The sequence below is a fragment of the Listeria cornellensis FSL F6-0969 genome (assembly GCF_000525855.1).
GTDB classification, from domain to species: domain Bacteria; phylum Bacillota; class Bacilli; order Lactobacillales; family Listeriaceae; genus Listeria_A; species Listeria_A cornellensis.
The window spans coordinates 115,344-173,014 of the sequence record NZ_AODE01000004.1 but is presented as its reverse complement, the minus strand read 5'-3'; the positions used below and the strand labels follow the sequence as shown (position 1 = coordinate 173,014).

54 protein-coding genes, 1 tRNA gene, 1 other RNA gene and 8 pseudogenes (2 of these 64 cut by a window edge) are annotated in these 57,671 nt (G+C 42.3%); 8 read left to right on the top strand and 56 right to left on the bottom strand.

Features of this window, described 5'->3' with window-relative positions; translation table 11 throughout:
* From PCORN_RS01325 to PCORN_RS01275, 11 genes and pseudogenes are all read right to left on the bottom strand, one after another.
* Positions 1–22, bottom strand: partial view of an arsenate reductase family protein gene (locus tag PCORN_RS01325; protein WP_036076849.1) — the 5' end (the start) only. 332 nt of this gene lie to the left of the window's left edge; 22 of the gene's 354 nt are visible here — the first part of the coding sequence; its start codon is at positions 20–22; its stop codon lies beyond the left edge, outside the window.
* A 132-nt stretch (positions 23–154) separates the two neighbouring features.
* On the bottom strand, positions 155–1,330 hold the full coding sequence (gene rodA, locus PCORN_RS01320) for a rod shape-determining protein RodA (RefSeq protein WP_036076847.1): 1,176 nt from the start codon (positions 1,328–1,330) through the stop codon (positions 155–157).
* 73 nt (positions 1,331–1,403) lie between these two features.
* Positions 1,404–1,733, bottom strand: a pseudogene (locus tag PCORN_RS01315) (FtsW/RodA/SpoVE family cell cycle protein); the annotation flags it as partial.
* A gap of 170 nt (positions 1,734–1,903) precedes the next feature.
* Positions 1,904–2,695 carry an ABC transporter ATP-binding protein gene (locus PCORN_RS01310; protein ID WP_036076845.1) on the bottom strand — a complete coding sequence of 264 codons (792 nt, stop codon included), beginning with the start codon at positions 2,693–2,695 and terminating at the stop codon, positions 1,904–1,906.
* On the bottom strand, positions 2,692–3,687 hold the full coding sequence (locus PCORN_RS01305) for a FecCD family ABC transporter permease (RefSeq protein ID WP_036076844.1): 996 nt from the start codon (positions 3,685–3,687) through the stop codon (positions 2,692–2,694). The genes PCORN_RS01310 and PCORN_RS01305 overlap by 4 nt, the downstream gene beginning before the upstream one ends.
* Positions 3,687–4,619 carry an ABC transporter substrate-binding protein gene (locus PCORN_RS01300; RefSeq protein ID WP_051999155.1) on the bottom strand — a complete coding sequence of 311 codons (933 nt, stop codon included), beginning with the start codon at positions 4,617–4,619 and terminating at the stop codon, positions 3,687–3,689. Before PCORN_RS01300 ends, PCORN_RS01305 begins: the two co-directional genes overlap by 1 nt.
* 114 nt (positions 4,620–4,733) lie before the next feature.
* The gene (locus PCORN_RS01295) at positions 4,734–5,231 is read right to left on the bottom strand and encodes a GNAT family N-acetyltransferase (protein ID WP_036076842.1); all 498 of its coding nucleotides are present in this window, start codon (positions 5,229–5,231) and stop codon (positions 4,734–4,736) included.
* Between the two features lie 66 nt (positions 5,232–5,297).
* Positions 5,298–6,056, bottom strand: a complete 759-nt coding sequence (locus PCORN_RS01290) for a MerR family transcriptional regulator (RefSeq protein WP_036076840.1) — start codon at positions 6,054–6,056, stop codon at positions 5,298–5,300.
* A 76-nt stretch (positions 6,057–6,132) separates the two neighbouring features.
* On the bottom strand, positions 6,133–6,702 hold the full coding sequence (locus tag PCORN_RS01285) for a YdcF family protein (protein WP_036076838.1): 570 nt from the start codon (positions 6,700–6,702) through the stop codon (positions 6,133–6,135).
* Between the two features lie 10 nt (positions 6,703–6,712).
* On the bottom strand, positions 6,713–7,303 hold the full coding sequence (locus PCORN_RS01280; protein WP_036076836.1) for a VanZ family protein: 591 nt from the start codon (positions 7,301–7,303) through the stop codon (positions 6,713–6,715).
* Positions 7,304–7,449: 146 nt separating this feature from the next.
* Entirely contained in the window at positions 7,450–8,253 is an 804-nt protein-coding gene (locus PCORN_RS01275) for a YwqG family protein (RefSeq protein ID WP_036076834.1), read from the bottom strand.
* A 152-nt stretch (positions 8,254–8,405) separates the two neighbouring features.
* On the opposite strand from PCORN_RS01275, the gene PCORN_RS01270 reads away from it, so the two are divergent.
* A complete protein-coding gene (locus tag PCORN_RS01270) occupies positions 8,406–8,936 on the top strand; it encodes a GNAT family N-acetyltransferase (RefSeq protein WP_241433040.1) in 531 nt (176 codons plus the stop codon).
* Between the two features lie 37 nt (positions 8,937–8,973).
* Here PCORN_RS01270 and PCORN_RS01265 read toward each other — a convergent pair whose 3' ends face one another.
* The 4 genes and pseudogenes from PCORN_RS01265 to PCORN_RS01250 all read right to left on the bottom strand — a co-directional run bounded on the left by PCORN_RS01265 (position 8,974) and on the right by PCORN_RS01250 (position 12,635).
* The gene (locus tag PCORN_RS01265) at positions 8,974–9,915 is read right to left on the bottom strand and encodes a siderophore ABC transporter substrate-binding protein (RefSeq protein ID WP_036076830.1); all 942 of its coding nucleotides are present in this window, start codon (positions 9,913–9,915) and stop codon (positions 8,974–8,976) included.
* Between the two features lie 79 nt (positions 9,916–9,994).
* A pseudogene (locus PCORN_RS01260) lies at positions 9,995–10,754 on the bottom strand (iron ABC transporter ATP-binding protein).
* Positions 10,751–11,692: an iron chelate uptake ABC transporter family permease subunit gene (locus tag PCORN_RS01255; RefSeq protein ID WP_036076827.1), complete on the bottom strand. Its 942-nt coding sequence runs from the start codon at positions 11,690–11,692 to the stop codon at positions 10,751–10,753. The pseudogene PCORN_RS01260 and the gene PCORN_RS01255 overlap by 4 nt, the downstream one beginning before the upstream one ends.
* Positions 11,685–12,635 (bottom strand): ABC transporter permease, encoded by a 951-nt coding sequence (locus tag PCORN_RS01250; protein ID WP_036076825.1) that lies wholly within the window; start codon positions 12,633–12,635, stop codon positions 11,685–11,687. The genes PCORN_RS01255 and PCORN_RS01250 overlap by 8 nt, the downstream gene beginning before the upstream one ends.
* Before the next feature lie 202 nt (positions 12,636–12,837).
* Here PCORN_RS01250 and PCORN_RS19180 point away from each other — a divergent pair, with 202 nt between their 5' ends.
* The gene (locus tag PCORN_RS19180; protein ID WP_156110608.1) at positions 12,838–13,008 is read left to right on the top strand and encodes a hypothetical protein; all 171 of its coding nucleotides are present in this window, start codon (positions 12,838–12,840) and stop codon (positions 13,006–13,008) included.
* A 55-nt stretch (positions 13,009–13,063) separates the two neighbouring features.
* Here the strand turns inward: PCORN_RS19180 and PCORN_RS01245 are convergent, their stop codons facing one another.
* The 3 genes and pseudogenes from PCORN_RS01245 to ald form a co-directional block, all read right to left on the bottom strand.
* Positions 13,064–13,294 (bottom strand): lipopolysaccharide assembly protein LapA domain-containing protein, encoded by a 231-nt coding sequence (locus tag PCORN_RS01245; RefSeq protein ID WP_051999154.1) that lies wholly within the window; start codon positions 13,292–13,294, stop codon positions 13,064–13,066.
* 80 nt (positions 13,295–13,374) lie between these two features.
* A pseudogene (gene tdcB, locus PCORN_RS01240) lies at positions 13,375–14,374 on the bottom strand (bifunctional threonine ammonia-lyase/L-serine ammonia-lyase TdcB).
* Positions 14,374–15,477, bottom strand: a complete 1,104-nt coding sequence (gene ald / locus PCORN_RS01235) for an alanine dehydrogenase (protein WP_036076823.1) — start codon at positions 15,475–15,477, stop codon at positions 14,374–14,376. Before ald ends, tdcB begins: the two are co-directional and overlap by 1 nt.
* Before the next feature lie 353 nt (positions 15,478–15,830).
* Here ald and PCORN_RS01230 point away from each other — a divergent pair, with 353 nt between their 5' ends.
* The 5 genes from PCORN_RS01230 to PCORN_RS20655 all read left to right on the top strand — a co-directional run bounded on the left by PCORN_RS01230 (position 15,831) and on the right by PCORN_RS20655 (position 22,149).
* Entirely contained in the window at positions 15,831–17,936 is a 2,106-nt protein-coding gene (locus tag PCORN_RS01230; protein ID WP_036076822.1) for a BglG family transcription antiterminator, read from the top strand.
* A 98-nt stretch (positions 17,937–18,034) separates the two neighbouring features.
* Positions 18,035–19,225, top strand: coding sequence for a glycine C-acetyltransferase (locus PCORN_RS01225; RefSeq protein WP_036076820.1), 1,191 nt, complete (start codon positions 18,035–18,037; stop codon positions 19,223–19,225).
* Between the two features lie 223 nt (positions 19,226–19,448).
* Complete coding sequence (locus PCORN_RS01215; RefSeq protein WP_036076817.1) at positions 19,449–20,420, top strand: L-threonine 3-dehydrogenase; 972 nt, start codon at positions 19,449–19,451, stop codon at positions 20,418–20,420.
* A gap of 90 nt (positions 20,421–20,510) precedes the next feature.
* Positions 20,511–21,836: an APC family permease gene (locus PCORN_RS01210; protein ID WP_036076814.1), complete on the top strand. Its 1,326-nt coding sequence runs from the start codon at positions 20,511–20,513 to the stop codon at positions 21,834–21,836.
* Positions 21,837–22,020: 184 nt separating this feature from the next.
* On the top strand, positions 22,021–22,149 hold the full coding sequence (locus tag PCORN_RS20655; protein WP_277620139.1) for a hypothetical protein: 129 nt from the start codon (positions 22,021–22,023) through the stop codon (positions 22,147–22,149).
* A gap of 162 nt (positions 22,150–22,311) precedes the next feature.
* Here PCORN_RS20655 and ssrA read toward each other — a convergent pair.
* The 30 genes and pseudogenes from ssrA to PCORN_RS01065 form a co-directional block, all read right to left on the bottom strand.
* Positions 22,312–22,679: a transfer-messenger RNA gene (gene ssrA, locus PCORN_RS17740) on the bottom strand.
* Between the two features lie 334 nt (positions 22,680–23,013).
* The gene (smpB, locus tag PCORN_RS01205) at positions 23,014–23,478 is read right to left on the bottom strand and encodes an SsrA-binding protein SmpB (RefSeq protein WP_036076812.1); all 465 of its coding nucleotides are present in this window, start codon (positions 23,476–23,478) and stop codon (positions 23,014–23,016) included.
* Positions 23,451–25,857 (bottom strand): annotated as a pseudogene (gene rnr, locus PCORN_RS01200) (ribonuclease R). The gene smpB and the pseudogene rnr overlap by 28 nt, the downstream one beginning before the upstream one ends.
* Before the next feature lie 27 nt (positions 25,858–25,884).
* Entirely contained in the window at positions 25,885–26,631 is a 747-nt protein-coding gene (locus PCORN_RS01195; protein WP_036076810.1) for an alpha/beta hydrolase, read from the bottom strand.
* Positions 26,632–26,887: 256 nt separating this feature from the next.
* A complete protein-coding gene (gene secG, locus PCORN_RS01190; protein WP_036076807.1) occupies positions 26,888–27,118 on the bottom strand; it encodes a preprotein translocase subunit SecG in 231 nt (76 codons plus the stop codon).
* 119 nt (positions 27,119–27,237) lie between these two features.
* Positions 27,238–27,684, bottom strand: coding sequence for a carboxymuconolactone decarboxylase family protein (locus PCORN_RS01185; RefSeq protein WP_036076804.1), 447 nt, complete (start codon positions 27,682–27,684; stop codon positions 27,238–27,240).
* Positions 27,685–27,708: 24 nt separating this feature from the next.
* Positions 27,709–28,443 (bottom strand): sigma factor-like helix-turn-helix DNA-binding protein, encoded by a 735-nt coding sequence (locus tag PCORN_RS01180; protein ID WP_051999153.1) that lies wholly within the window; start codon positions 28,441–28,443, stop codon positions 27,709–27,711.
* The gene (locus PCORN_RS18055) at positions 28,421–28,585 is read right to left on the bottom strand and encodes a sigma factor (protein WP_159102503.1); all 165 of its coding nucleotides are present in this window, start codon (positions 28,583–28,585) and stop codon (positions 28,421–28,423) included. Before PCORN_RS18055 ends, PCORN_RS01180 begins: the two co-directional genes overlap by 23 nt.
* A 56-nt stretch (positions 28,586–28,641) precedes the next feature.
* Positions 28,642–29,385: an alpha/beta hydrolase gene (locus PCORN_RS01175; protein ID WP_036076802.1), complete on the bottom strand. Its 744-nt coding sequence runs from the start codon at positions 29,383–29,385 to the stop codon at positions 28,642–28,644.
* A 247-nt stretch (positions 29,386–29,632) separates the two neighbouring features.
* A pseudogene (locus tag PCORN_RS01165) lies at positions 29,633–30,342 on the bottom strand (alpha/beta fold hydrolase).
* A gap of 930 nt (positions 30,343–31,272) precedes the next feature.
* Positions 31,273–32,565, bottom strand: a complete 1,293-nt coding sequence (gene eno, locus PCORN_RS01155) for a phosphopyruvate hydratase (RefSeq protein ID WP_036076796.1) — start codon at positions 32,563–32,565, stop codon at positions 31,273–31,275.
* A 109-nt stretch (positions 32,566–32,674) separates the two neighbouring features.
* Positions 32,675–34,207 carry a 2,3-bisphosphoglycerate-independent phosphoglycerate mutase gene (gene gpmI / locus PCORN_RS01150; RefSeq protein WP_036076790.1) on the bottom strand — a complete coding sequence of 511 codons (1,533 nt, stop codon included), beginning with the start codon at positions 34,205–34,207 and terminating at the stop codon, positions 32,675–32,677.
* On the bottom strand, positions 34,208–34,963 hold the full coding sequence (gene tpiA / locus PCORN_RS01145) for a triose-phosphate isomerase (RefSeq protein ID WP_036076788.1): 756 nt from the start codon (positions 34,961–34,963) through the stop codon (positions 34,208–34,210).
* Between the two features lie 269 nt (positions 34,964–35,232).
* The gene (locus tag PCORN_RS01140) at positions 35,233–36,423 is read right to left on the bottom strand and encodes a phosphoglycerate kinase (protein ID WP_036076786.1); all 1,191 of its coding nucleotides are present in this window, start codon (positions 36,421–36,423) and stop codon (positions 35,233–35,235) included.
* A gap of 88 nt (positions 36,424–36,511) precedes the next feature.
* A pseudogene (gene gap, locus PCORN_RS01135) lies at positions 36,512–37,523 on the bottom strand (type I glyceraldehyde-3-phosphate dehydrogenase).
* Positions 37,524–37,557: 34 nt separating this feature from the next.
* Complete coding sequence (locus PCORN_RS01130) at positions 37,558–38,604, bottom strand: sugar-binding transcriptional regulator (protein ID WP_036076784.1); 1,047 nt, start codon at positions 38,602–38,604, stop codon at positions 37,558–37,560.
* A 409-nt stretch (positions 38,605–39,013) separates the two neighbouring features.
* The gene (gene rpoN / locus PCORN_RS01125) at positions 39,014–40,369 is read right to left on the bottom strand and encodes an RNA polymerase factor sigma-54 (protein WP_036076782.1); all 1,356 of its coding nucleotides are present in this window, start codon (positions 40,367–40,369) and stop codon (positions 39,014–39,016) included.
* Positions 40,370–40,479: 110 nt separating this feature from the next.
* A complete protein-coding gene (locus tag PCORN_RS01120) occupies positions 40,480–41,409 on the bottom strand; it encodes a dipeptidase (RefSeq protein WP_036076984.1) in 930 nt (309 codons plus the stop codon).
* Between the two features lie 182 nt (positions 41,410–41,591).
* Positions 41,592–43,807 (bottom strand): annotated as a pseudogene (locus tag PCORN_RS01115) (MMPL family transporter).
* A 95-nt stretch (positions 43,808–43,902) separates the two neighbouring features.
* Positions 43,903–44,505 (bottom strand): TetR/AcrR family transcriptional regulator, encoded by a 603-nt coding sequence (locus PCORN_RS01110; protein WP_036076775.1) that lies wholly within the window; start codon positions 44,503–44,505, stop codon positions 43,903–43,905.
* 67 nt (positions 44,506–44,572) lie between these two features.
* A complete protein-coding gene (locus PCORN_RS20650; RefSeq protein ID WP_277620138.1) occupies positions 44,573–44,884 on the bottom strand; it encodes an apurinic/apyrimidinic endonuclease family protein in 312 nt (103 codons plus the stop codon).
* Complete coding sequence (gene uvsE / locus PCORN_RS01105; RefSeq protein ID WP_277620137.1) at positions 44,835–45,443, bottom strand: UV DNA damage repair endonuclease UvsE; 609 nt, start codon at positions 45,441–45,443, stop codon at positions 44,835–44,837. The genes PCORN_RS20650 and uvsE overlap by 50 nt, the downstream gene beginning before the upstream one ends.
* A 336-nt stretch (positions 45,444–45,779) precedes the next feature.
* On the bottom strand, positions 45,780–46,052 hold the full coding sequence (locus PCORN_RS01100; RefSeq protein WP_036076773.1) for a DUF4944 domain-containing protein: 273 nt from the start codon (positions 46,050–46,052) through the stop codon (positions 45,780–45,782).
* A gap of 218 nt (positions 46,053–46,270) precedes the next feature.
* Positions 46,271–47,440, bottom strand: a complete 1,170-nt coding sequence (locus PCORN_RS01095) for a hypothetical protein (RefSeq protein WP_036076770.1) — start codon at positions 47,438–47,440, stop codon at positions 46,271–46,273.
* A gap of 177 nt (positions 47,441–47,617) precedes the next feature.
* Positions 47,618–47,833, bottom strand: coding sequence for a hypothetical protein (locus PCORN_RS01090; RefSeq protein ID WP_036076769.1), 216 nt, complete (start codon positions 47,831–47,833; stop codon positions 47,618–47,620).
* Between the two features lie 292 nt (positions 47,834–48,125).
* Positions 48,126–48,836: a PoNi-like cognate immunity protein gene (locus PCORN_RS01085; RefSeq protein WP_036076767.1), complete on the bottom strand. Its 711-nt coding sequence runs from the start codon at positions 48,834–48,836 to the stop codon at positions 48,126–48,128.
* Positions 48,837–48,857: 21 nt separating this feature from the next.
* Positions 48,858–50,342: a T7SS effector LXG polymorphic toxin gene (locus PCORN_RS16920; protein WP_051999152.1), complete on the bottom strand. Its 1,485-nt coding sequence runs from the start codon at positions 50,340–50,342 to the stop codon at positions 48,858–48,860.
* Positions 50,329–50,643 (bottom strand): hypothetical protein, encoded by a 315-nt coding sequence (locus PCORN_RS01075; RefSeq protein ID WP_036076765.1) that lies wholly within the window; start codon positions 50,641–50,643, stop codon positions 50,329–50,331. Before PCORN_RS01075 ends, PCORN_RS16920 begins: the two co-directional genes overlap by 14 nt.
* Before the next feature lie 21 nt (positions 50,644–50,664).
* Entirely contained in the window at positions 50,665–50,958 is a 294-nt protein-coding gene (locus PCORN_RS01070) for a DUF3130 family protein (RefSeq protein ID WP_036076763.1), read from the bottom strand.
* A gap of 183 nt (positions 50,959–51,141) precedes the next feature.
* Positions 51,142–51,213: transfer RNA gene (locus PCORN_RS01065), tRNA-Arg, on the bottom strand.
* A 466-nt stretch (positions 51,214–51,679) separates the two neighbouring features.
* On the opposite strand from PCORN_RS01065, the pseudogene clpP reads away from it, so the two are divergent.
* Positions 51,680–52,272 (top strand): annotated as a pseudogene (clpP, locus tag PCORN_RS01060) (ATP-dependent Clp endopeptidase proteolytic subunit ClpP).
* A gap of 56 nt (positions 52,273–52,328) precedes the next feature.
* On the opposite strand, the gene PCORN_RS01055 reads toward clpP, so the two are convergent.
* The 8 genes from PCORN_RS01055 to PCORN_RS01025 all read right to left on the bottom strand — a co-directional run.
* On the bottom strand, positions 52,329–53,093 hold the full coding sequence (locus tag PCORN_RS01055) for a LytR/AlgR family response regulator transcription factor (protein WP_036076760.1): 765 nt from the start codon (positions 53,091–53,093) through the stop codon (positions 52,329–52,331).
* 15 nt (positions 53,094–53,108) lie between these two features.
* The gene (locus PCORN_RS01050) at positions 53,109–53,951 is read right to left on the bottom strand and encodes a sensor histidine kinase (protein ID WP_051999151.1); all 843 of its coding nucleotides are present in this window, start codon (positions 53,949–53,951) and stop codon (positions 53,109–53,111) included.
* 13 nt (positions 53,952–53,964) lie between these two features.
* On the bottom strand, positions 53,965–54,408 hold the full coding sequence (locus PCORN_RS01045; protein ID WP_036076756.1) for a hypothetical protein: 444 nt from the start codon (positions 54,406–54,408) through the stop codon (positions 53,965–53,967).
* Positions 54,409–54,487: 79 nt separating this feature from the next.
* Positions 54,488–54,625, bottom strand: coding sequence for a cyclic lactone autoinducer peptide (locus PCORN_RS21190; protein ID WP_149024203.1), 138 nt, complete (start codon positions 54,623–54,625; stop codon positions 54,488–54,490).
* The gene (locus PCORN_RS01040) at positions 54,618–55,244 is read right to left on the bottom strand and encodes an accessory gene regulator B family protein (protein WP_051999150.1); all 627 of its coding nucleotides are present in this window, start codon (positions 55,242–55,244) and stop codon (positions 54,618–54,620) included. The genes PCORN_RS21190 and PCORN_RS01040 overlap by 8 nt, the downstream gene beginning before the upstream one ends.
* A gap of 14 nt (positions 55,245–55,258) precedes the next feature.
* Positions 55,259–55,837: a hypothetical protein gene (locus tag PCORN_RS01035; RefSeq protein WP_036076754.1), complete on the bottom strand. Its 579-nt coding sequence runs from the start codon at positions 55,835–55,837 to the stop codon at positions 55,259–55,261.
* Between the two features lie 246 nt (positions 55,838–56,083).
* Positions 56,084–56,809, bottom strand: coding sequence for a LytR/AlgR family response regulator transcription factor (locus PCORN_RS01030; RefSeq protein ID WP_036076752.1), 726 nt, complete (start codon positions 56,807–56,809; stop codon positions 56,084–56,086).
* On the bottom strand, positions 56,806–57,671 hold the 3' portion of the coding sequence (locus tag PCORN_RS01025; protein ID WP_036076750.1) for a sensor histidine kinase. It continues 40 nt past the right edge of the window; 866 of the gene's 906 nt are visible here — the last part of the coding sequence; the start codon falls outside the window, past its right edge — the gene reads right to left on this strand; the stop codon is at positions 56,806–56,808. The genes PCORN_RS01030 and PCORN_RS01025 overlap by 4 nt, the downstream gene beginning before the upstream one ends.

The window sequence follows — 57,671 nt, the reverse complement described above, 5'->3', positions numbered from 1 at the left end:
GATACCAGTAAAAAGTAATCATATTTGTTTTTCCCTCCCAAATTTGTAGTGCTCCCCTTATCATAATGGATTTCGATTGCAATAACAAATAATTCCCTGAAAAATACATAAAAAAAATTACCTAATCCGAATCTTCCAGACAAGGTAATCTATTCTATTCCGCGAGCTTCTCTTCTTTCACCGTAAACATCGATTTCTGGTAATTGTATCTAATCCCTAGAACCAGACCAATCGCCATCATATTCCCCAGCAGCGCACTTCCTCCGTAACTAATAAACGGCAATGGAATACCTGTAATTGGTAGCAGTCCGATGTTCATCCCCACATTCTCGAAAACGTGGAACATAATCATCATGACAACGCCTGTACAAATATACGAATAAAACGGAATCCCAATATCGAGCGCCACACGAATAATTTGGTAAATCAACAAGAAATAAATCGCTAGCAAAATACTAGCACCAATGAATCCAAAATCGCCACCAATGACTGTGAAAATAAAATCATTATGGTTTTCCGGAATTGCGATGGCATTGTAACCCGCGCCGTTTCCGCCAATTTGGCCAGAACCAATGGCTGTCATCGCTCGCAATACTTGATAACCGCCGCCTTGAGGATCTGATTCCGGATTAATCCACGTATGAATTCGCTCAAATTGATAGGATTTAAAACCTAATTTTACGAGCCAGCTCTCATGATAGAGCACTAAGTATAGTAGTGTGCCGCCAACAGCAACAATCGAGCCGTAGATTGGCACAATTAGTTTCCACGTGATACCTGATACGAGAATCATCCCAGACATAATCGCGATGAAAACAAGGCCTGTTCCTAAATCGGGTTGCAGCATAATTAAACCAATGGGGATAATCGTGATGATTCCCATTTTCACCAATAATAGGAAATCAAATTTCACTGTATGCATCTTATATTTCCGATTATGATCCCAAATTACTTTTGCGAGGGTGATAATAAGGATAACTTTCACGACTTCCGATGGTTGAAGGCTTCCTAAAAACGGAATGATAATCCAACTTTTTGCGCCGTTTATTTCTTTTCCGAAGAATAATACGAAAACTAACATTAAAAGACCGATTCCATAAAAATAGTAGGCCCATTTGGTCAACCGTTCATAATCCAATTGCATAATAACGAAAATAGCAAAGCCACTGACTACAAACCACACAGCTTGTTTCATGACGAAGTTGGCGTTGTATTGTTCATTTGTTAACTGCGCGCTATAAATCGAAATCATACTGATAACGCATAATAACATGAGTGATAACACAATACCATAATCGATTCTCGCAGATATTTTGTTTTGCGAATTCATTCTTAACGCTCCTTACTGGATGGAATAAGTTATTTTTTCCAAACCTCTGTTACTTTCCATACAGTTCTAAAATTTATAAATCCATTGCTTTTGGCGCATTGTAACGTACAGATAATACAAGGCCAATCGCCATTAAACTCCCCAAAATGGCACTCCCGCCATAACTAACAAATAACAGCGGAATCCCCGTAATCGGCAACATACCGATTGTCATCCCAATATTTTGTAACACATGAAAGAAAATCATCGCTACGACGCCTGTACAAATATAGGAATAAAAAGGAATTCCCACATCCAAAGCGACACGAATAATTTGGTAAACTAATAAGAAGTATAACACAATTAAGACGCATGCACCAACAAAGCCGAAGTCCCCGCCGATAATTGTGAAAATAAAATCATCTAAGTCCTATTCTGTCTAAGTCAACCCTTCTATTATATAAAATTTCAAGCGAGATAGGAAGCTTTTTCATCAAATTCTAACAGGAAAAAAAAACGGCTCCAGAGAACAAAACAAGGTGCTGTCTTGGTTTCCTAGAACCGGCTTTATAAATCTTTAAATTATCTTTAACTTTATGAATGAAATTTCGTCGAGGCGATTGGCAAAACGCGTAATCCGCGCTCGGTCGGATGGATCTCTGCTTCGATTTTGAAAATATCGCGTAACAGGGGTTTCGTGAAAACTTCTTCGGGTGTGCCTGTTTTTTTGATGGCGCCTTCTTCGCACACAATCACATGATCGCTGTATCCTGCTGCTTGGTTTAGATCGTGCAGGACGAGAATGATCGACATGTTGAAATCTTGATTTAGTTGCTTTAAAAGGTCCAGTAATTCGAGTTGATGCGAAATATCGAGATACGTTGTCGGTTCGTCTAACAGCAGAATTGGTGTTTTTTGTGCGAGTGCCATCGCAAGCCAAGCGCGTTGTTTTTCGCCGCCTGAGAGCGTGTGTAGTGGTCGATACGCAAGTTCTTCTAGGTTGCAAACATTCATCGCCCAATCGACAGCAAGTTCGTCCTCTTTTTCCATCGTGCCAAGCCATGATTTATACGGCATCCGGCCATAGCTGACGAGATCGCGAACGACGACATCGATTAAGCCGTCCGGTGACTGGGAAAGCATCGTCATTTCGCGTGCTAATTTTTTCGCACTGATGGCGTCGATATCGGTACCATGAAGCATGATTTTACCTTCGTTCGGTGCTAGGAGGCGCATGATCAAACGTAAAATGGTGGATTTACCTGAGCCATTTGGACCGATAATCGTGGTTATTTTGCCTTCTGGGATTTCAAGCTCGAGGTTCTGGATCTCGAAGGAACGCTTGCGAATGAAAGTGACGTTTTGTAGCGTTGTGATGGCAGTCATGATGCAACCCTCCCTCTTTGTAGTAGGAATAGGAAGAACGGTGCGCCGATCATGGCTAGCAGGATGCCGACGGGTAGTTCGATGGAGCCGAACCAGCTGCGCGCGGCCGTGTCTGCGAACCCGACGAGTAAAGCGCCGCCGATTGCTGACATTGGCAGTAAGTAGCGATAGTCATTGCCGATAATGAGTCGGAAAATGTGCGGGACGACGAGTCCGACAAAGCCGATGAGACCTGCAACGCTGACTGCGACGCCGCTTAGGAATGCCGCCAACATGATGATGAAAAATCGGTGTTTCTCGACGGAATACCCGAGTAGTTTTGCCGCGTCGTCACCTAGTAGTAGGACATTGGACGAGCGAATCGCGAAGATGCTGAGTGCGAATCCGACGAGCATATATGGCAAAATCAGATTGAGATGGTACCAGCTTTTTCCGGATAGCGTACCGGTCATCCAGGAAATGATGCTTTGGACGCGGTTGCTGTAAAGGACCATGATGCCTGATGTCATTGCACCGATGAAAGCATTGATAGCGACACCTGATAAAATAACGCGTAATGGTGCTACGCCTTTATCCCAGGCGACAGCATAAATAAGTAACGCGGTACCGAATGCGCCGAGAAACGCGCCTAATGGGACGAATTGGCTCAGGGACGGTAACACGATAGTAAGGATGATAGCGACAAGCCCACCACCAGCCGAGACGCCGATAACGCCTGGATCAGCGAGTGGGTTTCGCATCACGCCTTGTAGTAAGCAGCCTGCAATCGCGAGTGCGGCCCCAACAAGAAACGCGAGGAACATCCGCGGCAAACGTAGATTCCAAATGAGCTGCGTGGAAAGGTCATCGCCATGCCCCATTAATGTTTGCCAAACCTCAGCGTAGCTCACTTTCACTGAACCAGTCGTTAAGCCATAAAAGAACACGACGACGAGCAGTAGAATCGTGACGATAAATGTGATGATTCTTCTTTTTTTACGTGGATCATGCATTATTTACTAACCTGATTCAGTTCATTTGCCATGTAATCGAGCGCTTTTGTAATACGGATACCAGGATTTGTACCGAAAAGATCAGCAGGAAGCACGACGATATTGTTTTTTTTCACAGCAGTCGTGGAGTTCCACGCATCGTTTTGCTTCATTTCTTTTTGGAACGCGAGCTCAGTTTCCTTTTCATCGCCACCATGGATCATCAAGAAAATGACCTCTGGATCTGATTCGACGATTTTTTCAATATTCAAAGATGCATATTGTGGAAAATTCTCGACCCCTTTAAAATCCTTCGCTACATTGACGCCGCCAGCTTTTTCGAGGATATCCCCGCTAAGCGAATTCGGCAATGCTGCGTAATTACTGCCCGGCGCGCCGAGTATGAGTAACGCACGAACTGCCTTTCCTGTTTGTTCTTGCTTTATTTCAGCGACTTTCTGATCGATTTCTTTTTGTAAATTAGTCGCATCTTTTCCGAGTAATTGAGCCAAAATCGCTTCTTGTTTCTTAATTTCATCGATGGAATTGGCCCCTGTCAAAACGACCTGCGCGCCAATCCCTTCAAGGGCTGGCACGTCTTTCAAATTCTGCTCGGAGCTCGCGATGATAACGTCTGGTGTCAAGGATGCAATTTTCTCCAAGTTCAAATCATGCGTATTGCCGACTTCTGTTGCTTTTAACGCCGCACTTGGTTCCACGCCACTGGCATCCATCGTTTGGCGCCCGATAACCGAGCCTCCAAGCGCGTAAACAATTCCCATATCAGAATTGGTAAGTGTAATTATTCGTTCCGGTTTCTTTGCAAAATGGACGGTTCTGCCCGCCATATCAGTAATCGTTAAAACAGCTGCCTCCTCGGATACCTTTTGTTTGCTAGTTTTTTCACTAGTGTTTCCAGAAGAACCAATCTCCTTAGGTCCGCATGCCGCCATTAAAACGAGAAGTAATGAAAATAGACTTATACATAGAATTTTTTTTCATGCTTTCCTCCTTTTCACGCTCCCTTCTATTGTACTAAAAATCGGGCGCAATGTCTCGCTCTTCTTTCAGTAATACAAATAATGCGGCATCTCCACGCCTTTGTAATATTTCACGTACCGCTTATGACGTTTCATACCGATACGTTCTGCAACTTTTTGAGAGGCTAAGTTCGAATCGCGAATTGTACATGTCACCAATTCCGCGCCAAGCGTTTCCAGCGCATACTTCTTACAACCAAGCGCAGCCTCCGTTGCAAACCCCTGATGCCAAAATTTCTGCTTCAGCAAGTAGCCAATCTCTAGCACTTCCTCTTCCTCCACACGCTGCATTGTCAAACCAACTTGCCCGACAAATTCGCCAGTATCCTTCTTAATCACCGCCCACAAACCAAAGCCCCAGCGCTCATAATTATCCAACTGTTTCGCAAGCCAACGCTGCACTTCCTCATCCGTAAAAGCGCCCTCATAAGCCGTCATCACTATATCATCTTGCAATATTTCACACAAATCCGCAAAATCCAATTGATCCAATTCACGAAAAATAAGTCGTTCTGTTTCAATCATCTCAAAAATCCCTCCAAATGAAAAAGAGCCTCCGCATCACTGTGCTTGGAAGCTCCCTTCATTATATTACTTACTAGTGAAAATGACAATCGCATCGCGTAAAAATGCCGCTAAACCAGGTTGATTTTTATCGTAGTAAGCCGTAAATCGTTCATCGTCCACATACATTTGGGCAAGTCCGGCGTGCGCCTCTTTGCTGTATGTGTCCCAATACGCCGATAGCCACTCTTTATGCATCGCCGCAACCGCTTGTGCCTTCTCACCAGCTGGATCACCCGTTTCAAACGCTACCTGCAAGTCGGCCAAAATAGTTCCAGCCAACTCATCAATCCGTTCCAACTCAGCCTCGCTCATACCTTTAAGCTTCGCGTTCGACCGGTCGATTTTCTCATCGCCATACTTCCCACGAATTTCAGCGCCATATTTCTCCTCATTATCATCTATCATTTTTTGCTTAAAACCTTCGAATTTTTCTTGATCTGTCATTGTCATTCTCCTTTCTGAATGCGCGATGGATTTCTCCACATTGCGAATCAGGTCGTCTAATTGTTTTCGTTTATCAAGCAGTTCGACGCGATGTTTTCTAAGTGCTTCCGCCTCGTCAAAATCAGGTTGTTCTAGAATCGCCTTGATTTTTTCCAAGCTCACATTCATTTCCCGGTAAAACATGATTTGCTGCAATCGGTCGACCTCGGTTTGACCATAAATCCGGTAACCTGATGTATTAATTCTCGCCGGCTTCAGAATCCCAATTTCATCATAATACCGCAGCGTCCTCGTGCTAACTCCCGCAAGCTGTCCTAGCTTTTGAACCGTATATTCCATGCGTCTCTCGCCTCCTTGATAACTCTACTTTACACCTTGACGTAACGTGAATGTCAATAACTTTTCCAAAAAAATTCTACCGATCAAAAACCCACGCATAACTAATCGATAAAATCTCGCGAGGCACACCTTTAAAAAGGGCCCCCGTCTGCGTTGTTGCAGGTAATCCTGTCGCATCAATATTTTGCCGTCCTGCTAGCATGAGCGCGCGGTACAAATGATAATCACTCGTCACGATGACCGTTTTACCAAGCTCAAATTCCGCTTTACTATTTGCTAGGTTTTCCTCGGTGCGCATCGATGTATCCTCTACTTCAATCCTTGATGCTGCAATGCCGTGCGCTACTAGGTAGTCCTTCATCACACTTGCCTCAGATGCGGACTCATCCTCGCCTTGACCACCCGACACGACCACTTTCGCCGAGTTGTGCTTCTCAATAAACCGAATCGCCGCATCTAATCGTTCCCGCAAAACTGGCATTGGCCGCGCCGGATCATCGATTACTTTTGAACCTAAAATAAGAATCGTATCCGGGTTTGGCGTTGGTACCGCTCGCGCCCCGCTATACATAAAGCCGAGCACGACACCAACGTACACAACACCAATTCCAACTAATGCTAAAATCACTTTTTTCCACATTTTCATTTCTGTCCACTCATTTCTGCTCTATTATATGTTTATGCGAACTTGAAAAAATACGAATCATAACGTACCCAATCATAATACCAGAAACATTCAAAAAGACGTCTCCCGTATCAAAATACCCTACATGTAGCGCATATTGCAACCCTTCCACGATAAAAATCATGATTCCCGCTGAAAACAACGCCATCAGGGGTGATAATTTCTTCAACAAAAAACCAATCGGTACAAAAGCAAGCACGTTTCCAATCGTAATCACCCGCAAGTTCCCCGAAATAAAGGTATCCACAAAACCGAACGTATCCGTCGAAACCCCTTGCGCACCAGATGCTTTTCCAAAAAGAAGTCCAATCATGATGCCAAAATAAATCAGATACGTCAAAACAAGCAACGTCTTATTAATTTTCCAATTGACCAACTGCACCGCGCAAAGATAAAGCATCAATGCCGTCACACCAACTGTTATATATCCCATGTGATTCACCGCTTGCATCACATCTCTCAAATAAAATTGTAACCATCCTTGAAACCAAAAATAGTACATCATAACCGCCGCACAAAGGGATAGCACTGGTAAAACCGTCCAAATCGTTAACTTTTTCATCCTATCTCCTCCTCATCTTCCTTACTAGTTCCTAGCATACCATCTAACATTCAAGGCTTACTAAAAACTTTTTAAAGAAATGTTAAGGTTTTACAGAAAAAAAAAGGAAGCATAGAAACAACGTACGCTCCTAAACTTCCTTCAAATCAGTAACAATCCCAATTATAAAGCACATTCGAGAAATCTTTTCGCTTCAAATCTTCCCGGTTTATAAAGAAGTTGCCGACGCCCATATCACCCCACATAATATCATCACCTGAATCCAGCTGAAATAATAATGTGTCGTGGTGCGCCTTCTCATCACCCAGCCGAGGATCTTGTTGCGTGAAAAAAGGATAACCTCCAAGCTGACTACTGCTACTATCCAATTCAAATAACGCGTCCACCTTCGCCTCATCCTCACCAGTCCACGCATCTAGCACATCATAAAACTCACCGCCATACGCTTGCTCAAAATCATAACTTTCTTTCAAAGTCACTTGTTTCGTGATTTCCCCACTTAAACGAAATTCACCATCCACAATTGGATAAAAGTCCGCATGCACCGACTCAAACAACTTATCCTGTTCCTCAGCCGAATAACTAGCCTCATCCATTGTTTCAAAATACAAAACTCGAAAACCATGTTGACCCGTCTGATCATCAAAATCAAGTCCCGTCAAATCATCGAAGTAATCAATATAAAACGCTAACAATCCCGTTTTCGGAAAATCTTCTAAATGAGGCATCTCCGAACAATTTATCTGTGCCAACAAGCTAAGAGGGCCTCCGTCTTTATTCCGTGGATATTCCATAGACTTAGGCACATAACCACGTCCGCCCGCCTTACTATCGGCTAAACCTAACTCCCCTTCAGCTTCACAAGACAACAAAACCCGTTCTTTTTCCGTCGCAAGAATCCGATTTACAATTTCAGGTGCTACCAATTTTTCAAGTTTTTCTTTTAACATGGAAAAGCCTCCCTAGTCATATAATAACTTCATCATAGCACATTATAAAAAAACTTTCAATATAGACTTTAATCGCCGCTATAAATATGCTAAAATAAGCAACAATACCCAAAAAGGAGGGAACGAAAATGGAAAGCTTTACTTACTTGTTAGTGGAACATCAAATCATTCGCACCGAACGACTCATCCTACGCCCGATTACGCTTGCCGACGCAAAAGGCATGTTCGAATACGCCTCTGATGAAGAGAATACACGCTTTGTTTTTGATACACATCCATCCATCGAGGTCACTCGCCAAAAAATTGCCGAATATTTCGTCGCGTCTCCCATTGGAAAATACGGAATAGAACTCGCCGAAACTGGCAAATTTATCGGTACCATCGATATTCGCATCGATCCGATGAACCGGAGCGGCTGCCTCGGTTACGTCCTAAATCGAGATTACTGGGGCCAAGGCTACATGGTCGAAGCTGCGCGCGCTATCCTCGATCTTGCTTTCCAAACACTACAACTAGAACGCGTCTACGCCATGCACGACGTCCGCAACCCCACCTCAGGAAAAGTCATGCAACGCTTAGGCATGAGCTATGAAGGCACACTTCGAAAAAGCCGCTACGTCAAAGAAGAATTCGTAGACGATGCTTATTACGCTATTTTAAAAGAAGAATACAGCGCCAAATAAAACTGCTCAGCGACACATTTCGCTGAGCAGTTTTTCACTATTTCAGGCTATCTCCAACCTCCTTCACCATCTCCGAAACAGACTCTAGCCCGCCTCCTGACAAGTACCAATACTCTGGATTCAAGTAAACAATATTGCCATTTTTATAAGCATTCGTCTTCTTCACTAGGTCATTCTCAACGACAGATTTCGCGGAAGATTCCCCGCCAATCGCTGCACCACGGTCAATCACGTACAAGTAATCCGGATTCTTTTCCGCAACGTACTCCGAAGAAATACTTTGGCCATGCGTGGACGCTTCAATTTTCGGATCCGCCGGCGTCACACCAAGCACATCATGAATCAATCCAAAGCGCGAACCAGGTCCATACGCACTCATTTTCCCATCGTTCGCCAAGATAATTAATCCCGTTTTACCAGCTGGCACGCTTGCCTTTACATCTGCAACTTGCTTGTCAATCGCATCTAGTTGCTTCTTGGCCTCATCCTCTTTCCCAAAAAGACCAGCAACCGTGTTCACATTCGCTTGGAATGACTTCATGTAATCCTTCGTATCCACACCTTGATAAATCGTTGGTGCAATATCGGAAAATTTATCATAAGAATCGGATTGGCGACCAGAGATAATGTTCAAATCAGGTGCCGCCTCGTTTATTTTCTCAAAATCAGGTTCTTTCAAACCGCCAAGATCCGCGTATTTATCGCTCGCGAAATCATCTAAGTATTTCGGCAAGGATTGTTTCGGCAAACCGGCCACATTTTTAGATAAGCCTAGCGCTTGCAACGTATCCAACGTCCCGAAATCAAAAACAACCACTTTCCCAGGGTTTTGCTTCACTTTCGTTTCTCCAAGTTCGTGCTTAATCGTCAATTCCTTCGCTGTTTTTTCCGCGTCTGCATTCGTCTTTTCATCCGTCCCACAAGCAACCGTAAACACCGCCAAAAGCATCAACATCATGACCATTACTAATTTCTTCATCTACTTTAACCACCCTTATTTATCTATTTTTGAAGCTATTATTCCGTGTCATACCAACCGTTTCGCGCCCTCACCTCCTTTATTTAAAATACACGCCAATCCGGTCATTATTAATCAACGAAATCGGAATATGCATATCAAAAACCTGTGCCAACACATCTTCCTGAATCATCTCCGCCGTGCTACCATTCGCCACCACCGCGCCATCTTTAAGCGCTACAACCGAATCCGAGTAACATGACGCAAAATTAATATCATGCAAAACCAACAACACCGTCTTGCCAAGTTCATCCACCAAACGCCGCAACAGCTGCATAATTTGCACCGAATGCTTCATATCCAAATTATTGAGCGGTTCATCCAGCAAAATATAATCCGTATTCTGCGCAATGATCATCGCAATATAAGCACGCTGCTGTTGACCACCGCTAAGCTCATCCAAATAACGCGACGCCAAATCCCGCAGCTCCATATAATCTAGCGCCATCTCGATAAACGCCTCATCATCCTTTTGCAAGCGCCCTTTCGAATGTGGAAAACGTCCAAACGCCACCAAATCCCGCACCGTCAAACGCATCGTGACATGATTGCTCTGCTTCAAAATAGACAACCGCTTCGCCAAATCATCCGACTTCCAATCACCCAGCGCCACGCCATCCACCAAAACCTCGCCACTATCGGACTTCATCAACCGCGCAATAATCGACAACAATGTACTTTTTCCAGCACCATTTGCCCCAATAAATGACACGATCTGCTTCTCAGTAATCGTCAAATCAACCGCTTGAAGCACATTTTTTGCACCATATTTTTTTCCCCAGATTCCGCACTTCAATCATAATTTCGCCCCTCTCAAAAGCAAATACAAGAAATACACGCCGCCGCACAGATTAATAATCACACTTATCGGCGTATCGAAATGGAACACCCGCTCCGCCAACAACTGCCCACCAACGAGCGCCACCAAACTTATCAAGCTTGCCCCAACAAGCAACATCACATGCTGATGCGTTTTCAAAAATTGATACGCCACATTCGCCACAATCAATCCTAAAAATGTAATCGGTCCAACCAGCGCCGTCGCAACCGAGACCAGCACCACAATAATGAGCAACAACTGCTTCACAATCCGGTTATACGGAACACCCAAATTCACCGCATGGTCCTTGCCCAGCGCCAACACATCCAAATACTTCACAAATCGCAATAAATAAAGCATCGCCGCCACAAAAATCACAATCGCAATCACCAAAATCGACGTATTCACATTGTTAAAGCTCGCAAACATCTTATCTTGCACAATCTGGAACTCATTCGGATCAATTAGCATCTCCATAAACGATGAAAAACTAGAGAAAAACGTTCCACAAACAATCCCGACAAGCAACAAGAAATAAATATTCCGTCCATTCCGCTTAAACATCAACCAGTATAAAACAAGCGCAAATCCCATCATCAAAACGACCGATAAAAAGAAGTTCCAGCGCCCACTCCCCGCCCGCATCAACGCTTGAGACCCGAAAATAAACACGAGCGACGTCTGCAATAACATGTATAACGAATCCAGCCCCATAATCGAAGGCGTCAATATTTTATTCTGCGTAATCGTCTGGAAAACCACCGTCGAAACCGCAATCGCAATCCCCGTAAACACAATCGCGATCAATTTCGTCGATCTAAGCTCCAGCGCAAAAGCAGGACTTCCACCCATAAACAAAAACAAATAACCCGCCATCAAAACCACAACAATACCTGCTAAAATCCAATTTTTACGCATAGGCTTTTCTCCTCATTAGCAGATAAATAAAAATCGCGCTCCCAATAATCCCAACCATCAAACTAATCGAAATTTCGTACGGATAAATAATCACCCGACCAAGCACGTCACAAAATAGCAAGAAAGTCGCGCCAAAAACTGCCGTATCAAACAAGGTTTTCTTAATATTATCTCCGCGATAAATCGACACAATATTCGGTACAATCAAACCGAGAAAAGGTATCATACCAACCGTCAGAACCACAGACGCCGTAATGAACGCGACTATCACCAACCCAATCCGCATAATCGCCTTATACGACAATCCTAAATTCCGCGAAAACGTCTCTCCCATCCCAGCAACCGTGAACTGATTCGCATACAAATACGCAATCACAATCAGCGGAACCGCGACATAGAGCAACTCATAACGCCCTTTTAGCACCATCGAAAAATCCCCTTGAAGCCACGAAGAAATATTTTGAATTAAATCAAACTTATACGCAAAAAACGTCGTAATCGAACTGAGAATCCCGCCGAACATCAACCCAACAAGTGGGATAAAAATCGTATCTTTAAACGGAATTCGCTCCAAAATTTGCATAAATATAAATGTTCCGAGGAGCGCAAACAAGAAAGCCACACCCATTTTCACCAAGGGACTCGCCGTTGTAAAGACAAGTAACGACACCAATATCCCTAACCTCGCAGCATCCATCGTCCCCGCCGTTGTTGGTGAAACAAACTTATTCTGCGTCAAACTCTGCATAATCATCCCACAAATACTAATCCCAGCTCCCGCCAAGATAATACTAATCAGCCTAGGAATCCGACTTATCCAAATAATATCCCATTGTTCCCGCGTCAATTCAAAAATATGTACAATAGAAATCTTCTGCACGCCAACGAATACCGAAAGCAGTGCTAACAATAGAAAAACAACAATAAGTATCGCTCTCTTCAAGTAATCACCCACCTTTATAATTGAGAATGATTTTCATTATCGTTTACAGAACCTATTCTAATAGAAACAGTTCTGCTTGTCAAGACCATGTTTTCATATGAGCAATAAAAAAAAGCCTCTATCCAAGAGACACTTCCCATCAAAAATTTGTGTTTAAATTTCCCGGCCTCAGGGTAAGGAACAACAAAGGAGGTTTTAAAAAATGACCAATTCTAAAAAAAGTCAGACCTCGCAAGCGATTCACACACCGAAAATCAGTGACGCTCTTCCAAAGGATAAAGAGAAAAAGCCATTTGCCGAAAATTTACATGGGAAACCGCATCAACAAGTACAGGACTCCCATCAACAGTTCCACCGAAAAATTCTAAAATAAAATGCTAATCTCCAAAGGTTTAGGAACAGCCTTTGGAGATTTTTTGTACCTATTCCTATTTCGCTTGAACTTTCGTGCCTTTTTTCTTCTTTCTTGCCGTGTAATAATTAAAGCAAAGTAGCATTATCATACCTGCTACAACCGAGCCTAAAATCACGATAATAAGCGGCCATTGCACCGTCCAGAATAATAATTTCACATCTACAGTTCCCATATTCGTCGTTCCAAACACAAGAATCAAAATAGCGATAATAATCCCAACAATCACTTGCCATTGTACCTTCATTGCACTCACTCCTTCTATTGATAATACTGTTTTTTCAAGTATACCACTTTGGCGCATAGTTACAATGAAAATGACTATTATTATTTTACGATTTCACTGGAAAAGAAATGCTCGCAAACTTGAGAAATCCGTTCTAAATCAACATTCCCACCAGAAATGATGCAAACAACATTTTTTTCCTTTCACATAGCCTGTTATTTTATCGGAAACAAGGGCGGCCGTGCTGAGTGCCCCAGCGCCTTCTACGACTGCTTTTCCGCGCTGTAGCAAGTCTTTCATTGCTTGTTCTAACTCGTCTTCTGAAACTGTGATAATCTCATCTACCAATTCTTTCACAATCGAAAACGTTATATCACCAGGAACTTTCACCGCACAGCCATCTGCCATCGTTGGCGCTTCGTAATGTGGCGTTATTTCTCCAGCATCAAACGACGACTTCATCCCGTGCACATTTTCAGCTTGCACGCCGATAATGCGGATATTTGGATTAAACGATTTAAGCGCAATCGCGATGCCAGATATTAAACCACCGCCACCAATTGGCGCGATGACCGTATCAACATCCCATATGTTGTCCAAAATCTCCAAACCGATCGTTCCTTGCCCAGCAATCACTGCCGGATCATCATATGGATGCAAAAAAGTACGTCCTGTTTTCTCAGCGATTTCAATGCATTTTTCTTTAGCTTCATCAAACGTTTGCCCATACAAAACAACATCGGAACCATAGCCTCTCGTTGCATCAATTTTAGCTTGGGGTGCCGTTTCTGGCATTACGATTTTGCTGTTGATTCCGAGCAGTTTGGACGACAGAGCAACACCTTGCGCATGATTTCCTGCCGAACAAGCGATGACACCGTGCTCTTTTTCAGTCGTCGTCAAGGCCGCAATTTTGTTGTACGCACCTCGGAATTTGAAAGAACCTGTTAATTGCATGTTTTCTAACTTTAGGTAAACGTTTGCTTCTGCCACGCTTGTTAAGTAGAATGATTTTACAAGCGGTGTTTTGCGGGCGTTATCTTGAAGTACTTCCTTCGCTTTATTAATGTCCCAAATAGTAACATATTCGTCGGTTTTCATCATTGGAGTACCTCACTATATTCCATTTCCAACGTGTCGGCGAGGCTTTTTGACATGATTCTGCCTTGATGAATATTCAGTCCACTTGCTAAAGAAACATCTGCGAGTAGGGCTTGTTCCAGTCCTTTTTCAGCGATGGCTTGCAAATACGTGAGATTGCCAGTTGCCAATGCCATTGTTGAGGTTCTAGGCGTTGCACCAGGCATGTTTGGAACGGCATAATGAAGGACACCATGCTTGATAAAAATCGGATCATCATGCGTCGTATAATGCTCAATAGTTTCCACGGTTCCACCTTGATCAATAGCAATATCCACAATGACGCTACCTGGTTTCATCGATTTCACCATGTATTCCTTGACGATTTTTGGCGGTTTCGCACCTGGAATGAGGATTGTCGAAATGAAGACGTCCGCCTTCTGGATTTCCCGCTCAAGGTTTTCCGTTGTAGATGGCAAAATAACAACCGATTGTCCTGCGTAATGTTCTGTTAAATACGCGATTCGTTCTGGATTCAACTCTAAAATCGTCACGCTACAGCCAATTCCAATCGCCATGTCGCACGCGTTGATAGCTGCATTTCCCCCACCAAGAATGACCACTTCGCCAGCCGGGATATTTTCAATTCCAGATAGCAAGATTCCTGCGCCTTGATGTTGTTTTTCCAAATAGTACGCACCCATAAAAATCGCTCGACGTCCTGCAATCGCGCTCATTGGTTTTAGCAACGTAAGCACGTCATCTTTTTCAATTGTTTCGCCGCCAATCGCAGTCGCACCTGCTTTTAGAAGGGCTTCCACACACGGTTTAGAAGCCGCCAGATGAAGAAATCCCCAGATAATTTGACCCTGCTTGAAAAACGGATACTCAGAAGGCTGCGGTTCTTTCACTTTCACGACCATGTCCGCCATCCATGCTTCCGCTTGATCTACAAGCATTGCACCAGCGTCCACATATTCTTGATTTGTATAACCAGAACCAATCCCAGCATCTTGTTCTACTAATACAACGTTCCCTTGACTTACCAATTTCGCCGCGTTTTCAGGCGTCATTCCAACACGTGCCTCGCCTGCCTTGATTTCTTTTACGACACTAATTTTCATCTTCGTTCACGTCCTTCTTTTAGATTGTCTTTGCGAGTACAGGATAGCACCCTGACGTAAACGCTGTCAAATTGAGTTTGATAAATATTTCACAATATAAAATAGCGATTAAATCCCGAAAAGCATTGCGCGCCAACACCTGAAAACACTAGGAAAATCACTCATTTCGTGGCTTGATATAACTTTGTCCAACTTTTCAATTTCAAAACTGGACAAATTAGCAATATGTTTGTATTGCTTATATGCAAGCGGAGTCATAGTATAAGGGTGTAAGGTGAATCTTTAGCAGCGAAAGAAAATGAAACGCATACGCAGCTTTCATAGGGAAAATTTCTGCGAAAGGAAGAAACACAATGTACCTATCTGCACGATCACGAATCATTTTAGAAAAAATCCTATCGGTACCCGGCGATATTTCGATTGCGCAGCTCGCTTCTTATCTCGATGTTAGCGAACGAACCGTACGTCGCGATTTAAAAGAAGTCGGCGAAACATTGCAAGATTTCAAATTAACCTTAGTCAAACACGGAAGTCGGCTCACCGTCACAGGCGCGTCTGCCCATCGCGATCGCATTCAAAAAAACATATTGGAACTCGTCAATAATGAGTTTACGCCTTTCGAGAGACAACAAATCATTTTGCGGGTACTTTTAAATGAGTCCGAGCCAGTGAAATTGATTGCGCTTGCCAACGAACTATCGGTCACCGTCGCCACTGTGAGCAGTGATTTAACGCGGCTGGAAGAAGACTGGAACGGCAAAATCCACATTAAACGAAAGCGTGGCATCGGCGTCGAATTAGAATCTTCTGTCTTAGAAAAACGCGAACTGCTTGGGGAACTACTCTTAATGACGGTTCCGAAAATCAAGCTCTATCAAATGTTCAGTGACCTCCTAGACGATAACGAGGCCCAAATCGATGAGCGTATCGCGGATTTCGTCGACCTATCCCTTTTGCACATGTGCGATCCAATCATCACTAAATGGATGAAAAAGCTTTCCTATGAAATAAGCAATGATTCCTACATAAACGTGCTGACGTACCTCATGATAACGATTCAACAAATTCCAAAAGGGAAAATCATCGCTAGGAGGGACGGCAATCATGTCTTCCTGCAAGAATATCCTGAATACGACATCGCCGAACGGATTTTGCGTGACTGTTTACCAGATATGGTCGAAATCCCCGATAGTGAAATCGCAGAACTAACGATGCTTGTACTCGAATCAGAAATTCGCCGCGGTCAAGACGTTTTTTACCGCAACGAGAAAGTACAAGCCATTCGAATCGCGAAAAAGCTGATTTCCCGTGTCGCAAAAGAAATTGATACACCACTATCGCAAATCAATGTTTTAAAAGGGCTCACCGAACACATCCAGTATTCCATCATCCGATTGAAGAAAAAAATGCCGATGAGTAATCCACTACTCGAAATGATCAAAGCCGAGTTCCCAGATTTGTTTGATATCGTGCACCGAGCAGCATGTGACGTCTATCCCTTTAAACAGATTCCCGAAGAAGAAACTGGGTTCATCGTCCTTCATTTCGAAGCCGCGATTATTCATTCTGAGAATATGCGACCATATAGCGCACTAATCGTGACTTCACGCAGCAGTGGCATCAATACTTGGCTACAAGCAAGATTTAGGAAGCGCTTACCTAAACTAAAAAAAATGAAGTTCATCACGCCAATCGACCTTATGAAAGAAACAAATCTAGAAAAATACGATATGATCCTTTCGACATCACACTTAGAGAATTTCACCCATGATTATCAATTTATCAGTATTTTTTTCACAGATAATGAAATCAACGCCATCAATAAAAAACTGGAAAAAATCGCGAATCGTAAGCAAAACGAGACCTTCCCAATGGACGCTGTTACAACAACCGATTTCGAGACGGCTTTATCGAGTTTGACTGCGATGCAAACCTATTATCATTTAATTATCTCACTCATTAAGGCGACCCATTTCACAGCAAGTAGCGTGATGACCCGCAATTTAGAAGATAACCTCCGCGGCTTCAGTCAAGAAATTGCACAGAAAACCAGTCTCGCAGCGGACGACCTTTACGAACAATTAAACAAACACGAGAATCAGCGCAAAGTCTTGGCCTGCGGAACAAATACGGCCATGTTTCTTATTAATACAGAGGTTGAAACTGCCTCGATTCACGTTTTCAGCTCCAAGCATAATTTAGAAATGCACATCGCATCGGAAGGAAAAGTCAACATCACGAATATCCTTGTCTTCTTACTTCCAAACACCTTGTCAAGTGAAGAAATCGAGATTTTCACCTACTTAATCACGATGTTGACAGAAGACGAAATCGCAACTGCCATGATTGAAACCGGCAACCCAGAAAAAAGCAAAAATCTAATTCTCTCGATACTTCAAGAGTTTTTAGAACAAAAAAACATCAACCATATGGTGACCGATCGATCGCTTGGTTTCTAGTTTTACTTTGGCATTACCGCGCCGCCCCTTTCCCAACCCCATCCGGTGAAAGCGACCGCGTGATAATATATAAAAAAATTTTTAGGAGGAACTCTCACATGACGAACAAAGTTTTAAACGACTTTCTAGAACCGCAATTACAAGCATTACGAGATCAAGGGCTTTACAACACCATCGATACCGTTGAAGGTCCAAACGGCGCGAAAATCAAAGTGAACGGCGCTGAGTTGATCAACCTTTCTTCCAATAACTATCTAGGCTTTTCAAACGACGACCGCCTGAAAAAGAAATGCATCGAAGCAACGGAACAATATGGAGTTGGCGCTGGGGCTGTGCGTACGATTAACGGTACCATGACCATCCATAATGAACTAGAAACACGACTTGCAGAGTTCAAGCACACCGAAGCTGCGATCGCTTTCCAATCCGGTTTCAACTGTAACATGGGTGCGATTTCCGCTGTCATGACGAAAAAAGATGCGATCATTTCCGATGAACTGAATCACGCATCAATCATTGACGGATGTCGCCTCTCCGGTGCCAAAGTATTGCGCGCCAAGCATCAAGATATGGACGATCTTCGCCGCGTCGCCAAAGAAGCCACAGAAAGCGGATTATATGAAAAAATTATGTACATCACAGATGGCGTTTTTTCCATGGATGGCGATGTTGCCAAAATCCCTGAAATCGTTGCTATCGCAGAAGAATTCGGCTTAATTACTTATGTAGATGACGCACATGGCTCAGGCGTAATGGGTAAAGGTGCCGGGACCGTCAAACATTTCGGAATGTCAGACAAAATAGACTTTCAAATGGGTACCCTATCCAAAGCAATCGGCGTTGTCGGCGGCTACGTGGCAGGTTCCCAACAACTCATCGACTGGCTAAAAGTTCGCGCTAGACCTTTCCTATTCTCCACCTCTTTAACACCAGGGGCTGCAGCAGCATGTATTGAAGCTATCGATATCATGGAAAGCGATCCAGAGCGCATGGAAAAACTATGGGAAAATGGCACATATCTCAAAGCCGGCTTAGCGAAATTAGGTTTTGACATCGGTCATTCCGAAACACCAATCACGCCTTGCATCATCGGCGACGAAAACCTAACACAGCAATTCTCACGTCGCTTGCTAGAAGAAGGCGTTTATGCGAAATCCATCGTCTTCCCAACCGTTCCAAAAGGCACCGGCCGCGTTCGTAACATGCCAACCGCTGCCCACACGAGAGAAATGCTCGACGAAGTACTCGCAACGTACGAAAAAGTCGGAAAAGAACTAAAAGTCATCTAAAAATAGGCTGGGAGAAAGTGATTTTGCACGCACTTTCATTCCCTTCCAAAACAAAATACCAACTCAATACGTGTGATTTAAAAAACAAAAAAATAGCAACTGAGTGCACATTCGTCTCAATGTTCACCCAGCCGATTACTCTTTCTAACACCAAACTTAATTATACCACTAAAGCAATAGAACATATAAAAATACGATTTCTAATACAATGGAGGTTTTTTAAATGAAAAAAGTACTTATCACTGGTTGTCTAGGTCAAATTGGTTCCGAATTAACAATGCGTTTGCGCGCTGAAAATGGCACGGATAGCGTTATTGCCACAGACATCCGCCGTATCGCTGGCAACGAAGTCATTGAAAGCGGCCCCTTCGAAATTTTGGACGTGACCGATAAAGATAGAATGATGGATATCGCGCGTGAATATGAAGTCGATACGATTATTCATTTGGCCGCATTGCTTTCTGCCGTAGCCGAAGAAAAGCCACAACTCGCGTGGAGCCTCAATATGGGCGGTCTTGTTAACGCACTTGAAGTCGCTCGCGAATTAAAATTGAAATTCTTCACACCAAGCTCGATTGGCTCGTTCGGACCTGGCACACCAGCAGATAACACGCCACAGGACACCTTGCAACGCCCAACGACCATGTACGGTGTCACAAAAGTAAGCGGTGAACTACTTTGCGACTACTATTTCCAAAAATTCGGCGTAGACACTCGCGGCGTGCGCTTCCCAGGCCTCATTTCTTATAAAACACTTCCAGGCGGCGGAACCACCGATTATGCCGTAGATATTTATTACGAAGCACTGAAAAATAAGAGCTACACCTCATTCATCGACAAAGGTACACACATGGATATGATGTATATGCCTGACGCAATCGATGCCATTATCAAATTGATGAAAGCGGATCCAAAACGTTTGGTTCATCGCAATGCCTTCAATATCACGGCAATGAGCTTTGAACCAGAACAAATCGCCGCTTCCATTCGCAAATTTATCCCTGATTTCGAAATAAAATATGACGTTGACCCTGCCCGCCAAGCGATTGCAGATTCATGGCCAGATTCGCTCGATGCAAGCTGTGCTAGAAACGAATGGGATTTTGACCCGCAATATGACCTAGACCGCATGACAAAAGATATGCTGGAAAAGCTGACAAAAAAGCTAGAAAATGATACAGTAGTAAGGCATTAATAAATTTCTATTTTTAATAAAACAACTGTTGATTAGGAATGAGTGTTCAAAGGGAGCGCTCATTCCTGACAACAAGCGAGGGGAAAACACATGGAAAATCAGAAACTAAAAAAAGAGATTGGCTTTTTTACTGCACTAACCATTGTTATGGGAACTGTTATCGGTTCCGGCGTATTCTTCAAACCTGAGGCCGTTTATTCCGCAACAGGAACTGCAAGTCTTGGCCTGTTAGCTTGGATTCTCGGCGGTGTCATCACCATTTGTGGAGGACTAACCGCAGCCGAACTTTCCGCTGCCATCCCACAAACCGGTGGAATGATGATGTACCTTCAAAAAACATATGGCAAATTAACCGCATACTTACTTGGTTGGGCACAAACCGTTATTTATTTCCCAGCAAATATCGCGGCACTATCGATCATTTTTGCAACACAGGTCGCGAACCTTTTTGGAACAGGTGATGGTATCATCGTCCCAGTTGCCATTGCTGCAGCAGTGTTCATTATGCTTATGAATTTTATCGGTGCAAAAGTAGCCGGATCATTCCAAGCAGTCACAACAATTTGTAAACTAGTACCACTCATCTTAATTATTATTTTTGGACTCTTTCATCAAGGAGACGTTGCGTTCCGGTTATTCCCGATGAGCGTTGCCGATCACCCATTTTTGACAAGCTTAGGTTCTGGTCTCGTAGCAACGATGTTTGCTTATGACGGCTGGATTCACGTTGGTAACATTGCCGGCGAAATGAAAAACCCGAAAAAAGATCTGCCAAAAGCTATCGTGTTTGGGCTAACGGGCGTTATGTTGGTGTACTTATTGATCAATATCGCTTACTTGTTCGTTATGCCAGCCGCTGCACTAGCTTCTACAGCAACACCAGCGTCTGACGTTGCGAATATCATCTTCGGTTCAATTGGCGGTAAATTGATTACTGTTGGTATTCTGATTTCTGTATTCGGCACGATTAACGGCTACACGATGACCGGAATCCGTATTCCATATGCCATGTCTCTTGATAATCAACTACCATTCAGTAACTGGTTCAAGAAACTTGGCGCGAAAAGTAGTGTCCCTTACAACGGCGGAATTGTCATCTTACTTATCTCCATCATCATGATTTTCACAGGAAAATTCAATCAGCTAACCGACATGCTTATCTTCGTTATTTGGATTTTCTACACACTCACGTTCATTGCCGTCTTCGTACTGCGAAAACGAGAACCAGAACTCGCAAGGCCTTACAAAGTTCCACTCTATCCAGTGATACCAATCATTGCGATTCTAGGTGGTGCCTTCATCGTCTTCAACACCCTCTTCACACAACCGATGAACGCCGGAATTGGACTAGTTCTAACAGCAATTGGACTACCAATCTACCTTTATAAAAAGAAAAAAGGTCATTTTTCTGAATAACAGTAATAAAAGCATTGGAAACTGGTGTAAAAACCGTTTTCCAATGCTTTTTTGTTCTATAAAATGATGTAAATACAGTGAAAATGGATTTTCCTATAGATTCCAAAAAATACGAATCATACTATACTAATCATGTCGCCATCTCACTTTTTTCGCGTGTGTTTAACGTGAAGGAGGTGCGAACATGACACGCTATAAACGATATAAAAAAAGACGACGGGAACGAGAACAATTTTTCATTAGAGGCTTGATAACCCCCTTATTTATTGGAATTGTACTTGCACTCGTCAATTGGTTACTGAATCGGTTTTAGGCGACAAGAAACCCCACAAGGTGATAAGACTTGTGGGGTTTCGTATTGACACGCTATAAACTTCTGTCTCCATTATACCATCAATCTTATCATTTAACAACGCCTTTTCCCATGAAAAACCGCTTGAAACATTTTATCAATGCTTCAAGCGGCTTCTTTGTCTTATGGAGACGGTGGGAGTCGAACCCACGTCCAGAAATAACGGCACTTAGACTTCTACGAGTGTAGTCGTCGTATTAGGATTTCGCATATACATCAGCCCGACAACAGGCTTCCATAAAGCTAGTCTGATTGAGCTCTTCTTCTAAGCCCCAGACGGAGACTTAGAATCGTATCCCACTTCATTTGAGACCCTTACCGTAGCACATGGGCGATGCACGGAGGATCAGCTATCGACTGTTCTTAGGCAGCGAAAGCTAGGTTATTATTAGTTTTGCCAGTTATTATTGGCTTTGACGTTTGTAACGAGGCCGATCCCCCCGACTCGCAATCCAAGCTCGAACTATCCCTGTCGAATCCGTAACGTCCCCGTGTAACAAGAGCCTAACCCTAGTAAATTGGCGACAACCGCTCGCATTCAGCGAGTTTTGCAGACTTCCGGTTCTCATGTACAGTCGTACACTCCGCTTCCGGCTTCTACAAAACTCGCTGAATACAAACGCTTTCGCTCAATTTGTTTAAAGCATAATCTTCGTTCTACCCAATTGAGGGATTCCGGGATTCTGCATGGTTTAGAGTTAGTATCAGCGTACCACGAGAAAAATGTTTCTTTTCACGAAACACCAAACGTGACAGTATCTAACATTATACACGAACAGCTTACAAATGGCAAATTAAAGCCAATCGTAAGCAAGTCTCCAAATCTTATCGCTGTCTTTCTTTAAACGCCCGCTCCACATCACGTTTCGCTTCTTTATTCTTCAAATCTTGGCGCTTATCATATTTCTTCTTACCTTTCGCCACACCAATCAGCACTTTTGCATAGCCATCCTTGATATACATTTTCAGCGGAATAATCGAGTATCCCGCCTCCTTTGTCTCACCAATCAACTTGCTAATCTGCTTCTTGTGCAGCAATAACTTACGCGTCCGAAGCGGATCATGATTATAACGATTTCCCTGCTCATACGGACTAATATGCATATTATGAAGAAAAATTTCGCCACGATCGATTCGCGCGTAAGCATCCTTCAAATTCACGCGCGCATTACGAACCGACTTGATCTCCGTTCCCTGAAGCACAATTCCTGCTTCAAAAGTCTCCTCAATCGCATAATCATGACGCGCCTTCTTATTTTGCGCTAGTAAACGTCCATCACCTTTAGGCATGATACATCTTCCCTTCTAACGGCGTGGTTTCTTCGGCTTCGTGCCCTTTGCCACACCTTGGTAAAATGGTTTTTTTCTTTTTTCTTCTTCGTTTCGTCGGATCGCTCACCGTCTTGCTTGTCCTTTTTGCGCGACGAGGAATCGTTATCCTTCCGTTTTTTATCACCACTCGGGCGGTTTTTCTTTTTCTTAAACGACTTCGAAACTTCGAGTGGTTTCTTATTACGCTTAAAGCCAGGCGTCTCTTTCCCAAGACTACGAAGCGCAAAATCGATTTCGCGGTGATCCACGTCCACCTTCGTTACCTCAACCTCCACCTCGTCACCAATTCGATAGACACGACCAGTACGTTCACCGATCATAGCCAGCTGATTTTGATGGAATTGATAATAATCGTCCTTCATCGTACTCACATGCACAAGGCCCTCAATCGTATTTGGCAACTCAATAAACAGACCGAAATTCGTCACCGAACTAATAATCCCTTTAAAAATTTCACCAACATGATCCACCATATATTCCGTCTTCTTCAGCTCATCCGTCTCACGTTCCGCCTCTACAGCACGGCGCTCCATTTTAGACGTATGCTCTGCGATCTCAGGAAGGCGCTCAGCCCATTTCGCCATCGTTGCGTCATCAATATCCCCATGAATCAAATACTCGCGAATTAAGCGATGTACGATCAAATCCGGATACCGACGAATCGGCGACGTGAAATGTGTATAGTATTCCGTCGACAATCCGAAATGCCCTAAATTCGCCGTATCATATTTCGCCTGTTGCATCGAACGAAGCATAATCGTCGAAACAACCATCTCTTCCGGTTTACCTTTAACCTCTTCCAAAACTTGCTGCAAAGCCCGCGGATGCACATCATTCGCCGTCCCTTTCACAACCAAGCCGAAGTTCGTAATAAATTCGAAAAACCGTTGTAACTTCTCTTCTTTTGGGTCTTCATGAATACGATAAATAAACGGTACTTGCATCCAGAAAAAAATGCTCCGCGATACATTCATTAGCCGCCAACATGAACTCCTCAATCAGGCGCTCACCAGCCGAACGTTCCCGCGTCACAACTCCCGTCGGACGCCCCTCTTCATCCACGACAACACGCGCTTCCTTAAAGTCGAAATCAATCGCCCCACGCGCATCCCGCTTCTTATTCAAAATTTTGGACAAAGCGTACATATTCTCGAGCATCGGTACAATCGGCGCATACTTCGCGCGTAAATCCGCATCCTCCGCCACTAAAATATCATTCACATCCGTATACGTCATCCGTTCCGCCGTATTAATCACACTCTCAAAAATCTCATGCGAAACGACCGCTCCCGACGCATCAATCTCCATCTCACAAGACATCGTAAACCGATCCACATGCGGATTCAGCGAACAAATACCGTTTGACAAACGATGCGGAATCATCGGAATAACCCGATCCACCAAGTATACACTTGTGCCACGCTCCGCCGCCTCACGATCAAGCGCCGAGCCCTCCGTCACATACGAACTCACATCCGCAATATGTACACCCAGTTTATGATTCCCGTTCGGAAGTTGCGACACCGTTACAGCATCATCCAAATCCTTCGCATCCGCACCATCAATCGTAATAATAACCTGATCACGCAAATCACGACGCGCGCCAATCTCACTCTCCGCAATCTCAGCAGGAACCTTGTTAGCCTCCTCCATCACATCATCCGGAAACGCAATCGGAATCCCATGCTTATGAATAATCGACAAAATATCAACACCAGGATCATTCCGATGTCCAATAATCATTTTGACAATCCCGCGCGCACGGTTACGCCCCTCAGGATATTCCGTCAACTCCACGATAACCTTATGACCATCCACAGGTTTCAAACCACTTGCAAGATCAATTTCCACCTGACCAAAAGTCCGCTTATCATCAGGAATCACAATCGGATCACCCATCAAATCTTCCATATACGTCCCAACAACCTGCGACGTTTTCCGTTCCACAATTTTATGAATCGTGCCCTCCGCTAAATTATCACCTTTAATCTTCGTGATATTCGCAAAAACAATATCCCCATTCATCGCGTTATTCACTTGCGTTGGCGGGATAAAAATATCATCCATCTCCTGGTCCTCAGGAAGCACAAATCCAAAGCCCTTCTCATGCGCCCGGAAAGTCCCCTTCACAAAATCCAGTTCCTCCGGCAACGCATAACGGTTCTTCTTCGTCCGAATCACATCCCCGCGATCCTCCATTGCCACAAGCGATTTCACCATCGCCTTAAAATCATCGGCATCTTGCAAACCCATCTCCGCTTCTAAATCATCTAGTGAAAACGTTTTTTTCGGCGATTCCTTCATAAAATCTAAAATCTTATCTTCTATTTTCTTCATTGTTTCCCTCCTTTCTCTTCATAAAACTTAAACATGCCAATCCAGCGTATCTAAAAACGCCAAAATATCATCTTGCAACTGCGCCTTTTCTTTATCAATCGTAATAACATGCCCAGAATTCTCGTACCATTTCAGTTCCTTTTGATCTGACTCTACCTTATTATAAATCAATTCCGCTCCATTTACATCTACCATCTGATCTTTTTTTCCCTGAACGACCATAATCGGCGCATAAATCATATCAATTTGCGGCATAACATCCTGAATCTCATCCTTCAATTTCGCAATCGTGTCCATCGGCGCATCCTTATACGCCAACATCTCCGCATCAATCTCGTCCGGCGTCTTGCCCTCATACTTCTTATAATTCCGCACATAATCCAAAAAACCTTGAATAATCGGCGAAGAACTATCCATCCGCGTCGGCGTGCTCATCGCAACAATCCCCTTCAACGGCCGATTATACCCCAGCTTCAGCGAAAAAAGTCCCCCAAGCGAAAGCCCAGCCACCGCAATCTCCGCGTAGCCAAGCGATTTCAAGCGATCGTAAGCCGTAAGCACATCCTGCCACCAATCCTCAGGCCCCGTTGTCAACAGCACGTCAGGCGACACACCATGCCCCTTATACTGCGGCGCATAACACGTATAATTATTATCCTGCAAAAACCGGCCCAACATCCGCACATCCGCCGAACTACCCGTAAAGCCATGCAATAACAATACCGCACGTTTCCCCGTCTCAAATAAAAATGGCTCTGGCGCCTTCATCTTCATATCAAAAAATCCCCTTCATTCTAAAAATATCACTACACCCAGTGTACCGCCTCCACACACAAAATTCAAAAAGAAGGTATTGAAATTTTGCGCTTAACACGATAGATCTTCAATATTTCTTAATCATTATTTTGCTACTCTATACACTCGGAAAATACATCAGACTAAATCTTTCTGGATAGAATCTAGCGTTGCGCCACACATGAGAAAACTCCACCCGAAAACAAATTCAGGTGGAGTTCATCACTTTTCTAAATTACAAGAAAAATCCTAAAGCAATCAATATTGCAAAGAAGATTACCGCTAAAACAATCGTTGTACGATGTAATATACGTTCAAGTCCTCTTGCTTTTTGTTTACCAAATAGTTCTTCTGCTCCACCAGAGATAGCTCCGGATAACCCGTTACTCTTACCTGGTTGAAGAACAACTACGATGATTAACAATACCGATACAATAACTAATAAAATTGTTAACACTGTATTCATGCTCTTTCCTCCTAAAACCGTCCTCTTTTTGACTACCTTTTATGATAGCATATTTTGCATAAAACGTAAAGCCTAAAAAAGAGGATTCACCATTAAAAAACGGTAAATCCCTCCATCTATTATTTATCCACTTTAGGTTGCAGACGACTCATAACTCCCAATCGATTGTACGCATTAATCGTCGTAATCAACAAGTACAACTCACCAATTTCCTTCTCACCATAATGCTTCTCAAGCTCTGAATAAACCGCGTCGGAAACACCATGCTGATGAATAAACGTCACTTCCTCAACAAGCTCCAACACCACGCGCTCTTTATCCGTATAAAACGGAGCCTCACGCCAAGCATTCACGCCCATCACACGTTGCACTGTCTCGCCATTTTCCAAAGCCTCTTTCGTATGCATATCAATACAAAACGCACAATGGTTCAAGCTAGACGCATAAATCTTAATCAATTCCTGCAAATCTTTCGGGATACTACTCTCCCGTCCTAACGTATCCAACTTACCTAATGTTGCATAAACCTCTGCATTTTCCTTCATCAAATTAAAACGTGCACTCATTTTACATTCTCCTCTCGTCTCTCACTAATAAGACAAATCAGCCATCAAAAACGTGACACAATTCCTCAAATTTTTTTTCAATTTATCCGGATTCGTCACCACAAAAACGCTCTGAACCTTGTCCCCCTCTACATTTAAACTAAGAAAAATAATTCGCACCAAAATACCATTTTCCTTAATCAAAATACAGATTTGCTCATCAATCAACCGAAGCTCGCGCGAATCCCCAAAGAAATCATGCTCCGCCACCCCACGTAAAAAAGCCCCAATTCGAAGTGGCGTATGTAAAACCCGCAACGGCGCCTGTCTCCTTTTTCCACCATCGATTTGCATCGTGGCTTCACTCGTAAGCTTCTCGATAAATGGCGCAATGTTCCCATCCTCGATACTCTTCACAAAAAGCGCAATCATCGACCTATCCGCACCAACCTCACGAACTGTTTGCACATCCGATTTGGCAATAATCCGCTTCGCCCGCGTCAAAACCTGCCGACTATTCAACACCGAAATATCCAGTAAATCCGAAATCTCCTGATGCGAATACCCAAACACATCCTTCAGCAAAAACACCGCTCGCTCTTTCGGTTCCAGCCGCTCAAACACAACCATCATCGCGTAATTAACCTGTTCCTTCCGCTCCAATTGCGCTTCCAGTTCCTCCGAAAGCGGCTCCGGAATCCAAGGTCCATAATACTCCTCACGCGTTTTCCGAGCCGACTTCGCCAAATTAATCGACTTATTCACTGCAATCCGCGTCAAAAAAAGCCTTCCGATTTAGAATGTCCTCATCCTTGTGCTTCTCCCACTCCATGTACGTCTCCTGCACAACATCTTCCGCATCTGCCATCTCCCCAATAATCCGATACGAAACCGTCAACAATAACCGCCGATACTCCTCCATCAACGAACCCCCCATCAAAAAAGGAACACCCCACAATCAGGCATTCCTCACGAATCTTATACCACGACTTCTTCTACCCACATCAAATCGTCCAAGAAATAAACTAAATCCTCGGCCAAAATATCCTTCTCACAGTCCGTTGTAATATCGTGACCCGAACCCGCATAAAAACAAAGTTGCTTATCATCCGAGTGAATATTTTTGAAAATATAGTTCGCGTCATCGGGTGCAATTTCTTCATCCTGACAACCTTGGCCAATCATCGTTGGTACTTCAATTCGTTCGATATCGCTCGCCACTGCTTTATAAAACACAGAACGCGCGTCTGTCATTGTTTTTATCTCAGGTGCATAATTAGTAAGCATTACTTGTGCTTCCTCATCTGCAATACCTTCTCTACTCATACTCTTTAATAGATACTTCTCCACTGGAATATATCGCATTTTGCGGTTCACGTTCGCGCATAATGGAGCGATTGCTTTCGGATCAAATGTTTCCGCCATTTTCAGAGCAAAAACACCACCCATTGCAGCGCCTACTATTGCTATTTCGTGATATCCTTGGTCCTGTAAATGCTTGTAGCCCGCCTTCGCATCCTCATACCACATATCTGGTGTGGTTTTTAGGAAAATGGCTGGTTCCTCGCCATGACCGCGATAATTTGGTGCATAAACTGTATAACCATTCTCCGCTAGATATTCACCTAATTCTCTAACATCCTCTGTCGTTCCCGCAAATCCATGCAGTAATAGAACAGCCCGATTGCCTGCTTTTAAAAGAAAGCTACGATCCGTACTCATGATTAATTGCACTCCTCCATCTTCCTTAACTTGCCCTCATTGTACGCCATATTTGCGCCAATTGCTAGTTTTTGATTCGAGTCCCGAAAACCCTTGCTATCAAAGGATTCAGCACCATTCACAATCTCTATTTTTGGGGTAAGTAATTTATACAATAGACATATGATAACGCCAAACGGAGGAACTGTCAATCTAATTCTCACATAATCCATCGAAAAAAAAAAATTTAGCTACTTTATCCCTACATTTACGTCACATCTTCGTCAAAAAAAGAAACAATAATCTGATGCAACTCCCGCGGTTTCTGCCGAGTCAAAAAAATGCGTACCATGATGAATAACAGTTATATCCCCGCGCTGAACCAAACCCACCATTTTCTGAGTATCCGCCTTTGAAATCACATCATATTCCCCAATAATCGCCAACATTGGAGCCGAAATCCTCGCCAAACTTTCTTCTTTAATATGCGGATGAAAAATCATCAATCCCATCTGCGCCTTAATACGCCTAAAAAAGAAACTGAATGGCGCCAGAAGAAGCGAAAATAAATAACCAGCAAAAGTAAAAATATTAGCCCACCATTTAATCTGACTCGTGTCATAATTCGTCCCAATTACAACCATCTGCTTTTGCCGTTTAGGCTGATATATCGCCATTTCCAGCGCAATAATTCCACCATCACTATATCCAATAACGCGATACCTATTGATTTTCAAATAATCTAATAAACATAAGATATCCAGCGCCATAATCTGAAAATCAAGCGGCCGAAAACCCAATTCTGACTTTCCATGACCACGCGAATCCACCGCAATCACTTGATAATTTTTTTCGAAAAAAGTCAATTTGGCGCTTCATCGCACCGTGGCTTTGCCCATTTCCATGCAACAAAACAAGCGGCTCGCCTCTGCCATAAATATGATAAGAAAGTTCAATTCCGTTCACATGTGCTTTCATCGTCATCACCAAACCTTTTAGTAACGAAATCTTAGTAAAACAATTATAGCAGAAAAAACACTTTTTCCATACGACTAGGAACTGAGCTTTCACAGCGTAAAAAAAAGGTTCTATAATAAATATTGGAGTAGAAATTAATCTGCCTCAACATTTCCTGGGTTCCATTTCAAGACAAAAAAATACACAGTAATACCAAAATCCTTTAAGATAAAAGTACCGTGACCCAATCCAAAGGAGCGATATTACCATGCCAGACCAATTTATCATACAACTCATCGGTTTAGAAAATAAAAACGAAAGAAACATGCCTGCCCTCACTGCCAAACCCGTACGTACTAATCAGATTAAAGATGACCGGAAGCACTGTAAGGGCATGAAGGGGCTCTTTTACAAAAGAAAACATAGTCTAGCCCCTGCACAATGAACTCTCGTTCAGCGCTATTTAGAATTAGACTCCGATTTACAAGTAGCCTATGACATCAAAAAGCCTAACGAAATCGCTGATATAATTTTTTGAAACTCATTTCCAATCTCCTCATTTCTATTTTGTATTCTTCCTATTATTATGTTACAATAAACACATATAAAATGTAAGCGCTATTAAAGCGATGTAGGAGTTGATTTAATTGGCAGCAAAAACATGGAAAATTGTCCAAATATGCGTCTACTGTATAGCTTCATTAATTTTTATTTATGGAATTTTTAGTACAGGTAGCTGGATATATATTTTATTTTTACTAGCAATGGTCTTTCTACTAATAAAAACTTTATTTATAAATACCAACAGGTCTGCTCATATAAAAAATCAGAAGTAACAATATAGTTAATTCATCAAATTTCCCACCCTGACATTCCTTTACAAACACCTATTAGCAAACACAGTAAAGCCCCCAGAATTTTTTCTAGGGGCTTTACTGTTTTCACAAGCGATTATTTTTTCAAGTTATAGAAAGTATCTTCGCCGTGGTATTGTGCTAGGTTACCTAGGTTGTCTTCAATACGTAGCAATTGGTTGTATTTAGCAACACGGTCTGTACGAGTTGGAGCACCTGTTTTGATTTGTCCAGCGTTTGTTGCAACAGCGATGTCAGCGATTGTGCTGTCTTCTGTTTCACCAGAACGATGGGAAATAACCGCTGTATAACCAGCGCGTTTAGCCATTTCGATAGCGTCTAATGTTTCAGTAAGCGTACCGATTTGGTTTACTTTGATAAGGATTGAGTTAGCAACGCCATTGTCAATTCCTTCTTTCAATTTCTTCGTGTTTGTAACGAACAAGTCATCACCAACTAATTGTACGCGATCGCCTAGGCGTTCAGTCAATAGTTTGTGACCTTTCCAGTCGTTTTCGTCTAAACCATCTTCAATAGAGATGATTGGGTATTTGTTTGCTAACTCTTCGTACCAAGCAACCATTTCTTCCGAAGTACGAGTTACGCCTTCGCCTTTAAGTTCATAGTTACCAGTTTCGCGGTTGTAGAACTCAGAAGCTGCTGAATCCATAGCCAATTTAACTTGTTCGCCTGGCGTGTAACCAGCTTTTTTGATTGCTTCGATGATTGTTTCTAATGCTTCTTCATTAGATTTAAGGTCAGGAGCGAATCCACCTTCATCACCAACACCAGTGTTAAGGCCTTTGCCTTTAAGAACTGTTTTAAGGTTGTGCAGGATTTCAGTACCCATACGTAGGGCTTCAGAGAAAGTTTTAGCTCCAACTGGCATAACCATGAATTCTTGAATGTCAACGTTATTGTCAGCATGCTCGCCGCCATTAACAATGTTCATCATTGGAACTGGCAATACTTTAGCATTTACTCCGCCAATGTATTCGTATAACTCAAGGCCTAATTCTTCTGCTGCTGCACGAGCTGCTGCTAAAGATACACCTAGAATTGCGTTAGCGCCCAATTTACCTTTGTTTTCAGTACCGTCAAGCTCGATCATCGCTTGGTCAATACCGATTTGGTCTGTTACGTCAAAACCGATAATTTTGTCTGCAATAATGTCATTTACGTTTTCAACAGCTTTCAAAACACCTTTACCCATGTAACGGCTAGCGTCGTTGTCGCGTAATTCTACTGCTTCATATTCACCAGTAGATGCACCACTTGGAACTAATGCGCGACCGAATGCGCCAGTTTCTGTGTAAACTTCTACCTCGATAGTTGGGTTACCACGGGAATCAAGAACTTCGCGTGCGTATACTTCAGTAATAATAGACATAATTTATACTCTCCTCTAAAAATGAATTTTGTAAGGAAGTGACCGAATTACCGGTTGCTTACCTTCTTATTTTAGCCTTGTTTGTGCAAAAACGCAAAGCAAGACCTCGTTATTTCTGAATTAAACTTTCACCTGTCATTTCGGCTGGTTTTTCTACGCCTAAAAGATCAAGCATTGTTGGAGCAATATCGGCTAAGCGTCCGCCTTCACGTAGTGTTGCACCAGCTTTTGTTACGATTACTGGAACCGGAACTGTCGTATGCGCTGTATGTGGATTGCCTTCTGGTGTTGTCATCGTTTCGGAGTTACCGTGATCGGCGAAAATAATCGCAGAACCGCCTTTTCCCAAAATTGCATCGACAACGCGTCCAAGGTTTTCATCCACGGCTTCAATCGCTTTAATCGTTGGTTCAACCATCCCTGAGTGACCTACCATATCAGGATTCGCAAAGTTTAAGATAATCGCATCGTGTTTATCGTTTTTGATATCTTCCACTAGTGCGTCCGTTACTTCATAGGCGCTCATTTCAGGTTTCAAATCGTATGTTTCCACTTTTGGCGAATCGATTAGAATCCGGCTTTCACCAGGGAATTCTTCGTTACGTCCACCATTCATGAAGAAAGTAACGTGAGGATATTTCTCTGTTTCAGCAATACGCAATTGCGACAAGCCTTCATTCGATAAAACTTCCCCGATCACGTTCGTCATTGGCATCGGTGCAAAAGCAACCTCCGCCACAATGCTAGGATTGAAAAGTGTCATCGTTACGAATTTGATATTTTTCGGATGTTTGTCGCCACGGTCAAAATGTTCCCACTCTTTATCCGTGAACGCATTCGAAAGTTGGATCGCGCGGTCAGGACGGAAGTTGAAGAAAATAACAGCGTCGTTATCTTTTACCGTTGCCACTGGTTTACCGTCTTTTGCTACAACAGCAGGAATAACGAACTCGTCATTTTTGCCGTCTGCGTAAGAAGCTTCCACCAATTTCACAGGATCTTCAAATTGTGCGCCTTCACCTTTAACAATCGTATTATAGGCTTTTTCGACACGTTCCCAGCGTTTATCACGATCCATCGCGTAGAAGCGTCCAGAAACCGTTGCAATCTCGCCATAGTTAAGATCAGCCATCGCTTTTTGTAACGTTTCTAAATATCCTACAGCGGATTGTGGTGCTACGTCACGCCCATCAAGGAAAGCATGGATATAGACGTTTTTCACGCCTTCTTTCTTCGCTGTTTCAAGCAAGGCTACTAAATGGTTGATGTGACTATGCACGCCACCATCTGATAGCAAGCCGAACAAGTGAAGATCAGAATTGTTCGTTTTGGTGTGTGTGAAAGCATTATTTAACGCTTCGTTTTTCGCGAATTCGCCTTCTTCAATGGCTTTGTCAATACGCGTCAAACTTTGGTAAACAATACGTCCAGCACCGATATTCGTATGACCAACTTCTGAGTTACCCATTTGGCCTTCTGGAAGACCGACATCGAGGCCGGCTGCTTTCAGTTGCCCATGCGGATACGTTTCCCAGTAGCGGTCAAAGTTAGGTTTATTAGCTAAGGCAACAGCATTCCCAACTGTTTCGTTACGTAAACCGAAACCATCAAGAATGATGATAGCTACAGGTGATTTAGTCATTTATTTCACTGCCTCCAATAAAGCTAGGAATGATGCTGGATCAAGACTCGCGCCACCAACCAAAGCTCCATCAATGTCGGATTGTGCCATATATTCAGCAATGTTCTCAGGTTTTACACTGCCGCCGTATTGAATACGAACAGCGTCTGCCGCTTCTTTAGAAACAACCTCTGCAACTGTTTGACGAACAACAGAACACGTATCGTTAGCATCTTTACTTGTTGAAGATTTACCAGTTCCGATTGCCCAGATTGGCTCATAAGCAATAACAGATTTAGCAACTTGTGCTTCCGTCAAGCCTTTAAGCGCCGCGCGGATTTGTCCACTAACCCATTCGTTCGTTTGGCCAGCTTCACGTTGTTCTAAAGTTTCGCCACAGCAGATGATTGGAGTCATGCCGTGTTTGAAGATTGCGTGTGCTTTTTTGTTGATATCTTCGTCTGTTTCGTGGAAATACTCACGACGCTCAGAGTGACCAATAACAACGTAAGAAACGCCTAAATCAGCGACTGCAAACGGGCTGATTTCGCCTGTGAAAGCACCTTCGTCTTCGAAATAAGTATTTTGCGCTGCGATTTGAAGATCAGTACCCTCTGTTGAGTGAACTAATTCTTTTAAAAATAGGGCTGGTGCTGCGATTACGGAATCCACAACATCTTTACTTGGAACTTTACGCTTCACGTCCTCAGCAAATTGTCCAGCTTTCGCCGCCGTTTTGTTCATTTTCCAGTTTCCTGCAATGATAGGTTTACGCATAATAAAACTTCCTTTCTCTTCAGCGTGTCGACAAACGCTCATCTTTGTCGTTAAAACTTCCGTTCCGATGCTCTTCTACACAAAAGAGTTACGCATAACTTCTCACATGGTCGAGGATACTACTCTCTCCCTGTTTTCAGTCAACATACCCAAGTATGCTCCACTTCGGTACTCAGCTTTGCCTAAAATCTAAGCATTTGTCGACACGCTGAGGTTCGCAGGTTCTATCTTGGCTCTGCGAAATACGAGAAGTTAACAGTTTCAATTAATTATTTATCGCTAATAGACTCGACGCCTGGTAGTTTTTTGCCTTCTAGGTATTCTAGAGAAGCTCCGCCACCAGTTGAAATATGTGTAAATTTGTCAGCGTAACCTAGGTCCATCGCTGCTGCTGCACTGTCGCCGCCGCCGATGATTGTCGTTGCACCTTCAAGGTTCGCTATTGCTTCACAAACGCCGATTGTTCCTTTAGCAAAGTTGCTCATTTCGAATACGCCCATAGGACCGTTCCAAACAACTGTTTTCGCGCCTTGTAATTCTTTTGTGAAAAGTTCCACTGTCGCAGGACCGATATCCAAACCTTCTTCGTCAGCTGGAATGTGATTCGAATCAACCGTGTGGAATGGTGCGTCGTTGCTGAATTCATGCGAAACAACATTGTCGATTGGAAGGACGATTTTGTCGCCTGCTTTTTCAAGTAAGCTCTTCGCAAGATCGATTTTGTCTTTTTCTAAAAGAGAAATGCCGACTTCTTTACCTTGCGCTTTAAAGAATGTGTATGCCATTCCGCCACCGATAAGTAATTTGTCTGCTTTTTCGATTAAGTTCTCGATAACGCCAATTTTGTCGGAAACTTTCGCACCACCAAGGATTGCAACAAGTGGACGTGATGGGTTATCCACAACGCCACCGATGAATTTGATTTCTTTTTCCATTAGGAAGCCTGCTGCTGAGTCTAAGTTAGAAGCGATTCCAACGTTAGAAGCATGCGCGCGATGGGCTGTACCAAATGCGTCATTCACAAAAACATCACCTAGAGAAGCCCAATACTTGCCTAGCTCTGGATCATTTTTACTTTCTTTTTTACCATCAACATCTTCAAAACGCGTATTTTCGAAAAGGATAACGTCGCCGTCCTTCATTTCGTTAATTGCGCCTTCCAGTTCTGGTCCACGAGTGACAGGTACGAATTTTACTTTTTTACCTAATAGTTCGCTCAAACGTTCAGCAACTGGGCGAAGTGATTTGTCCGCTTTGTCTTCTTCTGTCTTCACTTTACCTAAGTGAGAGAAAAGAATTGCTTTCCCGTTTTGTTCAAGGATATATTGAATCGTTGGAAGTGCCGCTACGATACGATTATCATTGGTGATTTTACCGTCTTTCATTGGAACGTTAAAATCAACACGTACTAGAACTTTTTTGTCGTTTAAGTCTAAATCGGTCACAACTTTTTTAGCCATAATACTTTTCCTCCATACTTTTCAAATAAAAAGCGGAAACAAAAGACCTGTTCCCGCTTATTTGTTTATTATTTAGTTCTTAGCAATCTTATTTAGCAATTTTAGCGAAATATTCAAGTGTACGAACTAATTGTGCAGTATAAGACATTTCGTTGTCATACCAAGCAACAGTTTTCACTAATTGTTTGCCGCCAACTGAAAGGACTTTTGTTTGTGTTTCATCGAATAAAGAACCGTAAGTGATTCCTTGGATATCAGAAGAAACGATTGGATCATTTGTGTAACCGAATGTATCCGCATCACTTGCAGCTTCCATTGCAGCGTTCACTTCTTCAACAGTAACGTCTTTCTTAAGAACAGTTACAAGCTCAGTTAATGAACCAGTTGCAACTGGAACACGTTGAGCAGCACCGTCTAATTTACCAACAAGTGATGGTAATACAAGACCGATTGCTTTAGCAGCACCAGTCGTGTTAGGAACGATGTTTTCTGCAGCAGCGCGCGCACGACGGAAGTCTCCACCTGGGTGAGGACCATCAAGCGTCATTTGGTCGCCTGTATAAGCATGAATTGTAGTCATAAGACCTTGTTCAATACCAAATTTGTCTTCTAATACTTTAGCCATTGGAGCAAGACAGTTAGTAGTACATGAAGCACCAGAGATAACTGTTTCAGTTCCATCTAAAATATCATGGTTCACGTTGTATACGATTGTTTTCATATCGCCTGATGCAGGAGCTGAGATAACAACTTTTTTTAGCACCAGCTTTGATGTGTAGTTCAGCTTTTTCTTTTGCAGTGAAGAAACCAGTACACTCAAGAACGATATCTACACCTAGTTCGCCCCATGGTAATTCCTCAGGGTTACGATTAGCTAAAACTTTCACTTCTTTGCCGTTCACGTTGAAATAACCATCATGTACTTCAACATCGCCATCAAAACGACCTTGAGTAGTATCATATTTCAACAGGTGAGCTAACATTTTAGCGTCTGTTAAGTCATTGATTGCAACAACTTCAATACCTTCCACATTTTGAATACGACGGAATGCTAGACGTCCGATACGTCCAAAACCATTAATACCAACTTTAACTGTCATAAGTCAATTTCCTCCTTGAAAATAATGAAATTTTTTATTTCAAAAGGGTATTTTCCCCTTTTAAAAGCATGGTTGCGGCTCCTTCGTCTGTTACTAAAATCGTATGTGACGGAGCAGTTTTCATATACGACTTGATTGCTTTGGCCTTTGAAGTGCCTCCTGCGAGCGCTATAATGTTCGGTATGCGAGGTAGGTCTTCAAATTGTAAACCAAATGTTGGAACTTTGTACACGACTTCTCCTTGTTCATTGAAGTAATAGCCAAACGCTTCTCCCACGGCTTGTCTATCCATGATTTTCTGCATTGTTTCGGCGTTCGTGTGCCGGCGCTGTGCCATCGTCATCGCATCACCAATGCCATGTAATATCGCATTCGCAGATTGAACGAGTCGCAGTCCTTCTTGAATCGCGGGCTCCTTCATCAATGATTGATACGCTTCTTCGCCAAGCTGTTCCGGTACATAAAACATACGGTGTTTGCCGTTCGTCTTCGTTGCCATCCTGTCACAAATCGTGTTTGCTTGATTATTGAGATCCTCACCAAGCCCACCACGCCCTGGGACAAAAAGTAGTTCGCGTCCATTTGCAAAATCGGGTGTCATCATTTCGGCTAGCGTCGCCATTGTAGAACCACCCATCACGGCAATCGTATTCTTCTTCTCCGTGAGTGATATATCCAGTTGTTCGAGCGCCACACGTCCCATTTCTTCCAGAACCCATGGCGTCACATCACTATCGCCCTGAACAACAAAACAAGCTTTGATCTTTAATTTCTCGCGCAGTCTATCTTCCATTGTATGTATTCCCGTCAATTGATTCATAACGGATTCTAATTCGCGAAACACGACCAGACCATCCTTCGTTACTGTCATCCCAGCAGGAGCAATGCCAATCAACCCTTGTGCTTTCAAAAATTCAACCTCACCGCGCAGTACCCGCTCACTCATCCCCAACATTTGGGCAAGTGTCCGTCTACCAACCGGCTCCGCAAAATAAATCGAACGCAAGATTTGATAGCGCTTCTGCATTACTAGAAGCATGTCGGGTAACAATTTCTTTTGAATGTTAATAATGTCTGACATTTCAAAGTCTCCTAACCACCTTGGACTCTTCTTGACCCGCTTAGCCATAAGATGTCCCGATAAAACTAAAAAAAACAAGAGAACTAAGTCTTTGCTAGTAAACTATTGTGACCATCGCCCAATAAAAATGCAACGCTAATCATCTTTTCGTTTCTAAACTAACCCATCTCTTCTCGTAAATCGCCTGCCATAAAGCAAGTAGCTATTTTATTACCCTACAACATTCATTCTACCAGTGATTAGGTCAAAATTCAAGCATTAAGCTATCATTTAAAGAAAAATTCATGATTTATTAACACTGTGTTCCTACTATATAATAAGCACACACTACCATATTCCACGGAACGACTATGTTAAAACATGAACAATTCAAAACGTGCAGAAAACCTCTCATCGTATAGACAAGAGGCTAGGTAAATCTTTTTCGTTTGGACGATGACAGGATATTCAATTCACCGCGATACTTCGCAATCGCACGGCGCGAAACTTGAATGCTTTGCTCATCCAGCATCTCCACAATTTTTTGATCAGAAAGTGGTTTTAACTTATTTTCTTCGTTCACAAATTGTTGGACTAGCTTCTTAATGCTTTGACTTGAAACATCGCCAGCATCCGATTCTTCGCTCGCTTTTTTCGTAAGGCTCGATGAAAAGAAATACTTCAATTCATACACACCTTGCACCGTTTCCATATACTTTCCATTGACTGCCCGGCTCACCGTCGATTCATGGACATCAATTTCCTCCGCGATTTCCTTTAATGTCAATGGCTGTAAACGCTTCTCCTCATGCAAAAAGAATTCCCGCTGGTGCCTCACAATCGCCTCGCCAACACGGCCAATCGTACTTTCTCGTTGCTCCAAGCCCTTCTTTAGCCAATCGAATTCGCCAGCCTTTTCCTTCAAAAATGCCGCCACATCTTTTTCCTGCGTCGCCTGCATCATGTTAAAATAACCCTCTTGGAACTTCATCCGCGGCAAAAATTGCTTGGCTACCTTCACGCGCAACTCATCACCTTCACGTTGCAACACAAGGTCTGGTACAACATACTGCACCCGTTCCGATTCGAATTCCGCACCTGGTTTTGGGTTGAGCGTAATGATGAAATCCGAAATCGCCTGAATGTCCACCATCCCAATACCCAAACCATCCGCAATCTTTTTCCAGCGCTTGTTCGCAAAATCCTCGAAATAATCACGAATCAGCGCGTAAGCCTTATCCGGTGCTTTTTCATGCCTTTGGATTTGCAATAAAATACATTCCTTCGCATCACGCGCACCGACTCCAGCAGGTTCAAACCCCTGCAACGTCTCCAACATGTCTAGCACATCGTCCTCAGAAATAAGCAGCGCCGAAGCCACAACATCCAGCTCCGTCTGCAAATAGCCATTTTTATCAAGGCTTTCAATCAAAAACAACAACGCTAACTTCTGCTGACTCGTCATCTCTAAAAACTGCATCTGCTCCTTCAAAGCATCAGAGAGTGTCATCGTCGTATCCGCGATTTGCTCCAACCAATCCGTATCGTCCGCTCCCGCAAGATTATCTTTTTTGCGCGTCGTCGTCATTGTATAATCAGGAGCCGTATCCACACCCGGAATCACCTCAATCAAAGGATTTTCCAGTGCCTTATCTTCCAGAAAAGCCGTCAAATCTTCCATGTTAAACTGCAACATCGCGATAGATTGCGACAACTGTTGTGTCATCATCAACTTCATCGATTGCGTCTGCTGCTGCTTCTGGACAAAATTGGACTCTAATCTCATGAGATAACTCCTCCTATTTCATACTCGTCCTCTCTATTATAACACGTCCCACCCAAGTCGATAAGACCTAAATAAAAACGCCTCCCAATCATGCTAGGAGGCGCATCGTCCTATTTCGGCAAATGCTCGATGAAATTATCATAGCAAAAACCCTTAATTTCCTGTTCTGTAAAATGCTTTCTGAGCTCCGCGATAAACGCCGGATATTTCGAACAATCCTCCAAGCCCTCAATATGATAAGGAATCCCATCAAAATCCGAACCAAATCCAATATTCTTAACACCGCCAAGATCGCAAATATGTTTGATATGCGCAATTAAATCTTCCATATAAACCGTGTCCGCCGTCTCTTTCACAAAAAGTGGATAGAAAACCAGATGAATCATCGCGTTTTTTTCAAGGAGTGCTTTGATTTGCTCATCCGACAAGTTACGAGGGTGCGAACAAATCGCTTTTGCGTTAGAATGGCTAGCAATCGGATAATCCGCGAGTTCCATCACGTCCCAGAATGCCTTCTCACTCAAATGCGACACGTCCGTGAAAACTTTCCGGTCATTCAGTTTCGCCACAATCGCTTTACCGAAATCCGTCAAACCAGCACCGCGAGACTCCTCAATTCCATCCGCCGCCAAATTCGCGTTATTCCAAGTCAAACCGACCGAAAGCACGCCATAATCAAGCATTTGATCCAATTTGCGTAAGTCCGTCCCAATCGGCTCCACACTCTCCAAAGTCAGAAACGCCGCGATTTTCTCCTCCGGTACACGATCCACATCGGACCACTGTCTGAGCGGCTTAATCACACCATTTCGATGCAAAACATGCTGCTTATAAATATTCACCTGCTCAATCGCTTTCTTCCATTTCTGTTCGACAGGTGTTGTCGGCTCTAAAAAAATCGCAAAAGCCTGCATTTTGATGCCGCCCGCAATCATTTTTTCAAAATTCACGTCCAACTGCTCCGAATCCTGAAACGTGACTTTCCCAGCACCCGCCTGTAGCTTGTAAAGCGCGTCACAATGCATATCCACGATGTTCATCATTACACCCACCCCCATTTAATATCTCTATTATATACTTTTTGAGGTGGGAAACAAGCGTTATTCTCATAACCCAGAACATGCCACTAAATTCAAGCGCGCCGAGAAATGATTAGATGCTAGGCAAAAGCGAGTACCAGAGCGGAATGTACGACTTGTACACGAGCACTGGAACGGAGATTTTAACGACGCAGATGATTCTTTCTCGGTGCGCTTGCTGGCCAGAATGCCCACTTTCCAAGCATCATCGTTATTGCCGGGACTAAGAATGGACGGACGATGAAGGTATCCAATAAGACACCAATCGCCGTTATTAAGCCAAATTGGACGAGTAGTTGAATCGGTAAAGTCGTCAAAACAGCAAACGTTCCAGCTAAAATAATACCAGCCGATGTAATAACGCCACCAGTTTGCCCGACACCTTCTGTAATCGCCTCACGCAGAGGCAATTCCCGGCTTTTTTTTCCAGATGCTTGAAATCATGAAAATATTGTAATCCTCGCCGAGCGCGACAATAAAGACAAACGCATAAATCGGGATCAAACCAGCTATTGCCTCGACGCCCATCACGTAATGAATGATAAGCCAGCCTAGCCCAAGTGCACTGAAGAACGAAAGCAGAACCGTCGCTACGAGATAAATCATCGCTGTCACCGAACGCAAATAAACAAGTAGTAACAACGCAATCAAGCCGATAACAAGCGGAATAATCAACGCCTCATCCTGTTTCGTCACAGCACGCGAATCGTATTGCGTCGCCGTTTGTCCAGCAATCCAAATATTGTCTTTCGAAATCCCAGCATCACTCAGCGTCGTTTTTGCCGTATCACGAATATCTGGAATAATGTCCATCGCCTCATTGCTATACGGGTTATCCGCAAGCTCAATCGTATACATCATATAATCCGGATTTTTCGTGCTCGGAACGCCCACAGAAACATTCGCAATACCATCATCTTGCTGCAAATTAGTCCGAAGATCCGTCTTTTCACCATCCGTTTTCACAATCAAATTCACCGGCGCCAACTGCCCAGCGCCAAAATGATCGCTAATCAATGTAAAACCTTCACGCGACGGCATATCTTTCGGGAATGTCGAAAGCGTGTCATACGTATATTTCACCTGCGTCGCAAAAATCGCACAACCACCCAAAACCAAAATCGTGATCACAAACGTTTTAATCGGATGTTGCGCTGACATTTCACCAACACGATGCCAAAAACGGTTTTCGCGATGAGGTTTCACCGTTTTGCCTTTTTTAGCAGCATGCGCTTTTGCCATTTCCTCCGTGCGCGGAACGAACGGCCAGAACGAAATCCGACCAAAAATGCCGAGCAACGCCGGAACTAGCGTCAACGAAGAAATCATCATAATCAAAATCGACAAGCTAAACGGCACCGCAAAATTGTGAATCGAACCATATTTTGCAACAAGTAAAATAAGTAGCGCCGCCATCACCGTGAAACCGCTAAGCGCAATCGCGCCCGCCGTATTGCTAAACGCCTTTTTTAAAAGCCGTATAGCGATTTTCATCATGGTGTAGCTGGCTGCGGAATCTCGCAATCAAGAACAAACAATAATCCGTCCCAGCCCCGAACAAAAGCACCGTCATAATCGAAAGCCCCTGCGAACCGTACGTAATAATGCCCTCTTTCCCAAGCAACGCAATAATCGGCGTCACCGCCAGATAAGCAAAACCGACCGCAATAAGCGGAATAAATGCCAGAATCGGTGAACGGTAAATCACCAACAAGAATATCAAAACAAGCAAGACCGTCCCGATTAATAACGACACATCCGCATCACTAAACAGCTCCGTCGCATCCACGCTAATCCCCGCAGGCCCAGTCGTGCGCGCCGTCAACGTGTCCTTACTACTAACCTTCTGATCAAACGGCTTATCCGCAAAAATACCATTCGCCGTTTTTTCCAACTCCTCAAAACTTGTTTTCAACTCATCCGAAGCCGCCTCCGAATCCATTAAAACCGTCTGGATAAACGTCGTACCATCCTTCGAAACCTGCTGCTTCAAAACCGGAAGTGGCATTTTATCGTATGGAACCACCGTTTTCTGATGATCCACCGGGTTTTGTTGCAACTCCTTCGAAAACTCCTGAATTTGCGCTAAATCAGTATTTGTCAGTCCAGTACTCCGGAACCAAGTAATCAGAGCCGGCGTACCTTCCCCAGTCGGAAACTGCTCATCCATCACCTTTTGTGCTACAACAGAAGGCTCCGCTGCCGCCAAATCCGACGCTGCATCATCCTTATAATCCTCCGATTTCGGCAAAAATACCTGCAAGGCGACCACGATCAAAATCCAGACAGCAAGCGTAATCCAACGCCCCCGCTTCCCTCCTACCGCATTCGCGATCTTACTAAAAATACCATGACTCATTTCAACTTCCCCCTTATTTTTTCATTTATCAGTCGATCAATATTTTCGTTTATCAAGTGATAAATATTTATTTATAAAAAAAAGAGACATTCCAACTATACCTCTTTTTTACAAATTCCAAACATCATAAAATCAATCAGCTCATCAAGGCGATCCGAGATAGAACCAGTACGAAACGGGCTATCACTAGCAAAAACAGGGCTAATCGTCGACAAACAATAACGCGCCGCCGTCTCACTCGTCACTCCTTCACGCAAAGTTCCATCATCCGCCATCTTTTTAAAAAGACGCTTAAATGGATCCAAATATGTCGATTGCCAAAGCTGAAACATCAAAAACTGATTTTCCTTCTTCAACTCATTCAATATATCATGAATCATCATCAAAATATTCGTTGGATGATTCTCAATCAACATCATTAGCATAGCCTTTAACTGCACTTTTGGCGAATCATTTGCCTGCTCAATCGGAATCATGTCCGTGTGAATCTCAATCGTTAGCTGTCGAACAACCTCGACATAAAGCGATTCCTTATCCTTAAAATGGTGATAAAGCGCGGGTTGCGTCATCTGGCACTGCGCCGCAATATCACGCGTAGAAACCGTTCGATAACCCTTCTCCATAAACAAATCGCGAGCCGTCGTTAAAATTTTATTACGTGTAAAAACCAATTCTTCCGCACGAGTCCGCTTCTTCATCGCATTTCGCCTCCATCACTCACTAATCATCATTTTATCATGACTTGGCGTATCCGTAAACCTTCTTTCACAGCTTCTCCCGCAATACCAAAACAGACTGCTCCTTGCGCTTTGCCTCAAACATAATGTCCACGTCCCGACCAGCCAATAATCCCATCAACCGCTGGAAATCCTCCAAATGAATCAAATCATGATGCGACCGATCTGTAGCACCCGTTTTCCCAGAACTAATATGCATTTTTGGCGTCGTTTCCCACGTTTTAAAAACATCCGTCACAATTTGCGCCACATCCGCGTCCGGCTCATGATTACAAATATGATGATGAATATCAAAGCAAACCGTTGCACCCGTTGCCTTCGCAATCCCCCAAAACATCATTCGCCGTATACGTCTTATCATCATTTTCAAGCCGTAAAAGCCGCTTAATATCATTCGATAAGCCGTTATATGCATGAATAAAGCGCTCACTTGCCGTTTTCTTATCTCCGTAAGCACCGCCAATATGCAAAATCATATCCGTGCCACCGACTAAATCCAACAACTGCTGATGATACGAAAGTTCCGCAATCGCCTTCTCCACAACATCCGCACGCGGCGAATTAATAATCGTGTACTGCCCAGGATGCATCGACAAGCGCATCCCATGAAGCTCCCGCAGCCGACTAATCTCAGCCGTCAACGCCAAAATATCCGTATCCCGCTGCCAATCCCACGTCATAATCGGATGCGACGCAAAAGGAATCAAATCACTCGACATCCGGAAAAAATAAATCTCGTGCGCAATATTCCATTCCAAAACCCGGATAACCTCCGCCAAATTATGTACCGCAATCTCCTTCACCTTTTCTAACCCCTGCTCCTCAACAGTCCGCAACCGGCACGTCCGAAACTTCGAAGGCATCGACATATTAATACACGCATAACCTAATTTCATCATAACACCCCTTCCGCACCCAATCATAGCAAAAAAGCAACCATCATACCAGATATTATACCCCAAACGATGTTCTACCCCTCCCTTCCATCTCTTCTTTAACATCGTGAAGTGTCATATCTTGTATATCTCGAATAGGTGTCTACTCATCAGAAGTTTCTTGACATATATATTCAGCAGCACACGCAAGTCAGTTGCCACTCCCTTCTCTGCTCAACGTTAACTCTTCAGAAAATTCCTTCTTATCTATTGCTCCAAAAATGATTATCTTTATTTTAGTATTTTCTTTTACATTTTGTTGAAATTCAGCAAAGGGTAACTCATCAAAATATGTATGTTTTATTTCTGATGCGTCAATTTTTTTCCCCCATCAAAAAAAGTCTCCATGCGATTGATATATATCCGTTCTTTCTCATCTGAATCCCCGGTCCAATTCACTGTACCTGAATACATATCTTTCGCGGAGTTCCTTGATACACCAAACTTGGCGCTCCACTCATTATTATGTCCCTCCCATTTATAATTAGAACTTCCAAAGCTTAATTTGTACACAAAATATCCACCTACACAAATAAATAAAAATATGATGACTACCAATATTCTCTTGCTCATGTGTTCACCACCTCCTGTTGTACTAATGTTACAAAAAAAAACAATAAAAAATGCAAAACGATTTCATAAACAAGATTATAGTTACTTCAAATAAGAAGTATTAGCCACAAAAAAACTGCCTGAAACAACGGCTTCTGAAAATCTTTTACAATTCCCAAAACGTTGACACCAAGCAGTTTCAATTTTAACCAATAGTATTTAACGAGTGAAACTTCTATCTAATGTATAAACCCTGCCAAAATACTCGTAACCACCACCGACAAGATAGTAACCGTCGAAAAACCAGCAACAATCATTTTCGGTAATATTTCTCCCTCAATCGCCGCGATTTCATCCTTGTTCTCACCAGCACTTTTCGCGGCCTCTTGACTCAAAATCATTGTTCCAGGAAAACCATAGAGCGTCGTTAACCCAATCGCCATCGACATTGCCATACTATACCCAAGAAGTTTCCCCAAAACGGCCGAAAATGCGATACTTCCTGTAACCCCAATGGCAAATGCGATACAAAGCGGACCAATCAGCGCAATTAAATCGTCCACCGAAGACGTAGCAAGCGGTCCAAAAATAATGAGCAAAATCCCAATCATCATCAACCCGTATGCATCAATACCAGTCAAAATGTTCGGTTTTAGAATACCAAATGCACGAAGTAAAATACCAAGCAATAACGCCACAACAAATTGGTTCAAAATTCCATTCGTCATGTCAGCAATAAACCCAGCCAACATGACCACCGCACCGACTACAAACAAAGTCCCCGCCGTCGTTTGAAACGCTTGTGGCAAAATCGTTCTCGGTTCCTTACTCATCTCTTTTTCGACCGGTGCCTTCACTTTCAACGTGCCAGCCCGATATTCCCCCCGCACACGCTGCGCCTCTTTCCGCAAAATAACCGACGTCAGCGGATAACCGATCAAGCCTTGAAAAGCCGAAATCAACACAGCGAAAACAGCAACCAACACCAATCCAGATGCCAGAGCCGCTTCTTGAATAATGATAACCGCAACCGTCGTACCACTAATCGCACCAATCGCCGAAATGATGAAGTTTTGATCCAAAAAGAAAGAACCAATCGTGAAAAGAAAAACGATAATGCCAAGGATCGCCGAAACACCGATAAGAACCGTTCTCCACTGTTTTTTCAATTCGTCAATACTAATCATCGTCCCGATATGAACAATCAGCATGCCGATAACCGTCTGACCTAGCGCGAGTAAAGAAGAACTTGTCAACAAATCTTCCGGAAATAGATTCGTTTTAAAACCAACAATAAAAATAATCGCCGCCACAAGTAAAGAAGAAATAAGCGACTTCGTTTTCTTAGCCACAAAATCACCAATAGTCCAAATAAGCATGATAATCGTAAAAGCTGTAACCGGATTCATATAAATCCCCCATCTCATTAAATTATTCCACCCGACATATTATCCCGCGTAATACCCTCGTGTTCCTCCCTATTTCTGAGTATGTTCAATATCAAACAAACTAGTGAGAATGTTCTGAAATTTAAAGAAATCAATAATTACTGTCACATGAATTGTAGCATAAAATGTAGTAATTTATCAAATATAAATCACGGTGAATTCACTATAAAAAACAACCGTATGAGCGAACCAATATTGAAAATCTTCTACAATCTCCAATAGGTTGCTATCATACGGTTCTGACTCTAAGTAACAATGTCTTTCGAATTTCTTAGTGCCTTCGACGGGTTTAATATGTGGGACAGATTTATTGCTACGCAGGGTTTTCAAAATATCTGCCACGATCATTCCCACATTTCATTATCATCTCCAGTGATTAATACATTAGAACGTGAGAGACACAAGCTCACGACCCGCTGATTAAGAGTCACGAAAAATGATATTAGGCTCTATAATCGTTGCTATTGCTATATCTAGTTTGTGAAATTGCTTGTTTTTTTACAATAGGTATTATACATGTTGCTACTTTTTTGCTGTCAACATCATTTTTCACTAAACCAATTCATAGCATTCTTCTATAATTTCAAAATACGAAGCCGCAAATCAATTATTCTCTATTCGATTAATTCTTTTAGTTATTGGACATTTAATCCTTATAATGAACTAAATCATAGGGATAAAATGGACTATCCTTTATAAAGCTGTCATCTAATCCCATCATTTTAGCTATAGCTCCACTTTCAAAACTCCAGTACCCACTATATATATTTTCTTTACTTTTATCGGAGTCGTACCATCCCATATCATCATGCCTTTCATACCATTCGTCACTCAGATATTGTTTTAATAAATTTATGGCAGCCTTACCATTGGACTCTATAACCAATTGAAGGAATTTATAGGGAACCTCATGCAAAAAGGGACTTGTCAAAGCTGAATTACTGCCATCCTTTTTCATTAGGTAGTTTAGTAAATAATCTTCTACACCATCTGATTTTACGATGTCATGTAATCTTTTCATTTGCTCGTCTGGAATCTCTAACATAATACCTACTGACAACAGCCATACCATCTCTACATAACCACTCTCAGACTTCCAAACCTTTTCTGTGATATCAATTATCTCTGGTATAAATTCTTTGATTTCTTCTAGTGGAGCGCCGCTTGAATATAGCGCATTTAATTTGCTAAAGTGTAGACCAAACAAGAAATTGTATCCTCTACTGACTCCTTGATCATCCTTACCTCTCGCTTCAATGACGCTGTTTACCGCATTCTGAAATTTTTCAATACTCTGGTTCTCATATTGAATAAAATCAATAAAATATTGTTTATCTTTCTTTGTATCTCTAGTCAAAATAGACCACTCCTTGCTTCCTTACTTTATTTTCTTACCTTCAACATTAAGTGTATGTTGCTCAACTACACCAGTATCACTAATATTGATGAGTTTCTTCTCTACATTTGTTGGATCAAGAATACCTTCCAACATAATTTCATTTGCCTTATCTTTTCCTACCGACGATCTCAGTCTAGTATTAGATTCAACCCAGCTATCACTCATTTGCTTGCCGCTTTTTGTTTTGCCCAACTGAGAAGTCCCATACTTCGCTTCCGCAATAACGTACTTCGGTGGTGGGCTGGAGTTTTCATACACTCCATCGATACCTTTGACAATTTTATCATTCAGCCCTGTTACTCGATCTCCACTAATTCGTTTATATGTGGTACTCTCAAAATAAACGTCCATTTTCATCTCGCCATAGTTGCCTTTACGCTTGTTTGTCACTAGCTTAACTTTGCTACTTTCGACCTTTTTAATGACATTAAACTGTGTTGTATGCACATTTGGGGGAATCGTGTTCATTTTTATCTTCAAATCAGATTTTACGCTGTTTAACTTTTCTTTGGAAAATACACGCCCGCGAGCACGCATCGCCACAAGACTTGTTGCCATCCCAGCTATAATGGAAAAACTCTGCATTTTACTAATTGGTTCATCTGTAAAATAATACAGTCCCTCCATTGCTGCTTTAATTACCTTAGCATCGATATCTTCCTGCTCCGTCCTCACTTCTTTAACGGAACCGTCCCTCAAACCACCATTATATGCAATTGTCGCTTCTGCACAGTCAGCATTGGTCTTCCCATTCTTCGTCAACACCCAGTAGTTCCCCTGCAAGGTCTTCTCGTATTTATCGAAATTGAATGTCTTCTTCTCTTTTTTCGGAGCTAATGCGCCTAGCTTTATTTTCGTTGGCTGAAACATGTGGAAGGAAGCGTTAAATGCAATACCACTTTCAATCTGCGCAAGACTTTGCTTCACTTGATGTAAATCCGTCAATACATCACATAGCACATTCCTATGTGTTGCTTCAAATTGCTCGTATTTCTCCAGTATTTCTTCTTCTTTACGAAATTGTCCCATCGCCGTTTCCATGCCTAATTGTAACCCAATATTTTTCCCAATGGAGGCCATACTATTAGCTGCGGAGTTGGTATCTGCTTTCAATGCCTCTATTTTGTTCTCATACTTCCGCATGTCGGCTTGTAACTCATACATCCGTGCCAAATCCAGCTTAGCATTCATCGAGTAATCCACTTGTGAATAGAAATCCGACACGTATTTTTTCAAGCGTTCTTCGGCATCCTGTAGGCTATTTTTCGTAGCCTTAATGAGCGGAAAGTACACGCCTCGGTAATACGTCTTTGCTTGGTCACCGATTTCTCCTTGAATATCCGAATCGGATAAAAAACTACCAATCGCCGTCTTTCGTTGCTCTAACTCTTGTTGCACTCGCTTAGATTCGGCGATAAAAACCGACACAAAATTATGTATTTCTGCAATATCAATGCGCGCCATTTTTCGCATTCTCCTTTAACTTCTCCAACTGGATGCGAATTTGTCGTTTTTCCTCGATGATTTCGTCTTCTAACGCATTCACGTATTGACGTGTCTCACGCCATTCTTCTTCCACCGCGTCTTCCAATTTACTCATCGTTTCATCAGCTTTCTTCCCTTGCCACGCCTCACTAAAATTCACAAGAATATTCGCTTTATCCCGATTTAGTTGAATCAACCCTATTTGAATATCCTCTAACTTTCTCCGTTTATTGACGCTTTCTTCTAATTGTTTTTCTAGCCGTTTTCTCTCTTTTTCCATCTTCCCTATGCCCCCTCATGATCATTTCTTACCTACAAAATCCAATCCAGATTGCAACATTTGCCCCAGTGCTTTTTCCGATGCTACAAAAGCTTTCTCTACATTCTTTAAGTTCTGCCCATCTTTTACAAACGCACTCGGAAACGCTTGCAAAAATTGTGTTATTTCCATGCAATCCTGGACTAACTCTTGCGCCGTGCCTGTGGAATAAGCAACATTCGGGCTTAGTTTAAACGCCAAAGCATCTGAATTCTTCCCAATCGCCGTCGCATGTTCCAATAATCTCCCACTCGGTAGCTGTATTTTCTTTGCCACTTGTTACTCAATCCTTCCTTATTCTAATACTCATGGAAATATTATACCATATACGATTCGGAAAAAAAACCCATTTCTACTTTTTACAACATGACTCCAAAACAAAAAGCCGTTATCCTGCATATCAGACCTGTCATACCAACAAGTTATCCGCAGATTAACGACTTCTTTTTTACTCAATAGTGCCCTCGATAGGAATCGAACCTATATTTTGAGCTTCGGAGGCTCACGTGCTATCCGTTGCACCACGAGGACGAATTTTTAATACACTCACAATCAATAATTATAGCGGAAAACTGCCAATTACACAAGCTTTATCTCACATGAATATTTCATTCGAGCCTTTCGTTTGACCTAGTTTGACCAATCGTGTAATATAGAAGCATCAAGAGGAGAATGGAACATAATCGAAATAAATCGGCGACAAGCGCCTGCATTCCAATAATTCGGCGGACTTCCGGTTCTGCTACGCAATACTTGCTACGCTTAACTTCTTGCATGGTCGAGGAAACTACCCTCTCCCTGCTTTCAGTCATCACATACACTAGTATGCTCCGCTTCCGGCTTCCACCAAATTATTGGAATACAAACGCTTTCGCTCGATTCGTGTAAAGCATTATCTTCATCTTACCCGTAAAAGGGTTTGGCAATCTTTTCATTATTTCGATTTTGTCTCAGTTTCTTTTTTAAATGAAATATACCTAAACAGGAGGGTTTTATTATGAATTTAATTCCAACAGTAATCGAGCAAACTAGCCGTGGGGAACGCGCTTATGACATCTATTCCCGCTTACTTAAAGATCGGATTATTATGCTAGGCAGTGCGATTGACGATAACGTTGCCAACTCAATCGTTTCGCAATTGCTATTCTTAGACGCGCAAGACCCTGAGAAAGATATTTTCCTTTATATCAACTCACCAGGCGGCAGTATTTCTGCTGGGATGGCGATTTATGACACAATGAACTTCGTAAAAGCGGACGTTCAAACAATCGCGATGGGTATGGCAGCATCGATGGGTTCATTCCTACTTACAGCTGGCGCGGACGGCAAACGTTTTGCACTTCCAAACGCTGAAATCATGATTCACCAACCACTCGGCGGCGCACAAGGCCAAGCAACGGAAATCGAAATCGCAGCTCGCCACATTTTAAAAATCAAAGAGCGCATGAACACAATCATGCTGAGCGCACAGGTCAACCAATCGAAGTTATTTCACGCGACACAGATCGCGATAACTTCATGACTGCAGCGGAAGCCAAAGAATACGGCCTAATCGACGACATCGTAGTCAACAAAGCCGGTCTAAAATAACCAAACAAAACTCCCGAGCCATTCTCGTTTTCAGAGATAACTCGGGAGTTTTGTTGTTAGTCGATATTCCCACGGCGTCTACGAATAAAATCGCGAAAATCCTTACTCGATCTCGTAGAAAGCAGGCATTCCTCTTGATTCACCATCGTGATAATACCGTTCACATAATTCACCGATTCAATTTTGTCCGTATTCACAATGAAAGCCCGATGCGTCTTATAAAACCGCTCGTCGAAACTATCTTCCAAACTCTTAAGCGTACCATAAAACTCGATTTGGCGGTCTTGCCCATGCAAAATAATCCTCCGCGCCTTCGTTTTTAACGTACTCAAAAACAAGATATCATCATAGAGCTCGTGAATCACTTTTTCATCCGTTTTCATAGTAAAAAACTTGCCGACCTCTTTACGTTCCCTGCCAACTCTTTCCTCAACACTTCTCATACAATCAAAAATCCGATTGCGCACTTTGTCGAAATCGTCCTTGATAATATAATCCATGGCCTCCACTTTATATGTAAAAGTTAAGTAACTGAGTTCTGCGTGAGTTGTGATGAAAACGATAAACCCTCTAGGATCGTATTCCCGAATCTTCTGCGCCAGCTCCAAACCGTCCAGCCGCGGATGCTTCAAGTCAACATCTAGAAAGTAAAGACCCATACCTTCGCCACCAAATTGGACGTAAGATAATAGTTCTTCAGGATCACCTGTGGATAAAGCGAGCTCCATGTCAAAATTCTCCATCATGATGTAATTCTCAACATGTTTGACAAGCTCGCTTCGTTGATTAACCTCGTCCTCACAGATAAAAACCTCAATCATCTCCTCACCCTCCAGTTAGCCTATTTCCAGTTCCTGCACAAAACCATGCTGCGTGATCTTCGTGTCCAGAGATACATTCGGATATTTCTTTAACGTCTTCTTCAAAGTCGAAAGCCCAATCCCGCGGTTCTCGCCCTTCGTAGAAAATCCTTCCTCGAAAAAGTGATGAATCGGCGGCGAATCCTCCGGTAAACTATTAGCAAAAATGAGTACAATCGCCTCTTTTTTCTGAATAATTGCAACTCGAACAGTTGGATCAGCAGTATCAACGACCGCCTCGATTGCATTATCCAATAAAATCCCCGTTACCCGACACAAATCAATACTGTCCATATTCATTTCATCAATTCGCTTATAAACCTCCACCTGCGCATCCACGCCCCATTCCTGCGCCCGAATCATCTTCGTAGCAAACAGTCCCTTCAGTTCAATAACCTCCAGATTCTGCAACGTCGAAAGCTTCGAAATATTGACTTCCATATCCGAATTCATCGGAATCACCTTCGTCCGAAAATAAACACTGAGCCCATCCATGTCCGAGTTTGTGATGAAACCATTGATGCCAGATAAGATATTCACGTAATCATGTCGAAAAACCCGCATGTCTTTTTGAAGCGCTTCGAGTGCCCCGACATATTCACGGAGTTGGCGCATTTGGAGAGCTTGAGCTTCGACTTTGGCGTTTTTGACTGAGCTTTTTACTATTATCGCTAAAACCACAATCATAATAACTGTATACACAAGAAAAGCTACGGCATTTGTGGTAATGGCAGTATCGGAAAAACCTTGCTCTTTTCCTTGCCAGATATAGAAATAGAACATAACTAGGGTAAGTATACTAATAACTAAAGTTAACATTAGGTAACGATTCTTAAAAACTACCTTCCCACCTATTCTCTTTAAAACTATATCTACCAAACTGATAATTATACAGAAATACAGTAAAAAAAATTAAATTGGCCTGAGGTTCGCCAGCTTCTATTGTATGGAATTCCATGTTTGGCAAAATCATTAAAGTCAAACTCACTAAATAATCTACTATTACCATTATAATAAAAGTAACAATCGTAAACAGTAAAGATAGTTTTATATTTTTAATCCCTCTATTTAGCGCCCATATAGAAACTGCAATCATATAAATAACAGATATGTATGTATAGAATGCATACATTGGTATAGCAATGACGGCCATCATTGCCAATAAAATAATAGTAAATAGCCAGCTGAATTTAAATCTCCCCAACACTTGGATGCCAATCACTAGACAAATTATCTGTGTAAGGCATCCAATTATTAATCTTACGTCTATTTCCATATTTCCCTCCTGCATAATTAAAGTCCTTAATCTAAATTATAGATGAAAATACTCTAATTTACAAATTTCGCCCTATGGATTAAGACTGCTTTATTTTATTTAGTAGCGCATTTGGTATTTTAGGCTCGTACACAAAAAAACTACATGCAGATTTTGTTGATCTATCCGCTATTTCAATTGCTCGCCTTTCTGTTTGTGTTAAAATACGACTACTCATTTCTCTGGCTCTCTTTTTGAACAGTTTCATAATTGTTATATCTCCTTCTAAATATTCGGTATGTTAGTGGATGAATCAAAAGCATTTGTAAACAGGCACCCAATAAAATCATAACTTTAATGTCTTCATGCGAGACTATTTGTACAAAAAACAAAACAACTAATGTGTTGAAAAATGATTTTAACCTCAATTTGTGTCTTTTCCGAGCATTAAAAAGCGGCATATTTTCAGTATCCGAAGGTGAAAATATCGCAATATTCAGTAAAATTAAAGCGCTTATAAGTACAATCATCCATCCAGACAATTGCACATCCTTCACAAAATAAGGTAATACCACAAACATCACAACACTCGTTATTGTGCACCCCAAACTAGTCTTCGCATGCAGACCAAACGAATGCCTACGAATCATCAAGTAAGAAAGATGTACAACCAACGTCTGCCAAATCATCCCTAACAAGGCAGCGGCGAGGTATACGGTAATTCCCTTCGTCACGTTCACTAAAAATATTTCTACACCATACTTTACAATCGCAAATCTGTCTTCATCAACTTTCCTATCGCGGAAAATCGTTCTGGTAATCTTTGCTGCCATATTGGGGACGGTCAAACTAAACATTCCAATTCGCCTCCCTATTCATCGAGTGCTAATTCCCAGACAGAGACTAGCGAAATTTCACTAGCTCTGTCCGAATTAACAAACTCTGCAATTTCTACCCTATCATTTGGTATTTCATTCTCATTCAATATTTTCTCTATATTTCGTGTCACTCTTCCGTCTTGAGAGAGAAGATTGTGCTTCCCTCTCAGCGGCTTACTATACAGTGCCTCATCCCGATAAACAATCATGTACAGCTTGTCGCGATTAAGTCCTACTAAAAACCGATTATCACTGATCCCAACGTGCCTTGTGATGCTATCCAAAAAATAGATGTAACCACGGTATGTAATCAACATTTTATATTTTGGTTGATGGCCAGCTACTGGAAATCGATCTAAAAAGTAGTCTTCTTTATTTATATAGTCACGTCCAAGCTTTGAAAATACTGCCAACATGAGACAATCCCATTTTGAATCCTCACTATTGCGGTCTACTAAATTAATTTTAGCCAAGACGGGGCTAAAAAATTGCAAATCACGAACAATTTCCTTTTGGAAAAATAAGCATGGTTGTGTGCTAGCCATTTTTGCTTGAATAAACGGTTTCATCATCTCGTGATCTGCTCCTTTCAGCGTCGAATAATGTGGTTCAAAAAGCTCATCTCGGTAAGCCTTATTTCCATAAACCAATTATACGACAGAAAAGTACTCTTTTTATCATTTTGTCGTGAACGTAGCGATTTCGTTCGTAAGCGCGAAAAAAGGGGCATTTTTGAGTAACGCATGTAACATTAATTAATTTTATAGCCCAAAAAAGGATAAAATATTGGAGGTACGTCCAATGTTTTATCCTGATTTTTAGTTTTTTAATCCTTTTATTTTCCGTGTCGAGACCATACATTTTTCACCATTGACCATATAAGCGACGCCTTTATTCGTATCGACCTCTAAAATATGATCTTTATTCACCAGAAAAGCGCGATGTGTTCGGTAAAATCGATTGTCTAATTCGGATTCAATATCTCTTAACTTTCCGTAAAACTCAATTTGGCGATTTCGACCGTGCAAAATCACTTTATGCGGACGCGGGGAAGTTTCGATGAATAAGATATTTTCTAGTGGTTCATGCATAATCCGGTCATCAATTTTTATCGTTAAATATTTACCTTTATTTCCATGATTCTTAATCCGCTTGCTTACACTTTCCATGCATTCGACAATACGCTTTCGGATATTCTCGTAGTCGTCTTTGATGATATAATCCATCGCTTCGATTTTGTAGGTGAATGTTAGGTAGCTCATTTCAGAATGCGACGTGATGAATACGATGAAGCCGCGTGGATCGCTTTTTCTAATTTCTTTTGCCAGTTCGAAACCGTTAATCGTTTGAGTTTTTAAGGCTACATCTAGGAAATACAGGCCTGGTTCTTTCTTTTTCTTGCTGGCGTCTAGCAGCTTCGTGGGATTTTCCGTTGCAAGTAGAACGCGCATATCTCGATGTTCGATGGTAATGTAGTCCTCGATATACGCCACGATTTTATTCCGCTGCATTTCATCATCTTCGCATATGTAGATTGGAATCATTGGGTTAAGTCCTTTCTATTTGTGTATTCAGAAAGCTGGTTTTTGTTATTTATTAATGCTTGATTTAGTGGCTGAATTGTTTCTTGAAAGTAATTTTTAAGGAGAAGTTGATCGCCTTTTTCAATGTAACCGTGCAAACTCGCTAAAATATTAATGTAGTCGTGGTTGAAATCGCTCATCTCATTCGAAAGTTTTTCAAGAGCTAATGTGTATTTTGTTAGTTGCCTCTTCTCTGTTTTCTCCTTTTCAATTTCGACGTGTCTTTGATTTATTTTTACTAAGGTGAATGTTGTTGCTGCAATCATGCAAAGTAAAGTCATAAACAAGATGCCATTAAAAAAGATAATTTCACTTGGAAATTGGTAGATTGACTCAATATAGATAAATGAATATATAATGACAACCGTAATTACCAGAATAGATGCAAACAAATATACATTTTTATTTATAGTTGTCTTGTAGGGTTTACTTCGAATTAAGCGATTGACTCCTGCTGAAATAACATGCGTTAGTATCAGCAAAATAGTACAATATACTATATTCGTTACTATGCCATTATTCCATAGTATATTATTTAGTTGGAATACCCCTATGAGTACTGCATCCATAAGATAGCTTATTATAACTAGTAGAAAAAGTGTTACCAGTGGTGTTACGATGCATACAAACCATCTCTTCTTTTTCCATCTAAGAGCTAACATTAAGATTCCTGCTATAAAAACTAACGAATAATATTCTGCGTAAAAAAATAACGTTGTTCCCGATACTCCTAGTAACAATCCCATTATAAAAACAAAGCGCTTTGAAAAGACTTTATTTGATAATATGTTGACAGAAACTACAATACAATATATTTGGAAAA

What these genes read in the sequence shown, in the direction of transcription:
- PCORN_RS01275 (WP_036076834.1), bottom strand. Translation starts at nt 8,253, where the DNA reads ATGTTAAAAGAAAAACTTGAAAAATTGGTAGCACCTGAAATTGTAAAT.
- PCORN_RS01175 (WP_036076802.1), bottom strand. Translation starts at nt 29,385, where the DNA reads ATGAGTACGGATCGTAGCTTTCTTTTAAAAGCAGGCAATCGGGCTGTT.
- secG (WP_036076807.1), bottom strand. Translation starts at nt 27,118, where the DNA reads ATGAATACAGTGTTAACAATTTTATTAGTTATTGTATCGGTATTGTTA.
- PCORN_RS01030 (WP_036076752.1), bottom strand. Translation starts at nt 56,809, where the DNA reads ATGATTCCAATCTACATATGCGAAGATGATGAAATGCAGCGGAATAAA.
- uvsE (WP_277620137.1), bottom strand. Translation starts at nt 45,443, where the DNA reads ATGATGAAATTAGGTTATGCGTGTATTAATATGTCGATGCCTTCGAAG.
- PCORN_RS21190 (WP_149024203.1), bottom strand. Translation starts at nt 54,625, where the DNA reads ATGAGTAGTCGTATTTTAACACAAACAGAAAGGCGAGCAATTGAAATA.
- PCORN_RS01305 (WP_036076844.1), bottom strand. Translation starts at nt 3,687, where the DNA reads ATGCATGATCCACGTAAAAAAAGAAGAATCATCACATTTATCGTCACG.
- rodA (WP_036076847.1), bottom strand. Translation starts at nt 1,330, where the DNA reads ATGAATTCGCAAAACAAAATATCTGCGAGAATCGATTATGGTATTGTG.
- PCORN_RS01225 (WP_036076820.1), top strand. Translation starts at nt 18,035, where the DNA reads ATGACGAACAAAGTTTTAAACGACTTTCTAGAACCGCAATTACAAGCA.
- PCORN_RS01120 (WP_036076984.1), bottom strand. Translation starts at nt 41,409, where the DNA reads ATGAACATCGTGGATATGCATTGTGACGCGCTTTACAAGCTACAGGCG.
- PCORN_RS01140 (WP_036076786.1), bottom strand. Translation starts at nt 36,423, where the DNA reads ATGGCTAAAAAAGTTGTGACCGATTTAGACTTAAACGACAAAAAAGTT.
- PCORN_RS01195 (WP_036076810.1), bottom strand. Translation starts at nt 26,631, where the DNA reads ATGAAGATGAAGGCGCCAGAGCCATTTTTATTTGAGACGGGGAAACGT.
- gpmI (WP_036076790.1), bottom strand. Translation starts at nt 34,207, where the DNA reads ATGACTAAATCACCTGTAGCTATCATCATTCTTGATGGTTTCGGTTTA.
- PCORN_RS01255 (WP_036076827.1), bottom strand. Translation starts at nt 11,692, where the DNA reads ATGCGTAAAAATTGGATTTTAGCAGGTATTGTTGTGGTTTTGATGGCG.
- PCORN_RS01295 (WP_036076842.1), bottom strand. Translation starts at nt 5,231, where the DNA reads ATGATTGAAACAGAACGACTTATTTTTCGTGAATTGGATCAATTGGAT.
- PCORN_RS20655 (WP_277620139.1), top strand. Translation starts at nt 22,021, where the DNA reads ATGACACGCTATAAACGATATAAAAAAAGACGACGGGAACGAGAACAA.
- rpoN (WP_036076782.1), bottom strand. Translation starts at nt 40,369, where the DNA reads ATGAGATTAGAGTCCAATTTTGTCCAGAAGCAGCAGCAGACGCAATCG.
- PCORN_RS19180 (WP_156110608.1), top strand. Translation starts at nt 12,838, where the DNA reads ATGACCAATTCTAAAAAAAGTCAGACCTCGCAAGCGATTCACACACCG.
- ald (WP_036076823.1), bottom strand. Translation starts at nt 15,477, where the DNA reads ATGAAAATTAGTGTCGTAAAAGAAATCAAGGCAGGCGAGGCACGTGTT.
- tpiA (WP_036076788.1), bottom strand. Translation starts at nt 34,963, where the DNA reads ATGCGTAAACCTATCATTGCAGGAAACTGGAAAATGAACAAAACGGCG.
- PCORN_RS01095 (WP_036076770.1), bottom strand. Translation starts at nt 47,440, where the DNA reads ATGAATCCGGTTACAGCTTTTACGATTATCATGCTTATTTGGACTATT.
- PCORN_RS01215 (WP_036076817.1), top strand. Translation starts at nt 19,449, where the DNA reads ATGAAAAAAGTACTTATCACTGGTTGTCTAGGTCAAATTGGTTCCGAA.
- PCORN_RS01055 (WP_036076760.1), bottom strand. Translation starts at nt 53,093, where the DNA reads ATGATTGAGGTTTTTATCTGTGAGGACGAGGTTAATCAACGAAGCGAG.
- PCORN_RS01300 (WP_051999155.1), bottom strand. Translation starts at nt 4,619, where the DNA reads ATGGCGGCATGCGGACCTAAGGAGATTGGTTCTTCTGGAAACACTAGT.
- PCORN_RS01210 (WP_036076814.1), top strand. Translation starts at nt 20,511, where the DNA reads ATGGAAAATCAGAAACTAAAAAAAGAGATTGGCTTTTTTACTGCACTA.
- PCORN_RS01075 (WP_036076765.1), bottom strand. Translation starts at nt 50,643, where the DNA reads ATGGAAAAAGAGAGAAAACGGCTAGAAAAACAATTAGAAGAAAGCGTC.
- PCORN_RS01245 (WP_051999154.1), bottom strand. Translation starts at nt 13,294, where the DNA reads ATGAAGGTACAATGGCAAGTGATTGTTGGGATTATTATCGCTATTTTG.
- PCORN_RS01035 (WP_036076754.1), bottom strand. Translation starts at nt 55,837, where the DNA reads ATGATGAAACCGTTTATTCAAGCAAAAATGGCTAGCACACAACCATGC.
- smpB (WP_036076812.1), bottom strand. Translation starts at nt 23,478, where the DNA reads ATGCCTAAAGGTGATGGACGTTTACTAGCGCAAAATAAGAAGGCGCGT.
- PCORN_RS01280 (WP_036076836.1), bottom strand. Translation starts at nt 7,303, where the DNA reads ATGAAAAAGTTAACGATTTGGACGGTTTTACCAGTGCTATCCCTTTGT.
- PCORN_RS01045 (WP_036076756.1), bottom strand. Translation starts at nt 54,408, where the DNA reads ATGGAAATAGACGTAAGATTAATAATTGGATGCCTTACACAGATAATT.
- PCORN_RS20650 (WP_277620138.1), bottom strand. Translation starts at nt 44,884, where the DNA reads ATGATGTTTTGGGGGATTGCGAAGGCAACGGGTGCAACGGTTTGCTTT.
- PCORN_RS18055 (WP_159102503.1), bottom strand. Translation starts at nt 28,585, where the DNA reads ATGGAGGAGTATCGGCGGTTATTGTTGACGGTTTCGTATCGGATTATT.
- PCORN_RS01100 (WP_036076773.1), bottom strand. Translation starts at nt 46,052, where the DNA reads ATGAGCAAGAGAATATTGGTAGTCATCATATTTTTATTTATTTGTGTA.
- PCORN_RS01285 (WP_036076838.1), bottom strand. Translation starts at nt 6,702, where the DNA reads ATGAAAATGTGGAAAAAAGTGATTTTAGCATTAGTTGGAATTGGTGTT.
- PCORN_RS01040 (WP_051999150.1), bottom strand. Translation starts at nt 55,244, where the DNA reads ATGTTTAGTTTGACCGTCCCCAATATGGCAGCAAAGATTACCAGAACG.
- PCORN_RS01185 (WP_036076804.1), bottom strand. Translation starts at nt 27,684, where the DNA reads ATGAGTGCACGTTTTAATTTGATGAAGGAAAATGCAGAGGTTTATGCA.
- PCORN_RS01310 (WP_036076845.1), bottom strand. Translation starts at nt 2,695, where the DNA reads ATGACTGCCATCACAACGCTACAAAACGTCACTTTCATTCGCAAGCGT.
- PCORN_RS01265 (WP_036076830.1), bottom strand. Translation starts at nt 9,915, where the DNA reads ATGAAGAAATTAGTAATGGTCATGATGTTGATGCTTTTGGCGGTGTTT.
- PCORN_RS01130 (WP_036076784.1), bottom strand. Translation starts at nt 38,604, where the DNA reads ATGTCAGACATTATTAACATTCAAAAGAAATTGTTACCCGACATGCTT.
- PCORN_RS01290 (WP_036076840.1), bottom strand. Translation starts at nt 6,056, where the DNA reads ATGGAATATACGGTTCAAAAGCTAGGACAGCTTGCGGGAGTTAGCACG.
- PCORN_RS01230 (WP_036076822.1), top strand. Translation starts at nt 15,831, where the DNA reads ATGTACCTATCTGCACGATCACGAATCATTTTAGAAAAAATCCTATCG.
- eno (WP_036076796.1), bottom strand. Translation starts at nt 32,565, where the DNA reads ATGTCTATTATTACTGAAGTATACGCACGCGAAGTTCTTGATTCCCGT.
- PCORN_RS01050 (WP_051999151.1), bottom strand. Translation starts at nt 53,951, where the DNA reads ATGTTAACTTTAGTTATTAGTATACTTACCCTAGTTATGTTCTATTTC.
- PCORN_RS01110 (WP_036076775.1), bottom strand. Translation starts at nt 44,505, where the DNA reads ATGAAGAAGCGGACTCGTGCGGAAGAATTGGTTTTTACACGTAATAAA.
- PCORN_RS16920 (WP_051999152.1), bottom strand. Translation starts at nt 50,342, where the DNA reads ATGGCGCGCATTGATATTGCAGAAATACATAATTTTGTGTCGGTTTTT.